This is a genomic window from Arthrobacter sp. M2012083 (assembly GCF_000281065.1).
In the GTDB taxonomy this organism is placed as follows: Bacteria; Actinomycetota; Actinomycetes; order Actinomycetales; family Micrococcaceae; genus Arthrobacter.
Map to the genome: position 1 here is coordinate 1 of NZ_AKKK01000002.1, position 57,671 is coordinate 57,671.

Annotated in this window: 49 protein-coding genes (1 of these 49 running past the window's edge); 19 read left to right on the forward strand and 30 right to left on the reverse strand. The window is 62.8% G+C overall.

The window, feature by feature from the left end; translation table 11 throughout:
• Positions 1-37: 37 nt before the first annotated feature.
• From A477_RS0100695 to A477_RS0100715, 5 genes are all read right to left on the reverse strand, one after another.
• Positions 38-454 (reverse strand): DUF779 domain-containing protein, encoded by a 417-nt coding sequence (locus A477_RS0100695; RefSeq protein WP_017197125.1) that lies wholly within the window; start codon positions 452-454, stop codon positions 38-40.
• Positions 454-1,476, reverse strand: coding sequence for an alcohol dehydrogenase AdhP (adhP, locus tag A477_RS0100700; RefSeq protein WP_017197126.1), 1,023 nt, complete (start codon positions 1,474-1,476; stop codon positions 454-456). The genes A477_RS0100695 and adhP overlap by 1 nt, the downstream gene beginning before the upstream one ends.
• Positions 1,477-1,510: 34 nt before the next feature.
• Positions 1,511-3,034, reverse strand: coding sequence for an acetaldehyde dehydrogenase ExaC (gene exaC, locus A477_RS0100705; RefSeq protein ID WP_017197127.1), 1,524 nt, complete (start codon positions 3,032-3,034; stop codon positions 1,511-1,513).
• 96 nt (positions 3,035-3,130) lie between these two features.
• Positions 3,131-4,474: a GAF domain-containing protein gene (locus tag A477_RS0100710; RefSeq protein WP_017197128.1), complete on the reverse strand. Its 1,344-nt coding sequence runs from the start codon at positions 4,472-4,474 to the stop codon at positions 3,131-3,133.
• 74 nt (positions 4,475-4,548) lie between these two features.
• A complete protein-coding gene (locus tag A477_RS0100715; protein ID WP_017197129.1) occupies positions 4,549-5,982 on the reverse strand; it encodes an FAD-dependent oxidoreductase in 1,434 nt (477 codons plus the stop codon).
• A gap of 116 nt (positions 5,983-6,098) precedes the next feature.
• On the opposite strand from A477_RS0100715, the gene rarD reads away from it, so the two are divergent.
• Positions 6,099-7,184 carry an EamA family transporter RarD gene (rarD, locus tag A477_RS0100720; protein WP_017197130.1) on the forward strand — a complete coding sequence of 362 codons (1,086 nt, stop codon included), beginning with the start codon at positions 6,099-6,101 and terminating at the stop codon, positions 7,182-7,184.
• Between the two features lie 194 nt (positions 7,185-7,378).
• Here the strand turns inward: rarD and gabT are convergent, their stop codons facing one another.
• Positions 7,379-8,734 (reverse strand): 4-aminobutyrate--2-oxoglutarate transaminase, encoded by a 1,356-nt coding sequence (gene gabT, locus A477_RS0100725; protein WP_017197131.1) that lies wholly within the window; start codon positions 8,732-8,734, stop codon positions 7,379-7,381.
• Between the two features lie 59 nt (positions 8,735-8,793).
• Complete coding sequence (locus A477_RS0100730) at positions 8,794-10,224, reverse strand: gamma-aminobutyraldehyde dehydrogenase (RefSeq protein ID WP_026005257.1); 1,431 nt, start codon at positions 10,222-10,224, stop codon at positions 8,794-8,796.
• 144 nt (positions 10,225-10,368) lie between these two features.
• Here A477_RS0100730 and A477_RS0100735 point away from each other — a divergent pair, with 144 nt between their 5' ends.
• The 3 genes from A477_RS0100735 to A477_RS0100745 all read left to right on the forward strand — a co-directional run bounded on the left by A477_RS0100735 (position 10,369) and on the right by A477_RS0100745 (position 13,850).
• Positions 10,369-11,811, forward strand: coding sequence for a PucR family transcriptional regulator (locus tag A477_RS0100735; protein ID WP_026005258.1), 1,443 nt, complete (start codon positions 10,369-10,371; stop codon positions 11,809-11,811).
• Positions 11,812-11,886: 75 nt separating this feature from the next.
• Positions 11,887-13,173, forward strand: coding sequence for an MFS transporter (locus A477_RS0100740; RefSeq protein WP_017197132.1), 1,287 nt, complete (start codon positions 11,887-11,889; stop codon positions 13,171-13,173).
• Positions 13,170-13,850, forward strand: coding sequence for a FadR/GntR family transcriptional regulator (locus A477_RS0100745; RefSeq protein WP_017197133.1), 681 nt, complete (start codon positions 13,170-13,172; stop codon positions 13,848-13,850). The genes A477_RS0100740 and A477_RS0100745 overlap by 4 nt, the downstream gene beginning before the upstream one ends.
• Positions 13,851-13,866: 16 nt before the next feature.
• On the opposite strand, the gene A477_RS0100750 is transcribed toward A477_RS0100745, so the two are convergent.
• The 6 genes from A477_RS0100750 to A477_RS0100775 all read right to left on the reverse strand — a co-directional run bounded on the left by A477_RS0100750 (position 13,867) and on the right by A477_RS0100775 (position 21,580).
• Positions 13,867-15,243, reverse strand: a complete 1,377-nt coding sequence (locus A477_RS0100750) for an MBL fold metallo-hydrolase (protein ID WP_017197134.1) — start codon at positions 15,241-15,243, stop codon at positions 13,867-13,869.
• Between the two features lie 94 nt (positions 15,244-15,337).
• Positions 15,338-16,804: an FAD-dependent oxidoreductase gene (locus A477_RS0100755; RefSeq protein ID WP_017197135.1), complete on the reverse strand. Its 1,467-nt coding sequence runs from the start codon at positions 16,802-16,804 to the stop codon at positions 15,338-15,340.
• A gap of 20 nt (positions 16,805-16,824) precedes the next feature.
• Positions 16,825-18,096: a uroporphyrinogen-III C-methyltransferase gene (gene cobA / locus A477_RS0100760; protein WP_026005259.1), complete on the reverse strand. Its 1,272-nt coding sequence runs from the start codon at positions 18,094-18,096 to the stop codon at positions 16,825-16,827.
• A gap of 90 nt (positions 18,097-18,186) precedes the next feature.
• Positions 18,187-19,002 (reverse strand): DNA alkylation repair protein, encoded by an 816-nt coding sequence (locus A477_RS0100765; RefSeq protein ID WP_017197137.1) that lies wholly within the window; start codon positions 19,000-19,002, stop codon positions 18,187-18,189.
• 15 nt (positions 19,003-19,017) lie between these two features.
• A complete protein-coding gene (locus A477_RS0100770; protein ID WP_017197138.1) occupies positions 19,018-19,929 on the reverse strand; it encodes a glutaminase in 912 nt (303 codons plus the stop codon).
• A 4-nt stretch (positions 19,930-19,933) separates the two neighbouring features.
• A complete protein-coding gene (locus tag A477_RS0100775; protein WP_017197139.1) occupies positions 19,934-21,580 on the reverse strand; it encodes a PucR family transcriptional regulator in 1,647 nt (548 codons plus the stop codon).
• A 346-nt stretch (positions 21,581-21,926) separates the two neighbouring features.
• Here A477_RS0100775 and A477_RS0100780 point away from each other — a divergent pair, with 346 nt between their 5' ends.
• Both A477_RS0100780 and A477_RS0100785 read left to right on the forward strand, forming a co-directional pair.
• A complete protein-coding gene (locus A477_RS0100780) occupies positions 21,927-23,402 on the forward strand; it encodes an amino acid permease (RefSeq protein WP_502685496.1) in 1,476 nt (491 codons plus the stop codon).
• 28 nt (positions 23,403-23,430) lie between these two features.
• Positions 23,431-26,148 (forward strand): aminotransferase class I/II-fold pyridoxal phosphate-dependent enzyme, encoded by a 2,718-nt coding sequence (locus A477_RS0100785; RefSeq protein ID WP_017197141.1) that lies wholly within the window; start codon positions 23,431-23,433, stop codon positions 26,146-26,148.
• 7 nt (positions 26,149-26,155) lie between these two features.
• On the opposite strand, the gene A477_RS0100790 is transcribed toward A477_RS0100785, so the two are convergent.
• Together A477_RS0100790 and A477_RS0100795 are read right to left on the reverse strand one after the other, a co-directional pair.
• Complete coding sequence (locus A477_RS0100790; protein WP_017197142.1) at positions 26,156-27,193, reverse strand: LLM class flavin-dependent oxidoreductase; 1,038 nt, start codon at positions 27,191-27,193, stop codon at positions 26,156-26,158.
• Between the two features lie 35 nt (positions 27,194-27,228).
• A complete protein-coding gene (locus A477_RS0100795; protein WP_017197143.1) occupies positions 27,229-27,786 on the reverse strand; it encodes a dihydrofolate reductase family protein in 558 nt (185 codons plus the stop codon).
• A 120-nt stretch (positions 27,787-27,906) separates the two neighbouring features.
• Between A477_RS0100795 and A477_RS21855 the strand changes: the two genes are divergently transcribed.
• Positions 27,907-28,365, forward strand: coding sequence for a hypothetical protein (locus tag A477_RS21855; RefSeq protein ID WP_157367007.1), 459 nt, complete (start codon positions 27,907-27,909; stop codon positions 28,363-28,365).
• Positions 28,366-28,470: 105 nt separating this feature from the next.
• Positions 28,471-29,091: a DUF305 domain-containing protein gene (locus A477_RS0100800; RefSeq protein WP_026005261.1), complete on the forward strand. Its 621-nt coding sequence runs from the start codon at positions 28,471-28,473 to the stop codon at positions 29,089-29,091.
• A gap of 226 nt (positions 29,092-29,317) precedes the next feature.
• Here the strand turns inward: A477_RS0100800 and A477_RS0100805 are convergent, their stop codons facing one another.
• The 9 genes from A477_RS0100805 to A477_RS0100845 all read right to left on the reverse strand — a co-directional run bounded on the left by A477_RS0100805 (position 29,318) and on the right by A477_RS0100845 (position 39,199).
• The gene (locus tag A477_RS0100805; RefSeq protein ID WP_017197146.1) at positions 29,318-30,262 is read right to left on the reverse strand and encodes an ABC transporter permease; all 945 of its coding nucleotides are present in this window, start codon (positions 30,260-30,262) and stop codon (positions 29,318-29,320) included.
• Complete coding sequence (locus A477_RS0100810; RefSeq protein WP_017197147.1) at positions 30,252-30,983, reverse strand: ABC transporter ATP-binding protein; 732 nt, start codon at positions 30,981-30,983, stop codon at positions 30,252-30,254. The genes A477_RS0100805 and A477_RS0100810 overlap by 11 nt, the downstream gene beginning before the upstream one ends.
• A gap of 91 nt (positions 30,984-31,074) precedes the next feature.
• Positions 31,075-32,220: an ABC transporter substrate-binding protein gene (locus A477_RS0100815; RefSeq protein ID WP_017197148.1), complete on the reverse strand. Its 1,146-nt coding sequence runs from the start codon at positions 32,218-32,220 to the stop codon at positions 31,075-31,077.
• Positions 32,221-32,374: 154 nt separating this feature from the next.
• Positions 32,375-33,328: a homocysteine S-methyltransferase gene (gene mmuM / locus A477_RS0100820; RefSeq protein WP_017197149.1), complete on the reverse strand. Its 954-nt coding sequence runs from the start codon at positions 33,326-33,328 to the stop codon at positions 32,375-32,377.
• A 98-nt stretch (positions 33,329-33,426) separates the two neighbouring features.
• The gene (locus A477_RS0100825) at positions 33,427-34,830 is read right to left on the reverse strand and encodes a sulfate adenylyltransferase subunit 1 (protein WP_017197150.1); all 1,404 of its coding nucleotides are present in this window, start codon (positions 34,828-34,830) and stop codon (positions 33,427-33,429) included.
• Entirely contained in the window at positions 34,831-35,790 is a 960-nt protein-coding gene (gene cysD / locus A477_RS0100830) for a sulfate adenylyltransferase subunit CysD (RefSeq protein WP_014922478.1), read from the reverse strand. It abuts the gene before it with no gap.
• Positions 35,787-36,539, reverse strand: coding sequence for a phosphoadenylyl-sulfate reductase (locus tag A477_RS0100835; protein ID WP_017197151.1), 753 nt, complete (start codon positions 36,537-36,539; stop codon positions 35,787-35,789). The genes cysD and A477_RS0100835 overlap by 4 nt, the downstream gene beginning before the upstream one ends.
• Positions 36,536-38,278: a nitrite/sulfite reductase gene (locus A477_RS0100840; RefSeq protein ID WP_017197152.1), complete on the reverse strand. Its 1,743-nt coding sequence runs from the start codon at positions 38,276-38,278 to the stop codon at positions 36,536-36,538. Before A477_RS0100840 ends, A477_RS0100835 begins: the two co-directional genes overlap by 4 nt.
• 153 nt (positions 38,279-38,431) lie before the next feature.
• Positions 38,432-39,199, reverse strand: a complete 768-nt coding sequence (locus A477_RS0100845; RefSeq protein ID WP_017197153.1) for a CbiX/SirB N-terminal domain-containing protein — start codon at positions 39,197-39,199, stop codon at positions 38,432-38,434.
• Between A477_RS0100845 and A477_RS0100850 the strand changes: the two genes are divergently transcribed.
• A complete protein-coding gene (locus A477_RS0100850; protein WP_017197154.1) occupies positions 39,200-39,871 on the forward strand; it encodes a trimeric intracellular cation channel family protein in 672 nt (223 codons plus the stop codon).
• A 13-nt stretch (positions 39,872-39,884) separates the two neighbouring features.
• The gene (locus A477_RS0100855; protein WP_017197155.1) at positions 39,885-40,310 is read left to right on the forward strand and encodes a hypothetical protein; all 426 of its coding nucleotides are present in this window, start codon (positions 39,885-39,887) and stop codon (positions 40,308-40,310) included.
• 173 nt (positions 40,311-40,483) lie between these two features.
• Here A477_RS0100855 and A477_RS0100860 read toward each other — a convergent pair whose 3' ends face one another.
• The 4 genes from A477_RS0100860 to A477_RS0100875 form a co-directional block, all read right to left on the reverse strand.
• On the reverse strand, positions 40,484-41,353 hold the full coding sequence (locus A477_RS0100860; RefSeq protein WP_017197156.1) for a type IV toxin-antitoxin system AbiEi family antitoxin domain-containing protein: 870 nt from the start codon (positions 41,351-41,353) through the stop codon (positions 40,484-40,486).
• Between the two features lie 580 nt (positions 41,354-41,933).
• A complete protein-coding gene (locus A477_RS0100865; protein ID WP_017197157.1) occupies positions 41,934-43,037 on the reverse strand; it encodes a polyprenyl synthetase family protein in 1,104 nt (367 codons plus the stop codon).
• A gap of 9 nt (positions 43,038-43,046) precedes the next feature.
• On the reverse strand, positions 43,047-44,390 hold the full coding sequence (locus tag A477_RS0100870) for a geranylgeranyl reductase family protein (protein ID WP_017197158.1): 1,344 nt from the start codon (positions 44,388-44,390) through the stop codon (positions 43,047-43,049).
• 28 nt (positions 44,391-44,418) lie between these two features.
• Entirely contained in the window at positions 44,419-45,180 is a 762-nt protein-coding gene (locus A477_RS0100875; RefSeq protein WP_017197159.1) for a demethylmenaquinone methyltransferase, read from the reverse strand.
• A gap of 91 nt (positions 45,181-45,271) precedes the next feature.
• Here A477_RS0100875 and A477_RS0100880 point away from each other — a divergent pair, with 91 nt between their 5' ends.
• The 4 genes from A477_RS0100880 to A477_RS0100895 all read left to right on the forward strand — a co-directional run bounded on the left by A477_RS0100880 (position 45,272) and on the right by A477_RS0100895 (position 49,281).
• A complete protein-coding gene (locus A477_RS0100880; protein ID WP_017197160.1) occupies positions 45,272-46,627 on the forward strand; it encodes an isochorismate synthase in 1,356 nt (451 codons plus the stop codon).
• A 158-nt stretch (positions 46,628-46,785) separates the two neighbouring features.
• Positions 46,786-47,583, forward strand: coding sequence for an ABC transporter substrate-binding protein (locus A477_RS0100885; RefSeq protein ID WP_017197161.1), 798 nt, complete (start codon positions 46,786-46,788; stop codon positions 47,581-47,583).
• 100 nt (positions 47,584-47,683) lie between these two features.
• Positions 47,684-48,475, forward strand: a complete 792-nt coding sequence (locus A477_RS0100890; RefSeq protein WP_017197162.1) for an amino acid ABC transporter permease — start codon at positions 47,684-47,686, stop codon at positions 48,473-48,475.
• Positions 48,476-48,486: 11 nt separating this feature from the next.
• Entirely contained in the window at positions 48,487-49,281 is a 795-nt protein-coding gene (locus tag A477_RS0100895; protein ID WP_017197163.1) for an amino acid ABC transporter ATP-binding protein, read from the forward strand.
• A 113-nt stretch (positions 49,282-49,394) separates the two neighbouring features.
• Here A477_RS0100895 and A477_RS0100900 read toward each other — a convergent pair whose 3' ends face one another.
• Positions 49,395-50,348 (reverse strand): hypothetical protein, encoded by a 954-nt coding sequence (locus A477_RS0100900; protein ID WP_017197164.1) that lies wholly within the window; start codon positions 50,346-50,348, stop codon positions 49,395-49,397.
• 321 nt (positions 50,349-50,669) lie between these two features.
• Positions 50,670-52,379, reverse strand: coding sequence for a 2-succinyl-5-enolpyruvyl-6-hydroxy-3-cyclohexene-1-carboxylic-acid synthase (menD, locus tag A477_RS0100905; RefSeq protein WP_017197165.1), 1,710 nt, complete (start codon positions 52,377-52,379; stop codon positions 50,670-50,672).
• Positions 52,380-52,468: 89 nt separating this feature from the next.
• On the opposite strand from menD, the gene A477_RS0100910 reads away from it, so the two are divergent.
• The 5 genes from A477_RS0100910 to A477_RS0100930 form a co-directional block, all read left to right on the forward strand.
• Positions 52,469-53,560, forward strand: coding sequence for a LacI family DNA-binding transcriptional regulator (locus A477_RS0100910; protein WP_017197166.1), 1,092 nt, complete (start codon positions 52,469-52,471; stop codon positions 53,558-53,560).
• A gap of 213 nt (positions 53,561-53,773) precedes the next feature.
• A complete protein-coding gene (locus tag A477_RS0100915; RefSeq protein WP_017197167.1) occupies positions 53,774-55,048 on the forward strand; it encodes a sugar ABC transporter substrate-binding protein in 1,275 nt (424 codons plus the stop codon).
• A gap of 59 nt (positions 55,049-55,107) precedes the next feature.
• On the forward strand, positions 55,108-55,998 hold the full coding sequence (locus A477_RS0100920) for a carbohydrate ABC transporter permease (protein WP_017197168.1): 891 nt from the start codon (positions 55,108-55,110) through the stop codon (positions 55,996-55,998).
• Positions 55,999-56,005: 7 nt separating this feature from the next.
• The gene (locus A477_RS0100925; RefSeq protein ID WP_017197169.1) at positions 56,006-56,860 is read left to right on the forward strand and encodes a carbohydrate ABC transporter permease; all 855 of its coding nucleotides are present in this window, start codon (positions 56,006-56,008) and stop codon (positions 56,858-56,860) included.
• Between the two features lie 42 nt (positions 56,861-56,902).
• Positions 56,903-57,671: the 5' end (the start) of a glycoside hydrolase family 3 protein gene (locus A477_RS0100930; RefSeq protein WP_017197170.1), read on the forward strand. It continues 1,103 nt past the right edge of the window; 769 of the gene's 1,872 nt are visible here — the first part of the coding sequence; its start codon is at positions 56,903-56,905; the stop codon falls past the right edge of the window.

Genomic DNA, 57,671 nt, shown 5'->3' on the forward strand with positions numbered 1-57,671 from the left:
AAGGGCCCGTCCCCCCCGCCACCCCAGCCACTCATACCTAACTGCTGGGCACGTCCCAGTCCATGAGGGTTGAACGGATCAGGAAACGTTTGCCTTCAGGGGATTCCACCGAGAACCCGCTGCCTCGGCCAGGAACCACATCAACTGTGAGGTGGGTGTGGGACCAGTAGTTGAACTGCTCTTTGGACATCCAAAAGTCCAAGGGCTTCGACTCTCCTCCGGTTCCGATATCGAAGCGGCCCAGAAGGACATCAGAGTCGCCGGTGAGGAACTCCCCCGCGGGATAGCACATAGGTGCAGAGCCGTCGCAGCAACCACCCGACTGGTGGAACATAAGCGGCCCGTGCTGGTCCCAAAGTTTGCGGAGGAGTTCCACGGACACCGCGGTGAGCGCCACCCGGGAGAAATCCTCCCCGGGCAGCGTCACCGCAGCTTCCAAGCTGGTGTTGTCCATCAGAACTTCAGGACCACTCGGCCGTCGATCTTGGCGTGCTTCATCTCGTCAAAGACCGCGTTGACTTCGGAGAGTTCCCGGGTGGAGACCGTTGGCTTGATCTTTCCCTGGGCGTAGAACTCCAGTGCTTCCTCCAGGTCCTGCCGCGTTCCCACGATCGAGCCGCGGACCGTAAGGCCCTTGAGGACGATCTCGAAGATCGGCGCCGGGAAGTCTCCCGGAGGCAACCCATTGAAAACGATCGTTCCACCACGGCGCGCCATGCCGATCGCCTGGCCGAAGGCCGAAGGGTGAACCGCTGTCACCAAGACACCATGGCAGCCACCCGTTTCACGTTGGATGACCTCTGCCGGGTCCTCATGCAGGGCGTTGACGGTCAGCTCGGCGCCGTGTTCGCGGGCCAGCGCCAGCTTGTCGTCGGCAATGTCCACTGCCGCGACCCGGAGCCCCATGGCCACCGCATACTGCACGGCGATGTGCCCCAGTCCCCCGATGCCGGAGATGGTGACCCACTGACCGGGCCTGGCCTCGGTCATCTTCAGGCCCTTGTAGACCGTAACCCCGGCACACAGAACCGGCGCGACTTCCACCGGATCCGAGCCTTCCGGGATGCGGGCAGCAAAGCGCGTGTCAACCAGCATGTACTCGCCGAACGAGCCGTCAACGCTGTAACCACCGTTCTGCTGCGACTCACACAGTGTTTCCCAGCCGGTGCGGCAGTACTGGCAGTCACCGCAGGCGGACCACAGCCAAGCGTTGCCCACCATGTCCCCTACGGCAACGTCCGTGACGCCCTCGCCAAGGGCCACGACTTCACCCACTCCTTCATGGCCGGGAATGAAAGGCGGTGTCGGCTTAACCGGCCAGTCTCCTTCAGCGGCGTGGAGGTCTGTGTGGCAAACCCCCGACGTGATGACACGGACCAGCGCCTGGCCGGGGCCCGGCGTCGGCCTTTCCACTTCCTTGACCGTAAGGTCGGTTCCGAATTCGGTGACTACTGCAGCTCGCATGGTTGTGGACATTGAAGATCTCCTTTGATCGACGAACAGGACGGGTTTAGAAGAAGCCGAGCTTGTTCTCGTTGTAGCTGACCAGGAGGTTCTTGGTCTGCTGGTAGTGGTCCAGCATCATGGCGTGGTTCTCACGGCCAATACCTGAGGACTTGTAGCCGCCGAAAGCGGCACCTGCCGGGTAGGCGTGGTAGTTGTTGACCCACACGCGGCCGGCCTGGATTTCCCGGCCTGCGCGGTAGGCGACATTTCCGTTGCGTGACCAGACTCCTGCGCCAAGACCGTACAGCGTGTCGTTGGCGATGCCGATGGCGTCGTTGTAGTCGCTGAAACTGGTCACGGACACCACCGGCCCGAAGATTTCCTCCTGGAAGATTCGCATCCGGTTGTGGCCCTCGAAGATGGTGGGCTGGACGTAGTAGCCGCCGGCGAGGTCACCGGACAGTTCGGCCCTGGCGCCGCCGGCGAGTACCTTGGCGCCCTCCTGCTTTCCGATGTCGATGTAGGACAGGATCTTCTCCAACTGGTCATTCGAGGCCTGGGCACCCACCTGGGTGTCGGTGTCCAGCGGGTTGCCCTGGATGATCTTGTTGGTCCGGGCCACGACGTCCGTCATGAAGGAGTCGTAGATGCCTTCCTGAACGAGTGCGCGGGACGGGCAGGTGCAGACTTCGCCCTGGTTGAAGGCAAAGAGAGTGAAGCCTTCCTGGGCCTTGTCATAGAAAGCATCGTTCTGGGCGGCGACGTCGTCGAAGAAGATGTTCGGGCTCTTGCCACCCAGTTCCAACGTGACGGGAATGAGGTTGTTGGACGCGTACTGGCTGATGAGGCGGCCGGTGGTGGTTTCACCAGTGAAGGCGATTTTACGGATCCGGGAGCTGGAAGCGAGGGGCTTTCCAGCCTCAACACCGAAGCCGTTGACAACGTTCACCACACCTGCCGGCAGGAGGTCTCCAATGAGTTCCATGAGCACCAGGATGGACGTGGGCGTCTGCTCGGCGGGCTTGAGCACCACTGCGTTGCCTGCTGCGAGTGCCGGTGCCAGCTTCCACACTGCCATGAGGATGGGGAAGTTCCAGGGGATGATTTGGCCTACAACGCCCAGCGGCTCTTTGAAGTGGTAGGCCGTGGTGTCCTCATCCAGCTGGGAGAGGTGGCCTTCCTGCGCACGGACGGCGGAGGCGAAGTAGCGGAAGTGGTCGGCCGCCAACGGGATGTCGGCGTTGAGGGTTTCGCGGACGGGCTTGCCGTTGTCCCACGTTTCCGCCACCGCGAGAAGCTCCACGTTCTCGTCGATGCGGTCGGCAATCTTGTTCAGGATGGCTGCACGTTCCGTGGCGGACGTCTTGCCCCATGAGGGTGCAACCTTGTGGGCGGCGTCCAACGCCAGCTCGATATCCTCGGAGGTGCCGCGGGCAACTTCGCAGAAAGCCTTGCCCGTAACGGGGGTGATGTTCTCGAAATATGCGCCCTTGACCGGGGCAACCCATTCTCCGCCGATCCAGTTCTCGTAACGGTCCTTGAAGGTGACCTTGGAACCCTCGGCACCTGGCTGTGCATAAACGGTCATTGCTAGCTCCTTTGCTGCGAATCACGGTGGCTGTCGCCGTTGATCCGAGCCTAGGAGCTAAGAGGTTGCAGCTACGTTGCAACCATGTGAGTCAGCTCACGCTTTGAGTTCCGTTTCGATTCGTTCGAGGTCAGCCACCACCGCGGCCCGCTTGGGCGAGCGCGGCGGCAGCAGCTTCAGGACGGCAAGGCGGAGGTCGACGTCGTACTTCGCATCGGGCAGCTCAGCGTACTTGAGGAGCGAATCAACGCTGCCGTCGCTGAGCAGCGCCTCACGCAGCAGGTGCGAGACCCGTTCGCGCAACTGCACGACGCCGGGCGCCTCCGAGCGTGGCAAGAGCCCACCTTTGTAGATTTCCAAGGCGATGCGGTGGGCACCGCGTTGGAGGCAACTGAGCACCTGGCCGGAGTCGGGAAGCAATTCCACCGGCAGGCGGTAAGGACGGGATCCGGGGACAGCCTCCGGGCTTAATTCCTGGATGACTTTTCGGAGCCGCACCATTTCCGCGCGAAGTGTCACGGCAGAACCATCCCCGGGATACAGCTGGGTGCACAGGTCTTCAGCACTGAGCCCGGCTGGGTGATGGCTCAGGATGGCAAGAATCTCGCTGTGCCGGGCAGACAGGGAAACCGTCCGTCCGTTGATGCTAAGCAGGGCTTGGTCACGGCCCAATAGCTGGAGGCTGTTCCGGTAGAGCGTGCGGCCGGAGGCGGCAGCCGCGCTCCGGCGTCGAGGTTTGTCCTTGACGGCGGCGGCGAGCGTCAGTCGTTCAATACGGAGCTGAGCCTGAGCGGCGGCAACGGTAGCCTCCACCAACGAAAGAGTATGCGCGGCGACGGCGGTTTCCGTGCCAGTGATATCCACAACGCCCAGTACTGCGCCGGAATCGGGGTCATGGAAGGGAACAGCCGTACAACTCCAAGGATGGACCGATCGCTTGAAGTGTTCCGCCCCGGAAATTTGGATGCTGCGGTCCAAGGCCAGAGCAGTCCCGGGTGCGCTGGTGCCAACGGAGGCCTCGGACCAGTCCGCGCCGGCGACGAACATCATGCTTTCAGCCCGGCGCTGCATGGCCGGATCACCATCCACCCACAAGAGCCGGCCGACGTCGTCGCCCACTGCCACCAGCAGCCCGCTGTCATGGCTGGGCTGAACCAAAAGCTTCTTGATCACGGGCATGATCGTCGCCAAGGGGTGCTGCCTGCGGTACTCCTCCAACTCATCCCCATCCATTGCGAGGGGAGCCTCGGCGACGTCGGGGTTGGCCTGCAGAGTTGCCGAGCGTTGCCAGGATTCCCGTACCAAGCGGCGCAATCCGACGATGTCCTCAGGCTTCCCGAGACGCAAGGAGTCCAGACGCTCGTGGCCGGTAAGGGCACGCTTCTGCAACAGCTCCGCGGCTTCGCTGCCTGGAACCGGCGGATGGACTGGATTCCTCATCGAACTCCCTGAGCGTCCTGTGCATGTGGTGGGCGGCACAGTACCGTGAAGTCTAGTTCGCGTAGAGGAGATTGTCAGCCGCGGGAGATCCGGATCATTTCCTCGCGTGGCACAACCTTGATGCGCTCGCGGACCACGCCGTTAGCTTCGCCGGCAGACCACTCAGCACCCAAGGCGACTTCATGGGCATCCAGCATGTTCCAGCCCTCCCACGTTGTGTATTGGACGCCGCGCTCCTCAAGGAGGTCGATGATGGCTTGGGGATCCGGGTTCTCCGCAGGGGGCAGATTGAGCCTGTCTTCGAGGAGGAAGCCGATGGTCTCCAGCGCATCACCCTTGGTGTGCCCGATCAGCCCGACCGGTCCCCGCTTGATCCAGCCTGTGGCGTAGATTCCCGGGACGGGCTTGCCGTCGGCATCCAGGACGCGACCGCCGTCGTTCGGTATGACACCGCGGCGGGCGTCGTACTCAAGTTCCTCCAAGGGGGAACCGTGGTAGCCGATGGCGCGGTAGACGGACTGAACGGGGTATTCGATGAACTCGCCGGTGCCCTTGACGTTGCCGGTTCCGTCCAACTGCATGCGCTCAAACTTGATGCCGGAGACCTTCCCCGGCGCCTCAGGCGAGTCGAGGATCTCCACCGGGCTGTGCAGGAAGTGCAGGTGCAGGCGCCGCGACGACGGCTGCTCCGATTCTGCGTGCTCCTCCACCAGCCAGTTGGTCATGGTGTTGACCATGGTCTTGATCTGGTTATTTGTCTTGATGGCTTCATCCGAGGCCTCGTCGAACTCGAAGTCCTCCGGGTACAGGACGATGTCCACATCCTTGCAGTGGGACAACTCGCGCAACTCCAACGGCGTGAACTTCACCTGTGCGGGTCCCCGGCGACCGAAGACGTGAACGTCGGTGACCGGCGACTTCTTGAGCCCGGCGTAGACGTTGCCCGGAATCTCCGTGACCAGGAGTTCCTCGGGATGCTTGACCAGCATGCGGGCCACGTCCAGTGCCACGTTGCCGTTGCCGATCACGGCGATTTCCTTGGCATCCAAGGGCCAGTCCCGGGGGACATCGGGGTGTCCGTCGTACCAGGAAACAAAGTCTGCGCCGCCGAAGGAGCCCTCCAGCTCGACACCAGGGATCTTCAAGTCTGCGTCTTTGATGGCGCCCGTGGAGAAGATCACGGCGTCGTAGAACGCACGGAAATCGTGGAGAGTGAGGTCCTTGCCGTAGGTCACGTTGCCGAGGAAGCGGATATCGCCGCGGTCCAATACCTTGTGCAGCGCATTCACGATGCCCTTGATCCGCGGGTGATCCGGCGCCACCCCGTAGCGGATCAGGCCGTACGGCGCGGGATATGCCTCGAAGAGATCGATGCTGACCTCCACATGCCCGTCTTTGACCTCGTTCGATTTGGTCAGGATGTCCGCGGCGTACACGCCTGCGGGTCCTGCACCAACGATCGCAACGCGAAGCGGACGATTGGGGGTTGTTGCGGCTGAGTTGGACACCGTTACCCTTCCGAAGCAGTGAGCCACGCCGTTGTTGGGGCGCGCAGATTCCAATTCTAGATGTCGACCTTACGCCGGACCGCCTATATGGCAGGAGTCACAGAAATTGCCAAAGATTGCGGAATATTGCGCGTGCAGGTGGTGTTGGCGACAATGTGTCGACTCCGGAACAGATAGCTGCCAATTCTCCCTCTTCAAACCAGCCAACGACGACGACGGTCGGTGGCGGCGGTGGCGGTAACGGCGGTTCCGCTAAACCTGGCAGCAAGCCGGTCCGGAGCGAGTCGACGGCGGGAATCCTGTTCGGTATCGGCGCTTACGGCCTGTGGGGCTTGCTTCCCCTGTACTTCTTCGTCCTGATGCCGGCCAGTGCAACCGAGATCGTGGCCAACCGGATCGTTTGGTCCTTGCTCTTCTGCGCACTGCTGATCACCATCACGCGGGCATGGAAGACATTCTGGGCGGCCGTGAAAGATCGCAGCATTTTCGGGCCCCTGGCGCTGGCGGCAGTTCTCATTGCCATCAATTGGCTCACGTATACTTTCGGGGTCACCACGGGTCATGCCGTTGAGACTTCCCTGGGTTACTTCATCAACCCGTTGGTCTCGGTATTGCTCGGTGTTTTCGTCCTCAAAGAAAAATTGCGTCCCCTGCAGTGGGCTGCTGTGGGCATCGGCTTCGTGGCCGTGGGGGTCCTGACCTTCTCCTACGGACAGCTTCCGTGGATCGCCCTGATACTGGCCTTCAGCTTCGGGCTGTACGGCTTCGTGAAGAAACGCGTCGGTCCCAAGGTTGACGCACTCACGAGCCTTAGCGTGGAAACGGTGGTGCTGGCTCCCTTTGCAGCCATCACCATGGTTGTCCTCGCGGTAACCGGCGTCGAAACCCTTACCACGCTAGGCGCGGGCCACTTCTGGCTGCTGGTGGCTTCCGGTGTCATCACGGCCGTACCCCTACTGTTCTTCGGCGCCTCAGCCCGCCGTCTTCCCATGACCACCATCGGCCTGCTGCAGTACTTCGCGCCGGTCCTCCAGTTCGTCGTGGCGCTGACCGTGTTCAACGAGACCATGACTACTGCCCGCTGGATCGGTTTCTGCGTGGTGTGGTTGGCGCTGGTGTTGCTGACCATCGACATGCTTCGCACCACGCGGAAAAACTCGGTGCTGAAGAAGAGGGCCCGGCTGGCGGCTTCTGACTCGTAGGCCTTCCTGCCCCAGATGCCCCGAGACCGCGGGAACGGTGCGAGAACGCCCGAACGCTCGGGCGAACTCGAGACATTCCCGCGAACTCGGCGTTGACCCACCCCCGCAGGCTCGCGAACTCGGCGGTGCACCGCTTAAACGCAGGAGGAGGGCCGGGGTGTCCCCGGCCCTCCTCCCAAACCAAGCGTGAGTTCTTACGCGTGAGCCTTGATGGCTGCTGCGAGGACCTCGAGGCCGTCAATGAGCAGTTCGTCGCTGATGACCAGCGGCGGGAGCAAGCGGATGACGTTGCCGTAGGTGCCACAGGTCAGGATGACGACGCCTTCCTTGAGGCAAGCGGCAGCAACAGCCTTGGTGAGCTCAGCGTTCGGCTCCTTGGAACCGGGCTGGACGAGCTCGATGGCCAGCATGGCCCCGCGGCCACGGATGTCGCCAACCACGGAAACTTCGGCTGCCAGTTCGCGGAGCTTGCCCAGGGCGAGCTCTTCGATGTGGCGTGCACGGCCGTTGAGGTCGTGCTGTTCCATGGTGTCGATGGCTGCGAGTGCTGCTGCGCAAGCAACCGGGTTGCCACCGTAGGTGCCGCCGAGGCCGCCCGGGTGGACGGCGTCGAGCAGGTCTGCGCGGCCGGTGATAGCGGACAGCGGGAGGCCGCCGGCAATGCCCTTGGCCATGGTGATGATGTCCGGGACAACACCTTCGTGGTCAACAGCGAACCATTCGCCCGTGCGGCAGAAACCGGACTGCACCTCGTCAGCGATGAAGACGATGCCCTTTTCCTTGGCCCATGCGGACAGTGCCGGCAGGAAGCCTTCGGCCGGAACGATGAAGCCGCCCTCGCCCTGGATGGGCTCGATGATGATAGCGGCAACCTGGTCGCCACCGATCTGCTTCTCGATCATGGTGATGGCGCGCTTGGCGGCCTCGGCACCGGTGATTTCCGGGTTCTCTTCACGGAACGGGTAGCTCATGGGCATGCGGTAGACCTCGGGCGCGAACGGGCCGAAGTTGGTTTTGTACGGCATGGCCTTGGCAGTCAGAGCCATGGTCAGGTTGGTGCGGCCGTGGTAGGCGTGGTCGAAAGCAACCACGGCGTCGCGGCCGGTGGCCAGGCGTGCAACCTTGACGGCGTTCTCTACGGCTTCAGCGCCGGAGTTGAACAGCACGGTGCGCTTGGCGTGGTCGCCCGGGGTGAGGCGGTTGAGCTGCTCGGCAACTGCAACGTAGCCCTCGTACGGGGTGACCATGAAGCAGGTGTGGGTGAAGTGCGCAGCAGCTTCCTGGACAGCGGCGACGACGGCGGGGTCGGACGCGCCGACGCTGGTCACGGCGATGCCGGAGCCGAGGTCGATGAAGGAGTTGCCGTCGACGTCGCGGATGATGCCGCCGTCGGCGTCTTCAACGTAAACGGGGACGCCTGAGGCGACGCCTGCAGCAACGACGGCGGCGCGACGCTCGGCCAGTGCCTGCGACTTGGGGCCGGGGAAGGCGCCGTTGATGTTGCGCTTCTGCTCGATGCGGTACGAGAGTTCGTTCGCGGTGGTGGTCATGAGGTGGTTGCCTTTCTGGGAAATTCGTACGGGTTACGCGAACGCGTTATGCAACTGAGTTATGCATCTAATGCACTCATCACGTGCTTGATGCGCGTGTAGTCCTCAACGCCGTACATGGAGAGGTCCTTGCCGTAGCCGGACTGCTTGAAGCCGCCGTGCGGCATCTCTGCCGTCAGGAGGATGTGGGTGTTGATCCAGACCGCACCGAAGTCCAGGTCGCGGCTCATGCGCATGGCCGTGCCGTGGTCGGTGGTCCAGACGCTGGAAGCCAAGGCGTATTCGACGTCGTTGGCCAGTTCGAGCGCTTCTTCTTCGGTGCTGAACTTCTGGACGGTGATGACCGGGCCGAAGGTTTCCTTCTGCACGATGTCGTCAGTCTGCTTGGCGCCGGAGATGATGGTGGGCTCGAAGAAGAAGCCCTTCTCGCCTGCTCGGTGGCCACCGGTTTCGATCTTGCAGTTGGCCGGGAGGTTCTCCACCACGGAGGTCACGGCGTTGAAGTGGTTCACGTTGTTGAGCGGGCCGAAGTAGTTGTCTTCGTCGTTCTGCGAACCCGTGTGCAGAGTCTTGGTGTGCTCCACCATTGCTGCCACGACGTCGTCGTGGACTGAGTCCTCCACCAACACGCGGGTGATGGCCGTGCAGTCCTGGCCTGCATTGAAGAACGCGAACTCGGCGATGGCCGCGGCGCTCTTCTTGATGTCGGCATCCTTGAAGACGATTGCCGGGGCCTTGCCGCCGAGTTCCAAGTGGGCCCGCTTGAGGCCCTTGGCTGCGCCGCTTGCCACAGCAATGCCGGCGCGGACGGAGCCCGTGATGGACACCAGGCCGGGGACCTTGTGGTCAACCATCATGGCGCCGGTTTCGCCGGTGCCCAGGACAACGTTGAGGACACCGGCCGGGAAGATCTCGCCGGCCAGGCGTGCCAGCACCAGAGTGGATTCGGGGGTGGTGTCCGAAGGCTTCAGGACAATTGTGTTGCCTGCTGCCAGTGCGGGGCCGATCTTCCAGATGGCCATCAGGAACGGGTAGTTCCACGGAGCAACCTGGGCCACGACGCCGATCGGTTCGCGGCGCACGTACGAGGTGTGGCCCTCGAAGTATTCGCCCGCGGACTTGCCTTCCATGATGCGGGCTGCACCGGCGAAGAAGCGGAGCTGGTCGGCGCCTGCGGCAACTTCCTCGGAGGCGATCAGGGAACGGACCTGACCGGTGTTGCGGTGCTGGGCTTCCACGAGTTCGTCGCTGTTGGCCTCGACGGCGTCTGCGAGTTTGAGGAGCATCAGCTGGCGCTGGCCGGGGGTGGCCTTCTTCCACGACTTGAAGGCCTGGTTGGCCGCGGTCATGGCGGCGTCCACATCGGCCTGAACCGAAATGGGCGACTTGGCAACGATTTCCCCGGTGGCGGGGTTCACGATGTCCAGGAGACCCGTACCTGCCGGCGTAACGAATTCGCCGTTGATGAAGTTCTGCAAGGTTTGAACCACGGTGTGCAACCCTCTTTCGGAGTCTGGGCATGGGTTTAGCTGATCAGAGCCTATGCCAGGGAGGGGGTCCAAGGAATAGCCAGCTGCACACACAAGGACCCCCCGCTTAGTGCGCTTGCCCAGTGCCGGGTTACGCTTTAAAGCATGGCAATGTCCCTCGCTTCGCTCGTCGCTGTCCCCTCACTGAAACTCCGCCAGGCCGGCCTTGCCGAAACCACGTGGAACCAGGACATCAGTTGGGTTGCGGTGACGGAACTGGAAGATCCCCAGCGCTTCCTTAGCGGCGGAGAATTGGTCCTCACCACCGGCCTGCGCCTCAAGAGTGCCGCCGACCAGCGGCGCTTCGTCCGCCAGGCCCAACGCGCTGGTGCCGTCGGGATCGGTTTTGGCATCGGCCTCACCCACGAGTCCGTTCCGGAAGCACTCATCGCGGAAGCCAACCGCTGGGGCTTGCCCCTGGTGGAAGTCCCCTACGAGATCCCCTTCATCGCGATCGGCAAACTCGTGGCGGAATCGCACTCTGCCGACCATTACTCCAACTTGGAACGACTCCTCGCCGGGCACCAGATCCTGGCACGCTCACTCCTCACCGGCGGAGGCCTGAACGAACTTCTCAAGCAACTGGGCAGCATGCTCCGCACTGATGTGGTGCTCACCCAGTTCAGCGCGCAGCTCTACAACAGCGTGGCGGGGAAACCGGCCCCGACGGCGGATGGCTGGGCTTCGTATCCGATTCCCACCGGCCGCAGGGATGCCTGCACGCTCTGGTTGCGGCAACCCTTCGTCGATTCCGGAATCGTCAGTTACGCGCAGAACCTGATCAGCGTGGAGCTCAACAACATGGTCAAGCAGCGCCAGGCCCAGCGCGCCATGGCAGGACAGGTGCTGGACGACGTCATCCACGGCACGCTTGAGAGCATCGAGGCCGCCCGGCGCCTGGCGGGCGTGGGCATCAACAGCACCCGGAAGAACGTTGTGCTCGTGGCAGAGTCCACGGCACACCACAAACAACTGATCAGCATTTCGCTGCCCCAAGCACTGGAAGCCGGCGTCAGCGCCGTCGTCGGGAAGGACTTGGTCACCGTCATCAGCGACGACGGCAGCTCGGCCACGGCTTTGGCCAAGAGCCTTAGCGATCATTTGCAGGAAGCCGGCATCCACGCCGTCATCGGTATCGGCGGCGCCTACACGAAGCCGAACGGCCTGCGTTGGAGCTACTTTGAAGCGCGCGACGCCGTGGCGCACGGCTTGCCGGTCAACGAGCCGGAGCGCCTGAGCCTTACATCCCTGCTGCTTGCCAGCGAGGATGTTCCGTTGGCGGATATGGCCAGCGAGTCCCTCACTCCGCTGCGGAAGTTCGACGCCGCCCACGGGGCCGAACTGGTGGCCACATTGGAGAGCTACCTGAACCACAACGGCTCAGTAGCTGCCGTGGCCGAAGCCCTCACCTTGCACCGCAACACGGTGCGTTACCGCCTGGCTCAGATCACCGAATTGACGGGCTACGACCCCTCCCAGACGCAGGACCGTGTGCAGCTCTGGTTGGCGTTGGCGGTCCAGCGCTTGGGGTCGCGCAACCCTCGCTAGGCCCCCTGCAAGCCCGTGCGGAGAGCTTCGCCACAAAACCCTAGACATTAGACGTCAAACGTCTAACCTTTAGATATGGCCGCGACGACTCCTCTTACCCCCAGCACCGGAAACATCCCTACTGTGAGCCCTGCCCAGGCTGCCCCTGCGCTTTCGGCAAGTTCCGCAGTCCCCAAGACGCGCGTCGTCGCCGTCGTCGGCATTATTGCCGTGGTGCTCATCGGCCTGAACCTGCGAGCGGGCATCACCAGCGCCGCAGCCTTGTTCCATGACCTGCAGCAGGTACTGGGTTATGGCGCCCTGGTGGCATCCATCCTGCCGTCCATCCCGCTGCTGTGCTTTGCGGTTGCAGGCATGGGAACGTCCTGGCTGACCCGCCGGGTGGGCGTGGAAAAGGCGATCGCCATCGCTTTGGCACTGCTGGCTGGCGGCTTGCTGGTGCGTGGCATTCCGGTGACGGGCGCCCTCCTTGGAGGCACAGTCCTGGCAATGTCCGGCCTTGCCGTGTGCAACGTGGCCATGCCGTCCTTCATCCGTGAGCACTACTCCGAGCGCACCTCCATGATGACCGGCCTCTACACTTTCACCATGTCAGGCGGAGCCACCTTCGCTGCAGTGGTCAGCGTTCCGCTGGCCCAGGAGCTCGGCTCGCCGTCCATTGGCCTGGCTGCTTGGGGCCTGTTGGGCGTCGCCGCTCTGTTGGGTTTCCTGCCGGTAGTCCTGCACACGCACCGGAAGGCCACCAAGACCGATCGTCCGCGGGTCTCCATGTGGCCCCTGTTGCGCACCCGTTTGGGCCTTCTGATCACCGCGATCTTCACCTTCCAGGCTTTCCTCGCCTACGCCGTGATGAGCTGGTTCGCTTACATCCTGACGTCTCAAGGTCTCAGCCCCTCCGAGAGCGGCCTGCAGTTCGGTGTGATGCAACTGGTTTCCGTCGCTGCCGGCATGATCCTGCTCGCATTCGGTTCCCGGCCCCGCATGCTCCGCCCCGCGCTGTATCTCGCCAGCAGCTCCACCTTGCTGGCCATCGCCGCCATGGTCTGGCTGCCGACGTCGTTGGCGGTTGTACCCGCAGTGCTCTTCGGCTTCGGCTTGGGCATCTTCCCGCTGGTCTTGGTGATCATTAGCCGCAGCGGTCGTTCGACGGCGGAAACCACCGCGCTCTCCACCATCGCCCAATCGCTGGGATACTTGATTGCGGCAATTGGCCCCTTTGGCATGGGGCTTCTCCACAGCGCCACTGGCGGCTGGGTGCTGCCGCTGAGCCTGCTGTCCATCGTGGCCGTGGCGCTCATGGTTACCTGCCACCTGCTCACGAGCAAGCGCACTGCCACCAAGACCGGACCGAGGACAGCATGACCCTGACCCCTTCGCATCGCCCGGCCCTTGCCGAGGAGATCACCGCCAAGCTGCGGGACATGATCAAGTCCGGTGAATGGCCGCTTCAGGAGCGGATTCCTGCCGAACCCGAGCTCATGTCCACCCTTGGTGTTTCGCGGGGAACCCTGCGCGAAGCCATTAAGGCGCTGGCACACTCGGGCATGTTGGAGGTCCGCCGGGGAGATGGCACGTATGTGCGGGCGAACAGCGAGATGTCCGGTGCAGCCCAGCGCATGTACTTGGAGCACACGCAGGAACACATTGTGGAGGTCCGCCTCGGCTTGGATACCCAGGCTGCCCGATTGGCCACCAAGCACGCCACTGTTGAGGATTTGGCCGAAATGCGCCGCCTCCTCGCACTCCGACATGATGCCTGGCAGGCCGAGGACTACCCCACGTGGGCCAGCGCCGACTGGGAATTCCACGAGCGCGTTGCGTTGGCGTCAGGAAATCCCTTGCTGCACCAGTTGTACGTGTCGTTCGGCGGAGTGTTCCATAACGACCTCCTCCGGCAGCAGCGCAAGGGCGGCTTCAACGGCATCCCCCGCGAAGGCCACGACGAACTGGTTGATGCCTTGGAAGCCCACGATCCCGATGCCGCCGTGCGCAGCGTCTACCGGAACCTTGACTACTGTTCGGATCAGGCGCCGCGTTAGCCAGGCCCCTTCACGGCTAGGTGGTTTCAATTCCGGCCCCGGCCGCATCCCTGAATCCCGCATTGATCAGCACCACCTCGCGCCCTGCCCGGTTCAGGAGACTCGCTGCCACACTTGCCCGATATCCCGTGGCACAGTGCACCCAGATCCTGGTGTCCGGCAGCTCAGTGATCCTGCCGAGCAGCTCGTAAACCGGAATGTTAAGCGCTCCCTTGATATGGGAGGCCATGTATTCCTCCGGGCGGCGAACGTCCAGGACCTCGTCCTCCGGCTCCCGGTCCCTGAGCAGCACAGCCCAGTCCCCGTGCCCGTAGCTTGCCCGCGGATGGTCGGGGGCCAACGCGCCAACGTTCGGAACCGTGGATTCAGGCCCGACGGCGGCATCCGGGCTGTCGATTCCGATCCTCGCCAGGTCACGGATCGCCTTTTCAACCTCGCTGAGCGGGCCCAGTAGCGTGAGCGGCTGGTCCCAGGGGATCACCCAGCCGAGGTAGCTGGTGAAATTCTCCCCATGGCCGTACTCGAAACTCACGCTGCCCTGGAGGTGGCTGTCTGCGAACGCCACGCGATGCCTCAGATCCACCACCCACTCCCCTGCCCTCAAGCGTCGGCCCAGTTCCTCAGCGTCCACGGAGTCCGGGACGTCAAGGATTGCCGGGTCCGGGCCGGCGGCATTCAGCGGGCTCATGTGGGCGTAATACGCCGGGTAGGCTGTGATGTTCTCCAGCAACTGCGAGACGAAGTGGTCCTCGCTGGGATCTGTCAGGGCGTGGTTTGACGCGGCTTGCTCGCCGATTGTCGAGGCCTCCTGATGGCTCGCGGGACCGATGGAACAGAACGATCCAAAGCCATGGGTCGGATAGAGTGCCGCATCAGGTGCCGCGGAGTCGACCAGGCGCCGGACCGACGAGTACTGCTCATGGGCCAACTTCGCGGTGTCATGCGGAGAGACCAGGTCCGTCCTCCCAACTGAACCGTAAAGCAAGCTGCCGCCGGAAAACACGGCCTCCGTGCCGCCGTCGTGCGTGTCATCCCGCACCACATAGGAGAGGTGCGTGTGCGTGTGGCCAGGTGTCGCAATGACCGAAACGGAAAGCCGGCCTACGCGAAGAACCTGGCCGTCAGTGACCGGCACACGGGTGAACGAGACCTCATCAGCGGCGTTCACCAAGTATTCGGCGCCATGATTCTCCGCCAGGACGAGGCCGCCAGTGACGTAGTCGTTGTGGAGGTGTGTTTCGGCAACGTGGGTGATCCGGACGCCGGCCTTTTCAGCCGCCGCCTCCACCCGGTCGATGTCCCGCTGGGGGTCGATCACCAACGCCACCGAGCCGTCGTGCACCAGATAGCTGCGGTCTCCCAGCTGCGGAGTTTCGATGACGACGACGTCCATGACTCAGGGTACCGCCGAGTGACACAGAGCGAGCTTAAAAGCATTGCGGGGCCACTCGAACTGAGTGACCCCGCAAGCAAAAGAACCGGACGTACTAGACCTGTGCGGCTACTCCATCACGGGAAATGTTGACCATGTCTTCGCGCGGCACAACCTTGATGCGTTCACGCTTGACCTCCACGCCATGGGAGGTGCCAGCCTCGGTGGCTGCTGCGCCGAGAGCGAGCTCGTGCGCGTCCAGGGCCAGCCAGCCTTCCCAGCTCGTGAACTTCACGCCGCGGGCATCGAGCAGATCCACCACGGCGTCTGCCTCGGGAACCTCGGCGACCGGCAGGGTTTCGCGGTCCTCCAGCAAGTAGGTGACGGTTTCGAGGGCATCGCCCTTGGTGTGGCCGATGAGGCCAACCGGACCGCGCTTGATCCAGCCCGTTGCGTAGAGGCCCGGTACGTGCTGACCGTCAGCGTCCAGGACACGGCCGCCGTCGTTGGTGACGACGCCCTTCTTGTGATCGAACTCGACGTCCGGCAGGGCCGAACCGAAGTAGCCGATGGAGCGGTACACGGCCTGGACCGGGTAGTCGATGAATTCGCCGGTGCCGCGGGCGTTGCCGGTACCGTCCAGCTCGGTGCGCTCGAACTTGATGCCGGCAACCTTGCCCGGGGTTTCCGGGGAGTCGACGATTTCCACCGGGCTGTGCAGGAAGTGCAGGTGCAGGCGGCGGGAAGCCGTGAGCTCGGAAAGATCCTCGGGCTGCTCGGCGATCCAGTTGGTGAGAGTGCCAACCATGGTCTTGGTCTGGTTGTTCGTCTGGACCTGGCGATCGGACTCTTCGTCGAATTCGAAGTCCTCGGCGTAGAGGATGATGTCTACGTCCTTGGAGTGCGAGAGTTCGCGGAGTTCCAGCGGGGTGAACTTCACCTGGGCCGGGCCGCGACGGCCGAAGACATGAACGTCAGTGACCGGGGAATTCTTCAGGCCGGCGTAAACGTTGTCCGGGATTTCGGTGACCAGGAGGTCATCGGCATGCTTGGAGAGGACGCGGGCCACGTCCAGGGCCACGTTGCCGTTGCCGAGGACAGCGATTTCCTTGGCATCCAGCGGCCATTCGCGGGGAACGTCAGGGTGTCCGTCGTACCAGGACACGAAGTCGGCGCCGCCGAAGGAACCTTCAAGCTCGATACCCGGGATGTTCAGGTCGGCGTCCTTGATGGCGCCGGTGGCGAAGATGACGGCGTCGTAATGCTTGCGGAGGTCCTCGATGGAGATGTCCGTGCCGTAGTCCACGTTGCCGAAGAAGCGGATGTCACCGCGGTCCAGGACCTTGTGCAGGGCATTGACGATGCCCTTGATGCGGGGATGGTCCGGTGCCACCCCGTAGCGGATCAGGCCGTACGGTGCCGGGTAGCGGTCGAAGAGGTCGATGCTGACGTTGAGTTCGCCGCTCTTGACGGCCTCGCTCTTGGTCAGGATGTCCGCTGCGTAAACGCCGGCCGGGCCGGAGCCGATGACGGCGACGCGAAGCGGACGGTCCGCAGAACCTACGGGGGTGCTAATTGACACGGCTGTGTTCCTTCTTCTTCTCAGTTACTGCGGACGCGGGGACGATTTGGGGTGATAGTGCTGTAGTCAGCGGTCTTGAAGTGCTGCGGTGCAAAGGGGCTGACACGGACCACATCGCCGATCACAATGACCGCCGGGTTGGCCACGCCGACGGCTTCCGCCTGGTCCGCGATGGTTCCCAAAGTGCCGATGGTGACGCGCTGATCCGGCAAATACCCGTTCTCTACGATACCTACTGGTGTGTCCAAAGGCAGACCCGAGCCCGCCAGCTCAGCCGCGGAATCGCGCAATTGCGCCACTCCCATGAGCAACACCACAGTGTGATCGGGGCGTGCCGGGACCTCGGACAGCTCTTCGTGCCCGGTGACCACGCTGAAGCCCTTGGCCAGGCCGCGGTGCGTCACGGGGATACCCGCGGCTGCCGGAACGGAAATCGCAGACGTTACGCCGGACACCACTTCAACCTCGACGCCGTTCTGGCGGCAGAACTCTGCCTCTTCGCCTCCGCGGCCAAGGACGTACGGGTCGCCGCCTTTGAGGCGGACCACCCGGTTGCCCTTGAGGGCTTCGTCGACGAGGATCCTGTTGATCTCGAGCTGCGGCACGGGATGGTGGCCGGGCGTTTTGCCGACCTCGATCACGCGGACATCCGGGGCTAGTTCCTTGAGCAGGTCACGCGGGCCAAGACGGTCAGCAACTACGACGTCGGCCTGGCCCAGCAGGCGGCGACCACGGACTGTGATGAGTCCTGAGTCGCCGGGACCGCCACCTACCAAAGCGACAGAGCCGAGCGAGCCATCGGTTCCCGGCTTGCGATGACGGCGGAGCGGCAGGTCACCCGTTTCAAGGGCCGTGGCTACGGCATTCCGAAGCGCCATGGCACGGCGCGGGTCTCCCCCGGCGTTGATGGCGATCTTGACGTCGTCCACCACGGCAACGGCGGGTGTCCACGCGGCTGATGCTTCGTGGTCCGAGGCGTTGACGCACCAGATGCGCTGCGCCTCAGCGTCGGCAGCTACCTGGGTGTCCACAGCGGGGGTGCCAGTGGCGGTCTGAGCGAACCAGACGCCGTCGAGGTCCGACGTGCGGTACGCGCGCTGCTCCCAGGTGAGGAGACCGGAAGTGGCGAGACCGCGAAGTGTGTCGGTGGCAACGGGAGCGACCACGGTGACTTTCGCACCGGCGTCGAGCAGTCCCTTGGCTCGACGCTCCGCGACGGGGCCGCCGCCAACCACCAGCACCGGGCGCCCGAGCAGCCGCAGCGCGGTGGGGTAAATGTCCTGTATTGCCATGAAAAAACTGTAGGGCTGCGCCGTAACATGCTTCAAAGGCTCGGAAACACCCGGTAACGCTGGGTAATCCAACGTCACATAATTCCCGGCTTAGTTCGGGGAAACACTGTCTTTTAGTGTCAGGTAATAGGCGCGCTGTTCCTTGCCCAGGTGCTCGATCGCGTAACGAAGCGCCGTCCGCGGCATGGTGGCTGCGTGTTCGTCGAGGAATGCCAACAGACGCTCGCGACTGCTGCGTCCGGCGTCGCGGACCCAACCGCCCACCGCTTTGTGGATGAGGTCTTCTTTGTCCTGAAGGAGGATCCCGGCGATGGCGAAGGTGTCATCCAATTGGCCTTCGCGAATGAACGCCGACGTCGCAACTATGGCCGTCCGGCGCTCCCACATGTTCTCCGAACGGGCCAGTTCGTACAGCGGATCCCGCGGCTTATCCATGAGCCAACCGCCCACCACGCGCCCCGCACCCAAATCCACCAGGTCCCAATTGTTGATGCGGTCGTGCCTGCGCAGATAGAGCTCGTACAGTTCCCTGCGGCGATCTTCCGTGGTCTTCTTTTTCTGCGCTTGAAGGGCCATGATCTTTACGGCTCCGGCTCGGGCCTCGTGGATATCCTCTTCCAAGAGCTTCTCGATCTCAGCCAGGGGCATGGCCGCGAACTCTTTGCCAAGCGTGAAAACCTCACCCATGCGGACGCCCAAGAAGAAATCACCCTCGGCGTAGTCGCCCTTGCCGGTCTTGAAGTACCGCTGGTATTTGGCCTGCTCCACATCGGATTGCCGTGCTTGGAGCCGTGCCAGGAACTCGACGGCGGTGGGCTGGGTACCCGGTGCCAGCGCGGCTTTGGGAGCCTTGGCTGTCTTGGGAGCCTTCCCGGCTTTGGGAGTCTTAGCAACCTTGGGGGTCATTCATCAATAATGCGCCTAAAAGACCGACCAGCCAGTACGCGTGGTGAATTCGTCCAGCGCGGCCACGCCGGCCACGGAATTCCCGGACCGTCCCAGGCCAGGGCTCCACACACTGATGGAGCACTTGTTCGGTACCACGGCCACGATCCCTCCGCCCACGCCGCTCTTGCCAGGAAGGCCCACACGATACGCGAATTCGCCCGCGGCGTCGTACGTTCCGCAGGTAAGCATGACCGCGTTGATCCTCTTGGTCTGTGCCGGCGACAGCAAAAGGGTCCCGTCCGTTCCCAAGCCGTTGGCGGCCAGGAAACGGGTTGCGAGCGCCAGGTCTTCACACGTCATGGCCAGGGCGCACTGCTTTGCGTAGGAGTCCAGGACGTCATCCACCGGGTTCTCCAGGTTGCCGCAGCTCGCCAGGAAATGGGCCAAGGAGGCGTTTCGGTGGCTGTTGGCCAGTTCGGAATCGGCAACGTGGTGATCGGTGTCGATGCTTTCCTTGGTGGTCTCTTGCCGCATCAGATCCCTCACGGCGTGCGCGGCATTGCCTGTGATGCTGAGGAGCCTGTCCGTCACCACGATTGCGCCGGCGTTGATGAAGGGGTTCCGGGGGATCCCTTCCTCGCTTTCCAGCTGGATCAGCGAGTTGAACGGGTTGCCCGAGGGCTCCCGGAAGACGCGCTTCCAGATCCCGTCGCCGTCGAATGCCAATACCAAGGCGAGCGCAAAAACCTTGGAGATGCTTTGGATGGAGAAGTCCACGTGGGCGTCGCCGGCTGAATAGACCTCGCCGTCCCGGGTTGCCACGGAGATCCCGAATTGCTGGGGATCCACGGCCCCAAGCTGGGGGATGTAATCAGCAACGTTGCCCTGGCCAACATGCGGCTGCACAGCCCCGACGATGTCGTCGAGGAGATTCTGGATGTCCACGCTTCTAGCCCTTGGTCCCTGCGTAGGTCCAAAGCCTGATCTGAAGGTGCGCCAGGAGGCGTTCGTCTGCGGATTGCAGGTCCAGTCCCGCCACTTCGCAGGCGCGGCGGAGCCTGTAGTGGACTGTGTTGCGGTGGACGGCGAGTTCCTCGGCGCAGCGGTTCACGTCGCCAAAGAACTCCAGGTAGGTCAGCAGCGTCAATGCGAATTCAGGGTAGCGGCTGCACAGCCGGGTGATTCCGGCGTGACGCAGGGTGGTCCGTGACTCCAGCAGCTCCAGCAACTCCCTGGTGAGGACCGTTGTTTCCACGTCGCTGTACGAGGCCACGCGAACCTGGGGAGTTGACTCCATGACTTTGAGGACGCTGCGCACGTGATCAAGGGTGGCGTGCAAGGCGTCCAGACGCGGAACGATGGGACCAACTGCTGCCTGCACTTGAAAGTGGAGGTGGGTGGTGGCGTCACGAACAATCGTGTTGACCAGCCTGTTGATGGCAGGAAGGGACTTTAGTGGGTCCAGGTCGGGAAGGATGATGGCCGTTTCCATCCCGAGTGCCCCGACCACTGCGCCTGGCCTGTACGCTGCAGCGTGAATTGATGCCACCTTGGAAAGTTCTCCCCTGCGGAGTTGGAGGCCAGCGGCGCTCTGGCTCAATCCGCCCGCGGAGATCAGGACCAGGGCTGCTGGTTTTGATGGATCAATCCCTGCGGACTGGGCCTGCGAATGCACCTGCGCCGTGCCGCTCAGGAGGCTCGAGACCCGGTCCTCGCGCATGGATTGGGACTGTTCGTTACGGTGCCGGACCAGTTCGATCGCTGCGTGGCGGGCGGCTCCCACCATGATCCGGTCCGTGTTGGCCGCCAAGGGTTCAGCACCTTCCTGCAACCAGATGTACCCCATCACACGGCTGCCGGCATGGATACCTATGGCTACGCGTTCCCGAAGACCCGCATCCACATTGGCTTCCACATGAACAGGCGCCTCAGTAGCCTGCAGGTGCTTGTAAACGCCTGATTCCTTGAGCAATTTCTGGTATTTCTCGGGCCCCCGCCGCGCCAGGATGGACAGCCTGCGGAGTTCATCAACGTCATTGGACGCCGGCGAGTAAGCAAGCACCTTATTGCCCGGATCTTCGATAACCACATGGCCGTTGGTTAGCGTGGCGGTTGTTTGGGCGATCGCAAACAGGTCCCGATGCACTGACGTGGCGCTTTCGCCGGGTACATCGCTGAAGCGGCCGTCGTTCTTGAGGACATCGTTTTCGCGGACCCTGTCCAGCGCAACGCTTTCGAACTTGTCCCACCGCAAGCCCGGAGCGACCGCCACCAGTCCAACGCCCGTGGGTCGCAGTAACTCAGCTGCGGCTTCCAACTCGCGTTCGTTGCCCTTTACCGCGACTGCCGTGGGACGGTCGGCAACAATCCTGCGAAGGGCCGGGAGCGCCGCGCGTCCCCGGGCGCCGATGAGCATGACCAATGCCCCCGGGCGGATCGCATCGTCGTCTTCGGCGTCAACAATGACTGTTTCGCGAACGTTTCTGTTGTCCTCTGCCGGAGCCAGCAGCAACCGTGCGTTGTGGACGCCCAGGTCTTCAAGGACATCGCTCAATAAGGTGACGACGCCGTCGTCGTCAATTTCCAGGGCTTTCAACGAAGCTATCGCTTCCTCTCCTCATCAGTTCACGGCAGCACGACGCTCCCTCGCCATTGAGGGGCTCCGCCGGTACATGTACGCAGGCACGCACAGCGAGAAACATTACCGGCCCTTCAGAACACCAGTGTTGTCCCCCCGGCACAAGAGCCGGGCCATGAATTTGGTTCGCCAGCCAATTTGTTGGCAACGGTGTCCACCTAGAGTTGGTGACTGTCCCAAACACCACAAAGAACTGCCTGCAGCGCGGCCAATTCCAGCCGTAGCCGGCCGGCAGTCCTGCCCCATGTTTTGGAGTATTGAGCCACCTGAAGTGGCACCGGAGTCAAAGGAGACCCCAGAAGTGATACCCACCCCTGCGTCTACAAGAACCCTTCCGTCCCCAACCGGCCTGGCCGTCGAGACGACGTCGAACGCTTTCGCCCAAGAGGAAGCCGGCTACCGGAAGACCCTCAAGCCCCGGCAGATCCAGATGATCGCCATCGGCGGTGCGATCGGTACCGGGCTCTTCATGGGCGCCGGCGGCCGCCTTAACGGATCCGGGCCGGCGCTGGTACTGGTCTACGCCGTATGCGGATTCTTTGCGTTCCTGATCCTCCGGGCACTGGGCGAGTTGGTGCTGTACCGTCCTACGTCGGGCTCGTTCGTTTCCTACGCCCGGGAGTTCTACGGCGAGAAGATGGCATACACCGCCGGTTGGCTCTACTTCCTGAACTGGGCCATGACCTCCATTGTGGACGTCACCGCGGTTGCCCTGTATGTGAAGTTCTGGGGCCAGTACTGGGCAGCCATCAACGACATCCCGCAGTGGCTGATCGCCCTGATCGCTTTGGTAGTGGTGCTCTCCTTGAACCTGGTGTCCGTGAAGATCTTCGGCGAGATGGAATTCTGGTTCGCTTTGATCAAGGTGGGCGCCCTGGTGGCATTCCTGGCGGTTGGCATCTGCTTCATCGTCTTTGGCGGCCGGACCGATGTGGGCGTCCCCGGGTTCAACGTCATTGCAGAGAACGGCGGCATGTTCCCCACCGGGGCTGTTGCGCCGCTCCTCGCCATCAGCGGTGTGGTGTTTGCCTATGCTGCCGTGGAACTTGTGGGAACCGCGGCCGGCGAAACTGCCAACCCGCACAAGGTGATGCCCAAAGCCGTGAACACCGTGGTGATCCGTATTGGAATCTTCTACGTAGGCTCGGTCCTGTTGCTTTCTCTCCTGCTTCCCTTCACGTCCTACAAATCGGGTGAGTCACCGTTTGTCACGTTCTTCTCGCACCTCGGGGATCCGCAGGCCGGAGCCATCTCCGCATCCGTGATGAACTTCGTGGTCCTCACCGCAGCGCTCTCCAGCCTCAACGCCGGCCTCTATTCCACCGGCCGTATCCTCCGCTCCATGGCGGTGAACGGCTCGGCTCCGCAGTTCACGGGACGGATCAGCGCGTCCGGCGTGCCCTATGGCGGCATCCTGCTCACGGCCATCATTACCTTGGTGGGTGTTGGATTGAACGCCGTCGTCCCGTCGCAGGTCTTTGAGATCGTGCTGGAAATCTCGGCGGTGGGCATCATCGGCGGCTGGGCCACCATCATGCTCTGCCACATCAAGCTCCAATCATGGGTGCGCAGCGGCAAAGTTGTCCGGCCGGCGTTCCGGCTGTTCGGAGCGCCATTCACCTCCTACCTCACTCTCGGATTCCTGGCGTTCGTGCTGGTCACCATGGGGTTCTCGGAGACGGGCCGCTGGGTGCTGGCTTCATTGCTGGTCCTGGCACCGCTGCTGGTGGCAGGTTGGTATGCCTATCGCGGCCGTATAAGCGCTGCCCGGACGTCCTAGATACATCTTGAGTTTGAAAGTGAAACACATGAGCAACCCTTCCCCATCCCTGAAAATCGGCACTCCCAGCCGGGCTTGGCGGTCCCGTGCCGATGCGTGGGAATTCCTGGGATACGCCCTCCGGCAGCTCGCGTCCGCCCGACACCGGGAGTCCGGCCTGCTGTCCCAGATCGACCGGACTCTTGCCCTCCTGATGTCGGTGGAACCGTATTGGGCGGAACCGGGAGTCGGCGCCGTGGCCCGGTTGCGCCAGTTGATCGACGACGGCGAACACGAGGCCGCGCTCCAGCTTCTGGGCGGTTTGTCCCACCTTCCGCTCGCCTCTTTGGGGGAAACTGCTGCGGCGCCGCGCGGTGAGGTGGTGGACGAGGAAGTTGTTGACCAGCCCGAGCCGGTTGAGCGGCCACGCTTTGAGGTAGTGGTGGTTGACACGGTCGACCTTGACGAAGCCGAAGCACTGAAGAACACCATGGCTGCGCAGCGGCGTCCTTCTGATGCTTTCACTTACACCGTCAACGTGGTTCCCAGCTACGAAGATGCTTTGGTCGCCGTCATGTTGAACCCCGCTATCCAAGCTGTTGTCCTTCGCCCGGGCTTCGCACTCCGCAGTTCACGTCTGCTGGGCAGCGACCTCCGACGCTTCCTGGCCCGGCATACCTCAGCCGACCTGCAGGAATCGCGGCCCATCAGGCGGATCCTTGGGCTGGCCGACGCTCTCTCAGCGCTTCGGCCCGAGCTGGACGTCTACCTGGTTGCAGGGGTCTCCATCGAATCGCTCGCGGGCTCCCTTACCAGGAAGTTCCGGCGGATCTTCCGCAGGCAGGATCATTTGGACCTGCATCTGTCTCTACTTTCCGGGGTGGCGGAACGCTACGAAACCCCGTTCTTTACCGCGCTGCAGGACTACAGCCGTCGCCCGGCCAGCGTCTTCCACGCCCTGCCGATTTCCAGGGGGGCTTCCGTCGGGAGTTCGCCCTGGATCCGGGACATGGCCGATTTTTATGGGATAAACCTGCTGTTGGCCGAAACCTCCGCCACCTCAGGCGGGCTGGACTCACTGCTCGATCCCCACGGATCCATCAAGCGGGCCCAGGAGCTGGCCGCCCGCGCGTTCGGGGCACAGCGAACCTACTTCGTCACCAACGGCACGTCCACGGCCAACAAGATCGTGCATCAATCGCTGCTTGCTCCCGGCGACGTTGTCTTGGTGGACCGCAACTGCCACAAGTCGCACCACTACGCCTTCGTACTCGCCGGTGCCCGCGTTTCGTACCTGGACGCCTACCCCTTGGACAAGTACGCCTTTTATGGCGCTGTGCCACTGGCGAGCCTGAAACGCAGGCTCCTGGAATACCGGCGGGCAGGCAGGCTCCATGAAGTGAAGATGGTGACCCTGACCAACTGCACTTTTGACGGTGTTGTCTACGACGTCGAAAGGGTCATGGAGGAATGCCTGGCCATCAAACCGGATTTGGTCTTCCTCTGGGACGAGGCGTGGTTTGCCTTCGCCCGCTCCCATCCCGTGTACCGCCGTCGAACCGGCATGGCAGCTGCTGCCGCTTTGGAGGCCTCGTTCCACAGCCCTGCCTACGCTGCCCGGTACGCCGAACAGGCCGCCGCCCTGCGCGACCCGGTCACCGGTGAACCCGTGGAGGACGACGCCTGGCTCACCACCCGGCTTATTCCTGATCCGGCGAAGGCGCGGATCCGGGTCTACGCCACGCAGTCCACGCATAAGACACTGACATCCTTGCGGCAGGGTTCAATGATCCACGTGTTTGACCAGGATTTCGCCGACTCCAACCAGGAGTCGTTCCGCGAGGCTTACATGACGCACACGTCCACCTCACCCAACTACCAGATTCTGGCCTCCTTGGATATCGGAAGACGACAGGTGGAACTGGAAGGATTCGGCCTGGTTCAGCGGCAATCCGACCTTGCGGTATCCGTGGCCCAGGCTGTTGCGAGGCACCCCCTGCTCAAGAAGTACTTCCGGGTGCTGACCTCGCGGGACCTCATCGGCGGGCAATACCGCGAAACCGGCTCCAGCATGCCGCTACGGGACGGGCTGGCTGAGCTGGAGGATGCCTGGCAGCGGGACGAGTTCGTCATCGATCCCAGCCGCCTCACACTGGACATCAGCAAAACAGGGATCGACGGCGATACTTTCCGTCACAGCTACCTCATGGACGATCACGGTATCCAGGTGAACAAAACGTCCCGGAACACTGTGCTGTTCATGACCAACATCGGCACCTCCCGCAGCTCCGTGGCCTACCTGATCGAGGTTCTGGTGAAGCTTGCCGAGAGTTTTGATAATCCACATCCTGCGGCGCGGCAGCGGACGATTCCCCCGGAGACCGATGCGCCCCGCCCGACTCCCCCGCTCCCCGACTTCAGCACGTTCGCCGCGCGCTTCCGCGTTGACGATGCCTGCGAGGACGGGGATATCCGGGCCGCGTACTTTGAGAGCTACAAGCCCGATTCCACTGTGTACCTGTCCGCAGCTGAGGTAGCTGCGGCGGTTTCCTCGAGACAGGAAGTGGTCTCGGCAGGTTTCGTCACGCCGTATCCCCCGGGCTTCCCCATCCTTGTCCCGGGCCAAGTCATTACACGGCAGACGCTCGAATTCATGGATGCCCTGGACACCCGCGAAATTCACGGGTTCGATCACGAACGAGGGTATCGGGTGTTCGTTGAGCCTGTATCGTTTTCGGCTGCCGGGCTGGCGGCGGTTGCTTCCTAGGGTTAGGTCACGGCCTGGGTCCCCATCCGAAGGCCGGAGCGATGTGCTTCGCGACGTTGCCCAACAGCTTGGCGTTGTAGTCCACGCCCAGCTGGTTGGGCACTGTGAGCAGGACAGTGTCGGCCGCCTGGACTGCGGCGTCCTTGGCCAGCTCCTCCGCCAGGGCGTCGGGCTCGCCGATGTAGCTCTTCCCAAAACGGGACAAAGCGCCGTCGAGAATTCCCACCTGGTCCTGGCTGTCAGCTTGGGCGCGGAGCCCGAAGTAGTGGTTGTCGACGTCGTCCACAAGGGGGATCACGCTGCGGCTCACGGAAATCCTGGGTTCAAAGTCGTGTCCGGCTGCTGCCCACGCCTCGCGGAACATCTGGATCTGCTCTGCCTGCAGTTCGTCGAAGGGCACACCCGTGTCCTCGGTGAGGAGAGTGGAACTCATGAGGTTCATGCCCTGCTCGGCTGCCCAGACGGCTGTTTTCCGTGTTCCAGCGCCCCACCAGATCCGCTGTGGCAGGCTTGGTGACTGAGGCTGTATAGGCAGCAAACCCGTGGCTCCGCCGGCGTAATGGGGATCCGCTTCGGCAACGCCGTGCCCGGCAATGGCTCTGCGGAACAGGGCTGTGTGCCGGCGGGCCATATCGCCGCCGTCCTCGCCGTCTTCAGGGACGTACCCGAAGTTCGCGGCACCGTTACGTGCTGGTTCGGGTGAACCACGGCTCACTCCGAGTTGCAGACGGCCGTCACTGATGAGGTCCGTGGCTGCTGCTTCTTCGGCCATGTACAGCGGGTTCTCGTAGCGCATGTCGATCACGCCGGTGCCCATTTCAATGCGCGTGGTTCGGGCTGCTATGGCTGCAAGCAACGGGAACGGCGAGGCCTGCTGCCGGGCAAAGTGGTGGACGCGGAAGAACGCACCGTCGATGCCCAGTTCCTCGGATGCAACAGCCAGCTCGATTGCCTGTTTCAGGGCTTCGCCAGCCGTGGGTACCAAGGAGCCCGGGACACGTGCCCAATGTCCGAAGGAAAGAAAACCGATCCGTTTGTTGTGCATGTTCGGGACAACACGTCGAGGGGTGCGGGAATTCCTCAATCAGCCCGTCGATAGTGCATGGCCACCGCGCCGTTGGTAAGCGGCTCCGTCGAAACCAGCTCCAGGCGTCGGGTGCCGGGCAGTCCGCCCTGATAAAGGGTGGGGCCGTGACCGGCGATCATGGGGTGGACGAGGAATTTGTACTCATCGATCAGACCTAATCGGTCCAGTTCCGTGGCAAGCTTGCCGCTGCCCACAAGCACCCCGTCGGGAGTCTTGTCTTTGAGTTCCTGCACGGCGGTGCGAAGGTCGCCCACGACGTGGTGGCTGTTGTTCCACTGGAAGTCGCTCCGCGTCGCTGACACGACGTACTTGGGCTTGGCCTCCAGCTTGATCGCCCACTCAAGCAAGGCTGGCGGCGCATCCACCTCGCGACGGGCAACCAACGGCCAATAGTCCTCCATCATTTCGTACGTAATGCGGCCCCAGAGCATGGCGCCGCTTTGGTCCAGAAGGCGGGTGAAGTGGGCGTGCGTCTCGTCGTCGGCGATGCCCTCCCGATGGTCGACGCAACCATCAAGCGTGACGTTGATGCTGAACGTTAGAAGGCCCATTCGACGATTCTAGGCTTCGACGGCAAATAGGCATAGAGTATGAATTTGTCGAAACGCATACCCACCCGGGGTATGCTCGTCCTGTCTCGATAGCGGTGAATGTAAGACGGAAGGAGGTGGTTGAGCATCGTGAAAAAGCCGATGTCCCTTCAAACTCCTGCGGCGGGTCTCGGGCCCCTTACCTACCTCGGGCGGGCCTCGCTGCTGCTTCTGGTGGCCGCCGTCCTGGCGGGCATCTTCGGAATGCACGTGGTCAGCGGATCTCATGGCGCCCACTCTGCGAACTTTGTGTCACCTGCCGTAGCTGCCGAATCTGCGCCCCACGTACACAACACCGTGCAGCTCCACGGGAGTTGGCCTGCTGACGCGGACAAGTGCGCGTCAGGAAGCTGCTCCTGCACCCGGGCAACCACCACCAACTGCATCCCTTCGCTACAAACAGGTTCCTTGGCCGCTCCTCCTCCGGCCGTTGCTGTCGGAGTAACCCCAGTCTCGCTGGAACTTCACAGTCTCCCCCGCTCCTGGTCCTACCAACCCCTGGGTCCTACACCCCTGCAGCTCTGTATCAGCCGTACGTAAGCACCGGCGCGGCCCGCGACAAGCGGGGCGCTTATCCCATCACCATCTGCTTACCCCTCGGCGGCTGACAAACGGCCGCCTAAATTGGCAAAGGACCCTTTTCTGATGAACAGGACTCACTTCACTTTTACCGGAGCCGCTATCGCTAGCCTGATTGCGCTGGCCGGTTGTGCCCCCAACTCCGGATCCGGTTCCATGCCGGGCATGGACCACGGAGGTTCCAGCACTTCCGTCAGCCCTTCAGCGAACAGCAGCGACGCCGGGCACAACGCAGCAGACACGATGTTCGCCCGGATGATGATTCCCCATCACGCGCAGGCGGTGGAGATGTCCGACGCCATGCTGGCGAAGGCTGACATTCCGCCCGCAGTAACCGCCTTGGCCGTCAGGATCAAAGAGGCTCAGGCACCCGAGATCGAGAAGATGACGGCTTGGCTCAAGAGCTGGAACGAGGATGCCACCATGCCTGCGGACGGCCATGACGGTCACAGCATGGACGGCATGCTGAGCTACGCCGACCTCCAAAAACTCAAGGATGCCCAGGGCGTGGAAGCGGCAAAGCTCTTCCTGACCCAGATGATCGCGCATCATGAAGGCGCCGTCAGCATGGCCAAAACCGAGACCGGCCAAGGCAAGAACCCCGAGGCCGTTCAGCTTGGCAAGGACATCATCGCCGCCCAGGAAGCGGAGATTCGGGAAATGCAGGACCTCCTGGCCGGACTCTAGCCGCACGGTGTGGTGATGCAAAGGCCCGACGGCGGGAGGTCGCCGTCGGGCCTTTGCCGTTGGGTCTGTCGGCGGTCTGCTCAGAAAGCTCTACCCTGGCGCCGATCTTGGTGGCAGTGAGTTCCTTGAGGGTGATCTCTGATCCTCTGGCCGTCAACACGAGACCATGGGGTGCCAGCGCGGGCGCAAACAGGTGCGAGACTCGACGTCGGGTGGTCGCCGGGACTTAGCGGCTGCTGCCCGCCAGCAAACCCCGGCGTTGCAGCAAACGCTTCTCGATGGGCCCGAACACCAGGATCTCGATCAGAATGCCCACGAACAGGATCAACAGGATCGCGGACATCACGATAGTCATGTCGGAAAGGAGACGGCCTTGGTCCAGCAACGAGCCAAGTCCGAAACCAATGGTGCCGCCCACGGCGATGATTTCCGCGGCCATGAGTGAGCGCCAGGAGAAGGCCCAGCCCTGCTTCAAACCGCCGATGTAGCCCGGAAGCGCGGCGGGCAGGACGATCTGCAGCGCCATCTGGAGCCGGTTCGCGCCAAGGACTGTGCCCACGCTGCGGTACTGGGGCGGGATCTGGTCTACGCCGGAAATGAGCCCGTTGATGATGGACGGGATGGCACCCATGAACACTACAAAGTACACAGTGGCGTCGGTCAGGCCGAACCAGATGATCGCTGCGGGAACCCAAGCCACGGAAGGGAGCACCTGCAACCCGGAAATGAGTGGCCCGAACGCACGACGCAACGGAGCCACCTGAGCCAGGATCAACCCCACTGGAGTAGCGATGACCACCGAAATCAGGAAGCCGACCACACCACGCTGCAGTGATGTCCACACTGCTTCCTGGACTTTGCCCTCACCCCACATCGTCACGAACTGGGTGAGGACATCAAGCGGCCCGGGCACGAGGTCGCGCCGCTTGAACTCAAGCGAAACGTAGAACTGCCACGCGAGGATCAGGACCACCAGCGCGGCAACGGGCAGCAGCACCCGTTTCCAGTCGATACCGGTCTTGCGGCGGCTGTCCGACTGGAGGTTGTCCAGCCCGGCTTCAAGGTCCCGAAGCTCGGAGGCGTTGCCCTTCAGCGACGGCGAAGTGATGTGCTCTTTGGATTCAGTCACGGGAAGGGTCCGCTCTTCGGTGGTGATGGGGTTACTTGGCATGGCGGCGGATCTCCTCGCGAAGACGGCGGGTAATAACTCCGGTCAGCTCCCCGGCGGCACCGGCATCGGTACGATGCTCCTCGGTGACATCCCATTCAGCCACCACACGGCCGGGACGCGAGGACAACAGCAGTACGCGCTGACCCAGACGGACGGCCTCGCGCACGTTGTGGGTAACGAACACGATGGTCCGACCCGTTTCCTTCCAAATCCGCTCGAGCTCGTCGTGCAGAAGATCGCGGGTGATCGCATCGAGGGCGGCAAACGGCTCGTCCATCAACAGCAGCTGCCGGTCCTGAGCCAAGGAACGGGCCAATGCAACGCGCTGCCTCATACCACCGGACAGTTCGTGGGGACGCTTATCCCCCGCCCCGCCAAGGTGCACGAGTTCCAGCAGTTCGGTGGCGCGGGCACGGCGGCTCCCCTTCGTGCTTGACTTGTCCGCCAACTGCAACGCCAACTCGATGTTGCCGCGCGCCGTCAGCCACGGGAACAGTGCTGCGTCCTGGAACATGAAGGCGGCGCCGTCGCTGGGTACTTCAAGAGCGCCCGACGTCGGCGGTTCCAGTCCCGCCATGATGTTCAGCAGGGTGGACTTTCCGCAGCCGGACGCACCGAGGAGGGCGACGAACTCGCCTTGGGCGATGGTGGCGTTGACGTCGTCCAGCACCGGGGCGCCGTCGCCGAAGCGCTTACCCAGGTTCTCGAGTACGACTGGCATGGTCCCGTCCTTCATGTTGATTGGTAGAGCTGATGTGGCCAAAGGCCGGTCCGCTTCCCCGTAGAGGGGAAGCGGACCAGCCTGTTACTGCTTAGTCCTGGCCCAGACCTGCGGCGGAGGTCTTCTTGCCTTCAACCTCGTTCAGGGTGCGGAGGTCGAAGATGCCGTTGATGTCGGCCTGCTTGGTGGTGCCTGCCTTGACGCCGTCTTCGAGGAGCTTGTTGTAGGTTCCTGCCAGCGGGTCGGTGGTGAACTTGATGTTCTGCAGCGCCCGTTCAATCACGTTCGCCGGAAGCGGCTTGCCGGCCGTGTCCTTGAGGACCGCGTTGATGGTGGTCGCCTTCTCCTCAGCAGAAGCCGAGTTGAGCCAGTTCACGGACTCGACGTGGCCCTTCAGGAGCGCCTTCACGGTTTCCGGGTGTTCTGCGGCGAACTTCTTGTTCACGATCAGGATGGTGGTGGTGAAGTCACCGTTTTCCCACAGGTCCTTCTCGTCCACCAGGACCTTCGCACCGGCTTCGAGCACCAGGCGGGAGGCCCAAGGCTCCGGCAACCACGCGCCGTCGAGCTTTCCGTCGGTGAAGAGCTTCAGCGACTGGGCGTTTTCGGTGGGGTTGATGTTCACGTCGCCGCTGCCGTCGGTGTTGGTCTTGAAGCCCTGGTCACCGAGCCAGGCGCGGAGGGCCACGTCCTGGGTTCCACCAAGCTGCGGGGAGCTGAGGATCTTGCCTTTGAGGTCGGCCGCGGAGTTGATCTCGGGCTTGACCACGAGCTGGGCACCGCCGGAAGCTGCACCGGCGATGATGCTGATGGACTCGCCGTTGCTCTTGACGTAGGAGTTGATGGCCGGGTTCGGGCCGATGTACGTGGCGTCGATGGCGCCGGCGTTCAGGGCTTCAATCGCGGCGGGGCCGGCGTTGAAGACCTGGGTGCTGAGCTTGGTATCGCCCAGTTCCTTCGCGATCAGGCCCTTGCTGGTACCTACCAGCGCCGGACCGTGGGTCACGTTGCTGAAGTAACCGAGCTTGAGTTCAGCGGCCGGTGACGTGGTGGGCGCCGGGGCGGCCTGGTTGTTCTGCGAAACAGCGGAAGCGACAGCGGCGCCTGCACCGATCAGCAACACCAGGCCGACGGCCAGGGCGATCTCTACCGTGCGGCGACGCTTGGGCTTGGGCGCGGTCTCACCAGCGACGATGCGGGTGGTGCCTTTGTTGGGCGACTCGGGAGTGTTCGACATGAGGGTGGGTCCTTAGGAGATGTGGGATGTGAGGGGGCGAAGATCAGGCCCCGCGACATCGCCCGTCGAGGGCAAGCAAGGACCATTCCGGAGAGGTCATGCCTTCACAGTAGGGACTGTCATATTTCGGCTTCAATCCCGTAGAAATCAAGGTTCACGCGGGTTCACGTGGCGTCATATTCGCTGCAAGGCCTTCAATGTCGCGCGGAGTTGTGCGGCAGCAGCCACCGATGAGACGGGCGCCCCGGTCCTGCCATTCAGCAGCGTTGCCGGCCAAGGTTCCGTTGCCCCGAACGCCTTCCGACGGACCCCATGTTTTGGTTACGGCATCATAGGTCTCCCCCGAATTCGGGTAGGCGACCAGCGGCTTGTTCGAGGCCTGATGCAAGGTGCCAAGCGCGTCCGTCACCAGCTCCAGCGGAACACAATTGAAGCCGACGGCGGCCACCCGCGGTTCCGCGCTGAGCAGGGCAGCCACGTCCGCTATCGGCGTTCCGTCACTGATGTGCCCGCTGTCCCGCAGCGTGAAAGTAAACCAGGATTCGACGTCGAACTCCGCTACGAGCGCCAACAGCGCCTCCGCTTCGGCGTACGACGGCAGCGTCTCGCACGCCAGGAAATCCGCGCCGGCTTCCACGAGAGCGGCAATGCGGGGCAGGTGGAAGTCCCGGAACTCCGCGGCGGAAAGCGTGTAATCGCCCCGATACTCAGAGCCGTCAGCGAGGTACGCGCCGTAGGGACCCACGGATCCGGCCACCAAAAGCGGCCGACGCGCAGAGCCCTTCGCCAAGGCTTCCTGGCGGGCTTCATCGGCCAACCGGACACTCAACGCCACCAGTTCCAAGGACTCATCAACCGATAACCCACGCCGCGCAAATCCCTGTGGCGTCGCTTGGTAGCTGGCCGTAATGGCAACGGAGGCACCGGCGTCGAAGTAGTCACGGTGCACCTGCTTGATCAGGTGCGGTTGCTCCAGCAGGACCTTGGCCGACCACAATGCGTCCTCCAAGTTGCAGCCGTGAGCCTCCAGTTCCGTGGCCAAGGCGCCGTCCAGGACCAAGTCCCTACCGGAGGCCAAATAAGTGCTGAGCGTGGTGTTCTGAGGCATGGGTCCTTCCCAAAAAGAAAACCGCAGCCTGTTCGAAATTCCCGCCGTACAACGTGAGGAGTCGCGAACAAGCTGCGGTTTTGTGACGACGTATGACCCTAGATGACGTAACGTTCGTCTTCGTGGTCGCCCGGGTGGTCCTTGACCAAACCGGCGGCAAGGGTGTTGCCGTCGATGGGGTCGATCACCAGGAACGCGCCGGTGCGGCGGTGGTGCAGGTAGTTCTCCAGCGGCAACGGAGCGGACAGCCGGAGCTGCGCGTGTCCGATGTCGTTGAGTTCGAGGTTGGACGCCGGCTCCACGTTGAACGTGGCCAGGTCCAACTTGCCGGTGACGTTGCGGACCAAGGCTTGGACCGTGCGCGTACCGTGCTTCACCAAGACCTTCTGGCCTTCACGCAGCGGCTTGGGAGAGAGCCATGCCAGCGACGCGTACAGGTCGGCAGTGCTTTCGCGGACCGTACCGGCAGCGGCAATGGTGTCACCACGGGCGATGTCGATTTCGTCGGCCAACCGGATAGCCACTGATTGCGGTGCAGCAGCCTCCTCCAGCGACTGTCCGGCGAAGTCGATGCCGATCACCGTGGTGGTGCGCGGCTCATGGCCCGGGCTGATGACGGAAACCTCGTCGCCGAGCTTCACCGAGCCCTCAGTGATCTGGCCGGCGTAAGCACGGTAATCGCGGTAGGCCTCCACATCGAGCCCGGCAGCAACAGCATCCGGAGCCAAGGCACCCTGGGGACGGATCACCAGCTGAACCGGGAAGCGGAAGCTCTCCAGTTCGGCTTCGAGCTCATCAGCAGCCGGGAGGGTTTCGAGAACCTCAAGCAGCGCAGGACCGGTGTACCAAGGAGTGCGCTCCGAGCGGTCCACCACGTTGTCGCCGTCAAGGGCCGAAACGGGAACCACCAGAAGATCAGCAACGCCATCGGAACCCAGACCAAGCTCACGCGCAACCTTCTGCACGTCGGCTTCGATGTCGCGGAACACCTGCTCGCTGAAGTCCACCAGGTCGATCTTGTTCACAGCCACAATCACGTGGGCAACGCGCAGGAGCTGCAACACGGACAAGTGCCGGCGGGTCTGCTCCAGCACACCCTTGCGGGCGTCAATAAGTACGACGACGGCATCAGCAGTGGACGCGCCGGTCACCGTGTTCTTGGTGTACTGAACGTGGCCGGGGCAGTCAGCCAGGATGAAGCTGCGGCGGTCGGTGGCGAAGTAGCGGTAAGCGACATCGATGGTGATGCCCTGCTCGCGCTCGGCACGCAGTCCGTCGGTCAGGAGGGCTAGGTCAATCCCGCCCTTTTCTCCGCCGAAGCCGCGGTCTGCGGAGGTGCGGGCAACGGCGTCGAGCGTGTCAGCAAGAATCGCCTTGGAATCGTGAAGGAGGCGGCCCACCAAAGTGGACTTGCCGTCGTCCACCGATCCCGCGGTAGCGAAACGGAAAAGGGTTGTGGGCAGGGCTGTTTCCAGCCCGGAAGCGAGTGTTTCGGTGCTCATTTAGAAGTAGCCGTCCTTCTTGCGGTCTTCCATGGCTGCCTCGGAGATGCGGTCATCTGCTCGGGTGGCGCCACGTTCGGTCAGGGTGGAGGCAGCGACTTCAACAACGACGTCGGCCACGGTGCGGGCGTCGGACTCGACGGCACCGGTGCAGGACATATCGCCCACAGTGCGGTAGCGCACCAGCTTGGTGATGACGTCCTCGTTGGGCAGCGGCTGGGAAACCTCGCCCACAGCACGCCACATACCGTCGCGAGCGAAGACTTCGCGCTCGTGGGCGTAGTACAGGCTGGGGAGCTCGATGTTCTCGCGCTCGATGTAGCGCCAGATGTCCAGCTCGGTCCAGTTGCTGATGGGGAACGCACGGACGTGCTGGCCCACCGTGTGGCGGCCGTTGTACAGGTTCCACAACTCGGGGCGCTGGTTGCGCGGATCCCACTGGCCGAACTCGTCGCGCAGGCTGAGGATCCGCTCCTTGGCGCGGGCCTTGTCCTCATCACGGCGGCCCCCACCGAACACGGCGTCGAACTTGTTGCGCTGGATGGCGTCCAACAGCGGGACGGTCTGCAGCGGATTGCGGGTACCGTCGGCACGCTCGGCCAGTTCGCCGCGGTCGATGAACTCCTGTACGGAACCGACAACGAGCTTCAGGCCAAGGCGCTCAACCGTGCGGTCGCGGAAGTCGATGACCTCCGGGAAGTTGTGGCCCGTGTCCACGTGCAGGACGGGGAAGGGAACCTTGCCCGGCCAGAACGCTTTGGTAGCCAGGTGCAGCATGACCACGGAATCCTTGCCGCCGGAGAACAGCAGCGCAGGCTTCTCGAACTCGGCAACAACCTCACGGATGATGTGGATCGCTTCGGACTCAAGGGTGTCCAGTGAGCTCAGGCGCTCAGCTGAGGGGGCGTCGACTGCCGCTGCAACTTCCACCGTGGACTCCTCTGTTGTGTACGTGCTCATGTGTGTAGTCCGCATTCTGTCTTGTCGGATCCTGCCCAGCGGCCGGCGCGGGGGTCTTCACCCGGGGCCACTTTGCGGGTGCAGGGCTGGCAGCCGATGGACGGGTAGCCCTGGCTCAGGAGGGGGTTGACGGGAAGGATGTTGTCCTCGGAGTACTCGATCAACTGATCGAAGGTCCAGTCGACCATCGGGTTCACCTTGACCAGGCCGAAACCCTCGTCCCAGGTGATCACCGGCGTGTTGGTGCGGGTGGGACCCTCGTCACGGCGGACACCGGTAAACCACACCTCATAGCCGGCAAGCGAGCGGCGCAGTGGCTGCACCTTTCGCAGCGCGCAGCACTGTGCGGGGTCCCGGGCGAACAGGTCTTTGCCGAGCAAGCGATCCTGCTGTTCCACGGTGGTCTCCGGAAGAACGTCCACCACGTTGACGCGCAGGTTCGCTGCGACTTCGTCGCGCGTCTCGTAAGTTTCCTTGAAGTGGTAGCCAGTCTCCAGGAACAAGACGTCGACGCCGGGAAGCTGGTCCGCGACCAAAGCCGGCAGGACGGCGTCGGCCATGGAGCAGGCGACCGTTACCGTGGGCAGCTCGAAGTTGCGGGCCACCCAGGCGATGACATCGCGAGCCGGGGCGTTCCAGCCGAGCTCAGCGGCGCCTTGCTCTGCCAAGGCCTTGAGCTCTTCATGGGAGCGCAGCGCCGGGCGGGCTGCTGCACTCGCGAGGTTGGTTATGGTGACGGGATCTGTCATTGGAGATCTCCTTCATCTGCCGAGTGCGCCCACTCCGCGAAGGTCTGGCCCTCGGCGCCCACGGCGACGAACTTGCGGACCACACGCTCCACGTAATCGGGCAGGTCTTCCACCGTGACCTTGAGGCCGCGGACGGTCCGACCCAAACCGGCTTCCTCGCGCTCGTTGTTAGCCAGCCCGCCACCAAGGTGGACCTGGAAACCCGGGGTGGGGTCGCCGTCGGGCGTTGGCAACATCATGCCCTTCAGGCCGATATCGGCCGTCTGGATACGTGCGCAGGAGTTCGGGCAGCCGTTGATGTGGAGGGACAGTGCCGAGGGCAGCTGCTTGGTTTCCACGAGGTCGGCCAAACGGCGCTCCAGCTCAGCGATGGCCGTAGCTGCCGTGACCTTGGTTTCGACGATGGCCAGCTTGCAGAACTCGATGCCCGTGCAAGCGATGGTGCCACGGCGGAACACGGACGGACGGGCGGAAAGGCCCAACGTGTCCAGCTCTGCGATGAGCGGCTCAACCTGCTCCTTGGCCACGTCCAGGATGACCAGCTTCTGGTGAGGAGTAGTGCGGAGCCGGTAGCTGCCGTGCTTCTCCAAGGTGTCCGCCAGGCTGACAAGTGCCTCGCCGGACGTGCGGCCCACAGTGGGAGTCACGCCGATGAAGAACTTCCCGTCCTTCTGCTCGTGAACGCCGATGTGATCGCCGGGAGCTGTGGGCTTGGGAGCGGCAGGGCCGTCGGGAAGCTTGAAGCCGAGGTACTCGTCCTCGAGGATCTGGCGGAACTTGGCAGGGCCCCAGTCATTCATGAGGAACTTCAGGCGGGCCTTGGTGCGCATGCGGCGGTAACCGTAGTCGCGGAAGATGCTGGTGACGCCCAGCCATACCTCAGCGGCAACGTCAGCCGACACGAACACGCCAAGGCGTTCGGCCAGGCGCGGGTTGGTGGACAAGCCGCCGCCAACCCAGAGATCGTAGCCGACGCCGAGTTCGGGGTGGACGACGCCCACCAGGGCGAAGTCGTTGATCTCGTGCACCACGTCCTGGGACGGGTGGCCCGTGATGGCGGTCTTGTATTTGCGCGGCAGGTTGGCCAACTCGGGGTCGCCGATGAAACGTTCGGCGAGCTCGTGGATGAGCGGCGTGGGATCGATGATCTCGTCCTTGGCGATGCCCGCAACCGGGGAACCGAGGATGACACGGGGAACGTCGCCGCAGGCCTCGGTGGTGGAAAGGCCAATGCCTTCAAGGCGGCGCCAGATCTCCGGCACATCCTCAACGCGGATCCAGTGCAGCTGGATGTTCTGGCGATCCGTGAGGTCGGCCGAGCCGCGGGCGAAGTCCACGGAAATCTGCCCGATGACGCGAAGCTGCTCTGTGGTCAGCGCTCCGCCGTCGATTCGAACGCGCAGCATGAAGTACTTGTCTTCGAGCTCGTGCGGTTCAAGCGTTGCCGTCTTGCCGCCGTCGATCCCGGGCTTGCGCTGGGTGTAGAGGCCCCACCACCGGAAGCGGCCGTGAAGGTCAGTCCCGTCGATCGAATCGAAGCCCTCTTTGGAGTAGACAGACTCAATCCGCTCACGGACGTTCAGCCCGTTGTCTTCCTGCTTCCAGGTTTCGTTGGCATTGAGTGGGGCGGTGCCGTCAACCTTCCACTGGCCGTGGGGCTTGGCGGCAGGGCGGTTGCGCGCCGGACGCGAGGGGACTGCGGTGTCCGAGGACGCACCGGCTACAGCTGTATCTGTCATACATCGACTGTAGGTCTGGCCAGTTTTCGCCAGCAAAGGTCCGGAAACGCGAAGTCACCTAGGGAAACATTTCGTCACGAACACGCCAGCGGCCTTGTCCCGAGGACCTGTTTTGTGCAGATCCATTTTGTCCCTTTTCCGCGCGAATAGAGGTTAGGAGAGCCTTTCCAACACTGCGTCGTATCTTTCCAGCGCGATCTCGGCGAGCACCTTCGATGGCAGCAACGGAGCCGCAACAATGTCCGCGCCGGCCTTAGCCAGCTGGTCGTGGAAATAGCCGGTTGCAAGCAGGTATGAGGCAATGAAGACCCTGCCAGTCCCACCGTCGGCGGCGAGTTCCGCACGTAAGGAGGCGACGCCGTCGGGCACTGTCGGCTGGGCGCTGGCGCCATAGGCGACCCGGACCTTGTTGGGCAGCAGCTCACCGAGGAGTCGCGCTTGCTCTTCCGAATCAACGGACCCGTCCGGAAGGGACGATCCCGCGGCAGCCAACAGCACGCCGTCGTTCTCGGTCAGGCCAGCCGCACGCAGGTGCGTGGCCAACAACTCAGCCAGACGGGGATCCGGACCCAACGGCCTCGCGGCCACTACCTCGGGCCGGCTCTTGATGGCCTTGGGCACGTCCACCTTGATGTGGAAGCCAGTGGAGAGCAAAAGCGGTACGACGACGGCCGCAGTCCCCTCGGGCAGGCCTTCCACCACGCCGCCCAACTCGGGTTCCTGAACGTCAACGTACGCCTCAACCACGCGCAAACCGGGCCGCAGAGTTTCAATTTCTGCCATGACGCGTCGGATGGCAGCCTGGCCTTCGGCGTTGCGGGTTCCATGGGCGCAAGCGATCAAAACGGGGCTGTTCATGGGAGCTAGCGTAACGTTGAGCCCGCACCTGTTGTGAAGCACGTTAAGAAAGAACCAGTCCACTTGATTTCCTTTGACATTGTTCTTCTTTGGCTTGACCTCATCGGCGTGTTCTTTTTTGCTGTATCGGGCTCGTTGTTGGCCGCCCGGAAGCAGTTCGACTTTGTTGGTTCGGTGCTGCTCGCTTCCATCGCGGCGCTGGGCGGTGGCGTGATCCGCGACATCGTGATCGACGCAGGCCCCCCGATCGCCTTCACGAATCCTGCCTACCTGGCCCCACCCGTGCTGGCTGCCCTGCTGGTTTACTACCTTTTCTCGTCGGTGCAGCGTTTCACGTCCCTTCTGACGCTGTTCGACGCCGGCGGATTGGCGTTGTTTTGCATTACCGGCACCCTGAAGGCCATCAGTGCCGGCATGAACCCGGTGGCTGCGATCCTTCTTGGAGTCACCACGGGAGTGGGCGGGGGGCTGCTCCGTGACATCACCGCCAACGAAGTCCCCACCCTGTTCAACAACCGCGATATCTACGCACTACCTGCCTTCGTGGGCGCCGGTTTGACCACGTTGATGTGGCACCTTGGCCTGTTCAGCGGGCTTACCGCCTGTGTCATCGCCGGTGTTGTTTTCGCTTTCCGGGTAACCGCCTGGCGCCGCGGCTGGTATGTGCCCCTGGCTGTGCGTGGTTGGCATCGCGCAGGCACCGGTGGGGGCGCAATTTCCGGTGCCCGGGATTAGCTAGGATAAGAGCATGACTGACATGTTCCTCGAGAAGTTCCGCGCGCTGGTCCCAAAGTATCTCGAGGATGAATGGCAGGAAGAAGATGGCCTCACGCCCACCGAACTGGACGACGCCCTCGCCGATCACTCCTTCACCATCCCGCTGGTTCTGCGCGAGTTCTACCTCGCAATCGGCGGCTGCGAGGACCTCATGGAGGCCTACCACTACTTCTGGGACCCCGAGGAACTCGAGGTGGACGACGAAGGCTTCCTCATGTTCCTTGAGGACGAGGAGGAACAGTTCACCTGGGGCTTCCGCACCGCCGACCTCAGCATCCCGGACCCCATCGTCTGGCGCCGCAACAACGCCCGCGGCCAGTGGAAGAGCGAAGAGGGCACGTTCTCGGAGTTCGTGTTCGACATGTTCGAGTGGGCATTCAACGACGACGAAGACTAACCACGCTGTATAACAGCCCCCTTCCTGACCTTCGGCCAGGGCGGGGGCTGTTTTGCTTTTGCGGCCTGTGCGGCCACCACCCACTTTGCTTTTGGCACCACCCTGACATGCCGCTTCGGAGGTGTGTCGCCATAAAATTAGGGTCAAAGTAGGTGGTGGCGGGACAAGCAAACTCACGACGGCGGGACCCACCCAGGCGCGTACCTCGCCGGCGCGTAGCGGCCAAGTTCCCTGTTGAACAGGACCGCCATGACTTCGGCGACCATCCTGCCTGGGTGATGAACGACGTCGACGTAGTAGTAGCGGAGGGTCAATAGCCCTCTGCGCATGCCTGCGTTGTTCCTATACTGATCCTTCTTGACCTGTTTTCCCTCAAGGTGAGTGCCGCCGTCGAGTTCAACGATCAGGCATTCGTTGATCAGGCAGTCCACTTCCCCAACGCCCGGGACGTCCACGTGCATCTGGACCCTAAGACCGGCCCTGGTGAAATGGGTGTGCGCGAGTACTTCCAGGAGTGAGTCGGCCCGAGGCAGAACCAGATCCAGGATTTCCCGCACTTTGCCATTCCTGTTGCCTGGAAGCCTTGACCTCAGGAAATCCTTGGACAGGAGCGCTTGACTGACCGCACTCTGCACCATGACGAGCGCTTCCAGTTCAGGCAAACACCGGAGGGCATGGATCAGGACATCAGCCACTCCCGCTAGGGGTAGATACGAGTGGCGGGGGTGTAGGCAGGCACCGTGCTGGACTACACCGCGTCTCGCTTGGCCCGTGCTGCAGCTCAGATGGAGAGCCCCTGCGCCTCCGAGGGTCCAGAGACCATGGAAGCGGGCTGCAGAGATGCAGGTAAGTAAGCCGCCTGCTCGAAAGGCTGCAACGACGTCGGGGTCTGATACCCGGGACGTGTAGACGCCGCGATGAAGGCGATCGACTACTCCGTCCCTCACTGCCTTCGTGAGAATGCGGCGACTAAAACCCGCAGCCATCAGGGTGGACGTGGTTGCTGCTCCGCGCCGGCTTCGGAGGAAATTGTCGAGGTCCATATAGCCATGCTGAGGTTCGGTGGGGACTCGGCGATGGCCGCAACGTCCCCTATGTGGATAACTGCGGCGCCCCTCCACCACCTGGTTTGGCGGCCCTGATGTCGCGACACACCCCGTGCCCGGCGAGTCCCCCACTTCCAAAATCCAAAGTTGGTGGTGAAGGATCAGCGCTTGGCTGTAAATTGCGCTGCAGGACTGAGAAAACCATTGACGCGGGGAGTTGCATATATGACAGGATTGTCATAAGCTTTTCACGGATCCACTAAATGCCTCCGGTGGGTCTGATGCGAACGGAGATTGTGGTCCCGGTTCGGTGCAGCGTATGACTCGTAACGTTGCAGCGAGCCGGGGCCATTCCGTTTTTCCAGGAGACTTCAAATTTGGGCGCGTACGGCCACCACCCACTTTGATTCCACCGACGGCACAACACACAGCAACCACCGGCGTGTCACCACCCTCGCAGGCTCAAAGTGGGTGGTGAAGGTACCAGGTCCACCAAAGCCTCGGCCCAAAATGCGGGGAACAAAAAGCAGGCGCCCGGCCTATGAAAAGTCCGGACGCCACTAAAAGTAAGAGAAAACTAGCTGCTGCGGTCCACCACTGCGTGGGCAAAGTTGGTCAGCGAGGCCTTCACAACGCCCTCGGGCAACGGGGCCAGGGCGGCAACTGCCTCGGCGGACCACTGGCGGGCGATCTTCCAGGACTCCTCGGTGACGGGATGCTCGCGCAGACCGGCAACAACCTCAGCCAAAGCCGAGTCCGAGGACAAGTCGCCGTCCACCAGTTCCAGCAAGGCACTGGCGGAAGCATCGCCGGCGGCAGCATCACGGCGAAGCAGCAGGACCGGCAAGGTGGGAACACCTTCGCGGAGGTCGGTGCCCGGGGACTTTCCGGACTTGACCTTCACACCGGTGACATCGATGACGTCGTCGGCGAGCTGGAAGGCGACGCCGACCTTCTCGCCGTACTCCACCAAAAGGTCCTCGAAGGACTCGTCGGCACCGGCGAAGATCGCGCCGAGCTGGCCGGACGCCGCTACCAATGAGCCGGTCTTGTCAGCAATGACGGACAGGTAGTGCTCTACAGGATCTTCGTCTTCACGCGGTCCCACCGTTTCGTGGAGCTGACCCAGGCACAAGCGCTCAAACGTGCGGGCCTGAATGCCAAGGGCACGCGAACCGAGCTCGGACACCAAGATGGAGGCGCGGGCGAAGATGAGGTCGCCGGTAAGGATGGCCACCGAGTTGCCCCATACTTCGTGGGCGGTGGGAGCACCACGGCGGAAGGGAGCTGAGTCCATCACGTCGTCGTGGTAGAGCGTGGCAAGGTGCGTCAGTTCAACCACAACAGCGGCCTGGACAACCTCAGGACGTGAAGCATCGCCGAGGTGGGCGCACAGCAGAGTGAGCAGCGGACGGATGCGCTTTCCGCCGGCTTCCACCAGGTGGCGCGACGTCGCGTCAGCCAATGGGTCCGAGTTGGAAATAGCTTCGCGGAGCTTCTTCTCCACTCGGGCAAGGTTGGTGGTGATGGCAGGGCCGAGCTCGGCATCGCCCGCAATGGCGGCGAATCCGGCGGGCAGCTGGAGCCCCGTTGCGATCGCGGTGGTATTGGGTGCAGGCTCAACAGTCTGCGGCAAGCCGTGCCCGGCATGCGTCCAGCTGTGTTCGGCAGAGTTCGTCACGGGTTAACCCTAACTAGTTGTTGCGGAAACCGCGGAGTCGGTGCCTGCCGGCGTAAGGGCGCTGGCAGAGGAAGTGTTGGACGTAGCCGGAACCAGCATCTCGAGGACCCGGATCACGCGGTCCTCGAAGCCCTTCGCGGACGGATCCGTGAGGTTTGCGAGCATTCGCACCACGAAGCGCATGAGCACAGGAATTGGCATGCCCGTGCGCAGTGCAAGCTTCATCACCGCGGGCTTTCCGATCAATGACGCAAACATCCGGCCAAGCGTGAAATGCGATCCCCACTGGTCCCGCACGTAGTCCGCGTACCGCGAAAGGTGGGCATCGGCGTCGTGCGTGGACCAACCGGCGGAAGCCGACCGCGAAGAAGCGTCAATCAAGAACTCGGCCGCGAACCGGGCCGATTCCATCGCGTAGGAAATGCCTTCGCCGTTGAACGGGGACACCATGCCGCCGGCGTCGCCCAGCAGGAGCAGCCCGGGTGAGTAGTGCGGCGTGCGGTTGAAGCCCATGGGCAGCGCGGCACCGCGGATCTCCCCCACCTGGTTTTCCGGCGTGAAGCCCCACTCGGAGGGCATCCCGGCGGTCCATTCGCGGAGAACTTGCTTGTAATCGAGCTTGCCGAATTCCTTGGACGAGTTCAGGATGCCGAGCCCTACGTTGGACGTGCCGTCGCCAACACCAAACACCCATCCGTAACCGGGCAGCGGCTTACCGGACTTGCCGGGAAGTTCCAGCCAGCCTTCCATCCAGTCGTCGTCGTGCCTTGGCGAGGTGAAGTAGGTGCGCACCGCGACGCCAAGCGGTCGGTCGTCCCGCTTGTGCATTCCCAGAGACACCGCGGTCCGCGTCGAGTTTCCGTCAGCGGCGAGGACGACGTCGGCATGGAAGTCGCGCGTTTCGCCCGTCTTGCGTCCGGACTCGTCCAGGATGGAGGCCCGGGCACCGATCACGCGACCGTCCTCCGCCGTCAACGCGGAGGTGACGCTGTGGCGTTCAAGCACGACGGCGCCCGCGGACTGAGCGTGACGGGCCAGGTCCTCGTCGAAACCGAGCCTGGTCCTGATCAGGCCGTACGTGGGAAAGTCAGCTACTTCCGGCCATGGAAGTTCAATGGTGCGACCACCGGCAATAAGACGGAGGCCCTTGTTGCGCCGCCACCCTTCGGAGACCGCGTGGGGCAGTCCGAGCTTCTGAATCTCGCGGACGGCGCGCGGAGTCAGGCCGTCGCCGCACACCTTTTCACGGGGAAACGAAGTTTTCTCCAGCACCGTGACATCGATGCCCGACTGGGCGAGGTAATACGCGGCGGTGGACCCTGCCGGGCCCGCGCCAACAATCAGTACTTTCACGACGTCCTAATTCAACAGGCAGTGCTGGTTAGCCGGCCTGGTGGCGCGGCTTGATCTGGCGGCGGAGCTTTGCCACGGGAACACTTTCGCGGTGCTCGCCGGGCTTCTGTGCACGGTGGACAGCAACGATGCCGCCGCTGAGATTGCGGTACGTGATGTCCGTCCAGCCTGCATCACTGAGCCACTGGGCCAAGTGGTCCTGGTCCGGCCAGGCACGAATGGACTCGGCGAGGTACACGTAGGCATCCGGGTTGGAGGAGACTTTGGTGGCGATGGCCGGGAGCGCGCGCATCAGGTACTCGGTGTAGAGGTTGCGCCACAGCGGCACCACGGGGTGGGAGAATTCGGCGATGACCAGGCGGCCGCCGGGTTTGGTGACGCGCAGCATTTCCTCGAGGGCCTTGCGGGGCTCCACCACGTTGCGGAGGCCGAAGGAAATGGTGGAAGCGTCGAAGCTGTTGTCGGCGAACGGCAGGTTGGTGGCGTCACCGGCGATGAAGTCGATGTCCGGGCGGCGGCGCTTGCCCACTTTGAGCATGCCCAGGGAGAAGTCGCAGGCCACTACATCCACGCCTGCATCAGCGTAGGGTTCGCTGGAAGTTCCTGTGCCGGCAGCGAGGTCAAGGACCTTCTGGCCTACCTTCACATCCATGGCGTCAACCACGATCCGCCGCCAACGCCGCGTCTGCCCCATGGACAGGACATCATTGACGACGTCGTATTTTGGGGCGACATCATCAAACATCGTCGCAACTTCGTCCGGACGCTTTTCCAAGGATGCTCGGTTCACCCTGTAATTGTCTCAGACATTCAACCGACTTTGCTGCGCTGTAGAAGTCGGCTCAGATTCTGGCTGCGCGCGGGAGTACTGTTGTTCCATCATGACGAGCACGCTCCGTACCTTGACAGTCCCCCTCGATGTTGAATCATCCTCCGGGGGGCTGCCGTCGTTTCTGGTGCGGGACGACGTCCTTTGCTGGTCTCGCCGCGAGGCCGGCCTGGTGGGCTATGGCGAGCTGACGCGCTTCAATGCCACAGGTCCCGAGAGATTCCTCGAGGCCGATATTTGGTGGCGGCACCTCATTCTTGAGGCGGAAATCACGGACCACGTTGAGGTCCCGGGCACGGGCCCTGTGGCTTTCGGCTCGTTCGCCTTCTCCAAAACCTCTCCGCACGTTTCCCGCCTGATTCTTCCCGAGCTGGTGGTTGGCATCCGCGACGGCCGCGCCTGGGCCACCCAGTTGACGTTCGACGACGGCCCCCTCACCGAAGCGGGCGTCCTCGCCTCAGTGGACCGCTGGCTCACTGAGCCGGAGCCAAACGGCGACGACTCGGCGGCAGGAGGATCCGACGTCGGACTCTCACCGGAGGCTGTTGCTGGGGACGGTTCCGCTGGATACCTCAGCCGCGGTTCCCTGAGTGAGGCCGCTTGGATGCAGGCCGTTGCCAATGGTGTGGAGGAGATTCGCGCCGGGAAGCTCGAGAAGCTTGTGCTGGCTCGCGACGTCGTGGCCAACCTCCCCGGGGGAGTGAACGCCGCGGAGGTGCTTCGTCAGCTTGCGGCGAGGTATCGCGAATGTTGGACCTACGGCGTGGACGGACTTGTGGGTGCTACGCCGGAGATGCTGATTCAGGTGGAGGGCCGCACCGCACAGGCCCGTGTGCTGGCAGGAACCTTGGATCGCCGGGATGCCGACGGCATGGACGGCTCCCCCATGGAATACGCTGAACGGGTTTTGGCCGGTTCGGAAAAGCAGCGGCACGAACACGAAATCGCCATCGATTCGCTGACACGTCAGCTGGCTCCTTTCTCGGAGGCGATGAATTCCCACAGCGAACCGTTCATTCTGGAGCTGCCCAATGTGTGGCATTTGGCCTCGGACGTGAAGGCTGAGCTGGCAGATATCGAGGGACACGTCCCCACCTGCCTGGCACTGATCAACGCTTTGCATCCCACGGCGGCGGTCTGTGGGACGCCCACGCTCATAGCTGGTGCTCTGATCCGCAAACTCGAACATTTGGACCGCGGCCCGTACGCCGGACCGGTGGGTTGGCTGGATGCTGCAGGGAACGGTGAATGGGGTATTGCGCTCCGCGGCGCGGTCATCGAAGACGCGAACACGGTGCGCCTGTACGCGGGTTGCGGCATTGTTGAAGGCTCGCAGCCGGAGGCCGAATTGGCCGAAACGTGGGCTAAATTCCGACCAATGCTTGAAGCGCTGGGTATCAAGCGCTGATTCCGGGATTCCAGACACGGCTGCTGCCGGGGTGGTTGATAAGTGAGTAAACTTGTTATCCAATAGTGAAACTTCGTTTCCTGTGATGCACATCTCACGTTCGGCGCTACACTAAAACCGACTCAGTTCAGCATCCACCGCAACAAAAGGTAAACAACATGCAGATCTCCCGTTCGGTTCTGTCCGGCACCAAGATTGCCGCCGTCCTGGCAGCCGGCGCCCTGGCCCTGACCGCCTGTGGTGGTTCCTCCACCCCCGCCGCCTCCTCGGAGTCGGGCCTCAAGCTCATCAACGCCGGTAAGCTCACGGTCTGCTCGGACGTTCCTTACGAGCCCTTCGAATTCCAGAAGGACGGCAAGATCGTCGGCTTCGACATGGACATCGCCGCCGAGCTCGCCAAGGACGTCAAGGCCGAGCTCAACGTGGTGGACAGCTCCTTCGAAGCTATCGAGACCGGCACCGCGCTGACCGGTTGCGACGTCTCCATCTCCTCGATCTCCATCACAGACGTCCGCAAGAACGTCATGGACTTCTCCACTCCCTACCTGGACGACGACCTGACCCTCGTGGCCACGTCCGCCTCCGGTATCGAGAACCTCGACGGCGCAAAGGGCAAGAAGGTGGGCGTCCAGCAGGCCACCACCGGAGCCCAGTACGCCAAGGACAAGGGAATCGACGCCCAGCAGTTCGAAGACTCCGGCCTCCTGGTCCAGGCCCTCAAGGCCGGCACCATCGACGCCGCCGTCGGCAACCAGTCCGTCCTCGGCTACGCCATCAAGGACGATTCCAACCTCAAGCGCGTTGAAGACTACGCAACGGGCGAGAAGCTGGGCATCTCCATCAAGAAGGGCAACACCGCCATGACGGATGCCGTGAACGCCACGCTGAAGCGCATCACCGACGACGGCACCCTGAAGAAGTTCGAGACCACCTGGTTCGGCGAAGCTACCAAGTAGTCCGAGCCCGGGCTCCCCGAGATCCACGCAGGCGGGCCCCGAAACGATCTGTTCAGGTCCTTTCGGGGCCCCACCTGCGCAACATGAATGTGAGAACCCCATGGCAATGACTGCACGTCAACGAGCCAAAGTCAGTTTGTACGTCCAGGCCGGAATTTTTGTTGTGGCCGTGGCCGCCGTAATTATTGCCGTGGACTGGAAGACGGTAGGCACCAGTGTCTTCAACTTCGCCAAGATCGGCCCGATGTTCCCGGACATCTTCCTGGTGGGCCTCAAGAACACTCTCATCTACACGGCCCTCGGCTTTATTGTGGGCTTGTCCGGCGGCCTGCTGCTCGCCCTGATGAAGCTCTCTTCCTTCCCGCTGTACCGCTGGCTCGCCACCGGTTACATCGAGTTCTTCCGCGGCGTTCCGGCCCTGCTGGTCTTCATCGCGTTCGGCTACGGCGTTCCCCTGGCCTTCGGAATCCAGTGGGACGTCAACATCATCGTGATGGTATCGCTGGGTATGGTCGCTGCCGCATACATCGCTGAAACCCTCCGCGCCGGCCTTCAGGCTGTGCCCAAGGGCCAGATGGAAGCCGCCCGTTCGCTGGGTATGCCGCACTGGCGGGCGATGGTTTCCATCGTCATTCCCCAGGCGTTCAAGATCGTCCTTCCGCCGCTGACCAACGAGATCATCCTACTCACCAAGGACTCCTCGCTGATCTACGTCCTGGGCCTCACAGCCTCCCAGTACGAGCTCACCAAGTTTGGCCGTGATGGCATCTCCAGCCTCGGTGCCGGACTCACGCCGCTGCTCGTGGCGGGTGCCTTCTACCTGGTCATCACCATCCCCTTGAGCCTCCTGGCACGGAAGTTCGAAAGCCGCTCCGCGCGGACCAAGCGATAGGCAGGACAGTCATGAATAACTCCACTGGGAGCACGGCCACCGTTCGTGCCGCTGGCGTAAATATCAAGGATCTGCGCAAGTCCTACGGCAGCAACGAGGTCCTCAAAGGCATCTCGCTGACGGTGGAACCGGGCCAGGTTGTTTGCCTGATCGGACCTTCCGGCTCAGGCAAGTCCACTCTCCTTCGCTGCGTCAACCTGCTTGAGCAACCGAACGCAGGCACCATCAACGTGGGTTCATTTGAAGCCACCGACCCCGACGTCGACCTCAACAAAATGCGTCAGAGCGTGGGAATGGTGTTCCAGCACTTCAACCTCTTCCCGCACCTCAGCGTCCTGGAAAACTGCACCATCTCCCAGACCAAGGTCCTCAAGCGGTCCAAGTCCGAGGCTTCGGAGGTGGCACGCCGCAATCTGGAACGCGTTGGCCTGGGACACCTCGCCGACCGTTTCCCGGACCAGCTCTCCGGTGGCCAGCAGCAGCGCGTCGCCATTGCGCGTGCACTGTCCATGGACCCGCAGCTCATGCTCTTCGATGAGCCCACGTCGGCTCTCGATCCCGAGACTGTGGGCGATGTCCTGGCCGTCATGCGCAAGCTGGCCCAGGAAGGCATGACCATGTTGGTGGTCACGCACGAGATGGGCTTCGCCCGCGAAGTTGCCGACCGCGTGGTCTTCATGGACGCAGGCGTTGTGGTGGAAGAAGGGCCGGCAGAGAACGTCATCAGCGCCCCCACCCAGCCCCGCACCAAGGAATTCCTGCGCCGCGTCCTCGACCCCACGCACATTGGTGTCGAAGAAGCCTAACGCCTTCGTTCGACGTGCTGCTTGGCGCACTGACGCCACGCATCTTCGTTCGCGCCACTGAAACGGGAGGGTGACACCCATATTCGGGTGTCCCCCTCCCGTTGCCGTCTCGCCTACGAATTTGGGTGTCCTAATGAAGCACGACGGCGGCGGGGAACCCCGGCTGCCTCAAGCTCGCGTTCCAGCTTGCCGACGGACAAGTCACTCCACACCAACCGGAACACACCTCGGCCGGTGGCGCGAATGGCATTCTCGCGGTCCTTTTCTTCGATCACTGCTTGGGAAGGCGTGCGTCCCTTCAAGTACTCGGGCTTCATGTACTTTTCGCGGCCATCGAACTCTCCGACGACTCTGGCGTCCTTCCAGTAATAGTCCGTATAGACGACCCCTACTTTCGTTCGAACTTCATGCTGCAACTCGGGAGCAGCGAAACCGGCGAGATGCATGAGTCCCCTGCAGTAGGACTCCCCCGGCGAACCCGAATTCTTAACAGCAAACTGAACAACCGCTGCCACACGCTTGGCGGCGGCCTTCGAGTACCGGGCATCAATAGCATTCAACAGCTCATCCCTCGTCACTGGTTCGCGGCGAGGTCCAAGGGATAAAAGGAAATCCATGGGAACAACAGCCTCGGCAAATGGCACGGTGGCTGCGATGTCCAATGCCGTCCTGACCCGGCTGGTCACCAGGAAACCGTTCGTTTCCTGGGCTTCCTGAGGACCATCGCGGACATAGTGCCGCCGAACACCTGCCCTGGACCTTCCCCCTCCGGCGTAGGAGGTGAGTGCGTGAATGGGTTGTCGTCCGACGATGGTCGGAATGCCATGAATGCTGGCCGCGGAGTGGTGCGAGAACACGGTGGCGGACGTGAATGTCTCCGCCGCCGCCTCGACCCTCAGGGCATAGCGATCCCAATTCTCCAGCAGCGCCCACTTCTGCGCGTCGACGTACACCCCATGCCTGATTCTCACGAGCTTTCCGGCCTTGGCTGCCTCTGACAATTTCCGGGAATCCCCGCCGATGAGTGACAGGTCCTTGGCGAGGATCAGTTTGGGTAGGCTCCGCATAGCACCAGCCTTCAGCTTTGCCGCTGCCTTGAGTAGGCTCTCTCCGCCGTATGTGGAAACTCCCGATCCACCGCCGCTGCGGAGACGGACCAATGACACCCGGATTCGGACGCCAGGCAGTCGGGTTCACGACTCCCAAAGTCTTAGCCGACACCCAAATTCACGGAGGTTACCCGAATCCGCGCAGCGTGGATCTGTATGCGCAGCGTCCGACGATCTTGGAGGCGCAAACGGATTTGGGTGTCGCAGGAGGCGGGAGTGACGGCGGGAACGGGTGTAGGGGGCGAAGCAGGGTGTCGCAGGCCAGGACCGGGCCCGGAACTAGCCCGCCGCCAGGACTTGGCCCACCGCGGCCGAGATCGTGTCCTTGATGCGTGCATGGAGCGCCCGCAGGCCTGCCCGGTCCACGCGCACCTCCACAATGGTGCGCCCCTTCAGCGGCGATTTGAGGGCCGCGGCGAGTTCCGCCGTCGTGCTCACCGTTTGGTGTCCGACGCCGTACGCCGCCGCGAGCGCCGCGATGTCCACTGAGTGCGGGGTGCCAAAGAGGCGCTCGACGGCGGTGCCATAGGCGCCTGAGTCCTCGACCGTCCCGTGTTCGAGGAGACTGAAGATCGCGCCGCCGAGGTCGTTGAGCACCACGATGCGGAGGTCCGGCACGGGCTCGCCGTGGCCGAGGAGCAGTCCGCCGGCGTCATGGAGGAAGGTGACGTCACCCAGGAGGACAGTGGTTTCGCGGCCGCTGCCCAGTGCGACTCCAGTGGCTGTGGCGATGGTGCCGTCGATGCCTGCGAGGCCGCGGTTCGCGTAAACCGTGGCAATGGGTTCGCTGTGAGGATGTCCGGCGAGGTCCACGTCGCGGATGCCGTTGGAGGAGCCCAGCACCAGCTGTCCACGGGAGTGCTCCCAGACGGTGGCCCCGACGGATGGCCCGGTGGCGAGGCTCTCCCCCGAGAGCACACCATCGAGGCCGTGCTGGGCGGCCGCGCCGGCGAGGAGCCAGGCGTCCAGCCATTCGGAGGATCCCCGGCCGGCGAATTCGGCGAGCTCGGGCAGGGTCTCGATGGGGGTTTCACGCCGCCGGCCAGCCTCATACCAGGCCACGGGGACGGGCTGGTAAATGGCGGATTCAACCGACTCATGTGCCAGCAGGGCCGCCACCGGTCGGGAAAGAGTGGCCCTGCCGAACAGGACCACGCGTTCGATTGGCGTCAGTGAACCTGGACCGAAGTGTGCCAACAGCACCCGGTAAGGCCCTACCGCGTTCGGGCCGAAGCGTGCGTTCGACGAAGGTTCCGCCAGCAAAGGGAGGCCATGGGCGCGGGCAAAAGCCTCGGCAACAGGGCCGGCGTCATGGCCAGCGAGGACCACGGTTCGTCGCTCAGCGAGTTGGTTGGATGCGGCCGGAAGGTCCAGGGCTTGGGGACCGGCGTCGTAATGGAACACGCTGTGTCCCGCGGTGGCCGGAAGGGCGTCGCCGTCCGCCGGTACCAAGGGATCCCGGAAGGCAAGGTTCACTTGGACAGGGCCCGGAGGGGTGTCTGCGAGGGCACCCGTGGCCGCGTAGAGTGCGGTGGCAACAGCCTTCTGTGGATGATCTCCGGCAGGGACGTCGACGGCGAATCGCACATGCTCGCCGAAGAGGTCCAGTTGAATGGTGGTCTGGTTCGCCCCGGTTCCGTGAAGTTCTTCCGGACGGTCTGCCGAGATGACGATCACGGGGACAGCTGAATGGTTGGCTTCCATGACAGCGGGCAGGAGATTGCCCACCGCTGTACCGGAGGTGGTGACCACAGCTACCGGCGCCTCGGTGGAAAGCGCCAAGCCCAGGGCTGTGAACCCGGCGTCTCGTTCGTCGATGCGCACGTGGAGCCGCACGTGGCCTGCAGCTTCCGCTTCCGCAAGGGCGTAGGCCATGGGCGCTGAACGCGAACCCGGCGACACCACCACGTGCCGCACACCGCCGTCGAGCAGCGCTGTAACGGCGATCCGGGCGGCGCCGATGGATGTCAGAGAGTCCTGGGAAGTCACGGTTCCAGTCTATTGGGGACCACTGACAGTGGATCCCGCTCCCAGAACCGAGCTAAGCGCATAGACTCGATGTCGAAGGAGATAGTCACATGGCAAAGGGTCCCACGGTCTACCACGTAGCAGAACGGGCAGGCGTCTCAATCGCCACAGTTTCGTTTACCTTTCGGCAACCGGAGAAAGTCAAGGCCTCCACTCGCGAGGCCGTGCTCGCGGCTGCCGAGGCGCTGGGTTATGTTCCCAGCGCAAGTGCCCGCGGTCTGGCCAGGGGCCGGACGGGAGCCCTCGGCCTGTTTGCCTACGACTACCTGCTGGACCCCGCACACGGACGGAGGGAAGAAGGCCTCGCTGATCCTGATCCCCTTTCCACCGAAAGTCTGGGCAACGAGGACCTCCGGTTGTTCCCCTTGTATGTGGACGAAGTCCAGCGCGGCGTTGAGCTGGAATGCTGGCGACGCGGCCAGGCTCTCTTCGTAGGTGGAGGCAATCCGGAAAACAATGAGGCCGTGCTGTCCGATATCGCAGGTCGAGTGGATGGGTTGGCAGTGTTTCCCCGCTCAGTCCCCAGCGAAGTTCTCGCCCGTATAGCCCGTCGGATTCCGGTAGTGGAAGTCTCGGAGAGCGAGCTTAACCGGGATCTGGACCACGTCACGGTGGACAACGCTTCCGGCATCCGGGCAATGACCGAGCATCTCCTTAGCGAGCATGGCATGACCCGGCTTATGTTCCTTGGCGGCATGCCCTCTTCAGACAACGATCAGCGCCTCCGGGCCTTTCTTGGCACGCTCCATGACTCCGGACTGTCGCCCGCCAACGAGTCGAAGTATCCATGCGGCAGCGACGAGGGCATCGCGGAGGTCGTAGCCTCGCTCTGCAACGACGGGAATTTGCCCGACGCGATCGTCTGCGCCACCGATCAGGATGCTCTTATGGTCCTGGACTCCCTGGCTGCAGCTGGAATCAGCGTCCCCACTGAAGTCGCAGTCACGGGGTTCGACGGCATTGCAGCGGGCAGGGTGGTCCGCCCCTCCCTTACGACCGTGCGCCAGCCCATGGAACAGATGGGTCGGACCTTGGTTCGATTGCTGCTTGAACGGCTCGACCACCCTGAAAAGCCTCCGGCAGCGGTTCGCCTTCCGATTCGTCTCGTGGTCAGGGAAAGCTGCGGCTGCAAGGCGGGATAGGTCCGTCACTTCTATTTCCAACGTCCGGCAGGGGTGACCTGCCGGACCTTCTTTTTTCCGGACACCGGGCATTACTGTTGCCAAAGTCACAATCAATGCGCTTAGATTAGATTCGTTGTTGAATCAAAGCGCTTAGATATTGGGCCGTGGCGCCCTTCAATCCGCGCTCTGCCGACGGTGGCGGAGATGAGCGGACCCACGAAAGGAACAATGATGATCCATCCGAACGCAACAAAGGCAGCTGCAGTAGGGCTGGCTGCCGCTCTGCTGTTGACCGCCTGCGGCAGGGATTCCGCCGCTCCGGCAGGTGACGCGTCCGCGGCGCCCATCGCTTCAGGACCCGCCACCGGGACCATCACCCTGTGGGCCCAAGGGAGCGAGGGTGAGGCCTTGCCCGCTCTCCTGAAGGAATTTGAGGCTGAGAACCCCGGGGTTAAGGTCAACGTCACCGCCATCCCCTGGGACGCGGCGCTCAGCAAGTACCAAACTGCCATCGCCGGCGGGACCACCCCCGATGTTGCCCAAATGGGGACCACATGGATGGGTGACTTCAGTGAATCCTTCGATGCCACTCCCTCGGAAATAGACGCCAGCACGTTCTTCCCGGGCTCGGTGAAATCAACGGAAGTTCAAGGCACCAGCTATGGCGTGCCCTGGTACGTGGACACCCGCGTGGTCTACTACCGCAGCGATCTAGCGGAGAAGGCGGGGATCACCGAAGCCCCCGAAACCTGGGACGACTTCAAGGCCATGGCCAAAGGACTCCAGGAGAAGGCCGGCGCGAAATACGGAATCCAGCTGCCCACCGGTGTAGCCGGCTCCTACATGGACACCCTGCCGTTCCAGTGGTCCAACGGCGCCAAACTTATGAACGATGACGGCACCAAGTGGACCCTGGATACCCCGGAAGCTGCGGACGCCCTGAAGTTCTACTCGGGCTTCTTTAGTGAAGGAATCGCGTCAAAAGCAGCCTCCACGGGCACCACGGCCGAGGCCGCGTTCGTCGACGGCTCAGCTCCGATGATGATCAGTGGTCCCTGGCACGTTGGGCTCCTCAACAAGGCAGGCGGGGAGGGTTTCGCGGACAAGTACAAAGTTGCCCTCATGCCCAAGGCCAAGACCTCCACGTCCTTCGTCGGTGGCTCCAACATGGTGGTGTTCAAGAAGTCCAAGAACCGGGACGCCTCATGGAAGCTACTGCAGTGGCTGTCCAAGCCCGAGGTCCAGCTCAAGTGGTACAAGGCAACTGGTGACCTCCCTTCCCAGGAGAGCGCTTGGAATGATCCTTCGCTGTCGGGCGACAGCAAGCTTTCCGTCTTTGGCCAGCAGCTAAAAACCACCAACAATCCCCCGTCGGTTCAAACATGGACCCAAGTAGCGGCCGCAGCTGACACCGAGATCGAACAGATCGTCAAAGCCGGCAAGGACCCCGAGGAGGCGTTGAAGTCTCTCCAGCAGACCGCCGAATCGATCGGAACCGGGAAATAGAAGTGGCAACCACCACAAGCGTCAGGCCTGCCAGTACGAAGGTCGCTGGCAGGCCTCCCATGCGGGGAGGAAGCGCACGCCGCCGCCGGAACGCCCTGGTAGCTTGGCTCTTCGCGTTGCCGTTCGTCCTGGTGTTCTCCGTCTTCATGCTCGGACCGCTGGTTTCGTCGTTCCTGATGTCGTTCACGGACTTCACCGCGCGGGACATCGACGATCCACTCGCGGTGGGGTTCGTGGGTCTCGACCAGTACGCAGCGCTCTTCGGTAACCAGCAATTTCTTCATTCGGTCAGCAACACGGCCTACTTTGTGATCGTAGGAATACCCCTGACAACAGCCCTGGCCCTGGCGTTGGCAGTGGCTCTCAACAACGGCATTACCCGTTTCCGGACCGCGTTCCGTGTTGGTTTCTACACGCCGGTAGTCACCAGCATCGTGGCGGTCGCCGTCGTGTGGCGTTTTATCCTGCAGCCGGACGGCCTGCTGAACGTCATTCTCGGCTGGGTAGGCATTGCCGGTCCGGACTGGCTCAACAGCACCACGTGGTCCATGCCTGCACTGATCATGCTGGCGGTCTGGCGGAACCTGGGAACCCTCATGATCATCTTCCTGGCGGGCCTCCAGAATGTTCCTGCCGATATCCTGGAAGCCGCGGCCGTCGACGGCGCCAATGCCTGGCAGCGCTTCATGCGCATCACCTTGCCGATGCTGCGCCCTACCCTTCTCCTGGGAACGGTCCTACTTTCCGTGGGCTTCCTTCAGTTCTTTGAAGAGCCCTTCGTGATGACCAAAGGCGGGCCGTTGGACTCCACCTTGTCGGTCAGCTACTTCACCTTCAACCAGTTCGGGTTCGGCAAGTATGGTCTCGCTTCAGCGGCCAGCTACGTGCTCTTCGTGGCCATTGCGCTCCTGAGCCTGGTCCAATTCCGAGCCCTACGATCCAAAGACTGAGGCTTCAATGACCACACAAGAAATGACACGCAAGGCCAAACCGCGAATGCCTGCCTCGCGCCTGTTGACCTACGCCGTCCTGATCGTCGCCGTGGCCGCCACACTCCTGCCTTTCGTGTGGATGTTCCTCGGCGCTTTCAAGACCCAAGGTGAGCTCCTCCGGCGTCCCATCACGTGGTGGCCCGAGCAAGCCACCTTTGAGAACTTCCTGCTCTGGTTCAACGAGCTTCACATCGGCACGTTCTTCCTCAACAGCATTGTGGTAGCCGTCTCTACTGTTCTCGGCAATCTGCTGTTCTGCTCGATGGTGGGATATGCACTGGCCAAGATGGACTTCCCAGGAAAGCGATTCCTGTTCGTCTTGGTCATGGTGATGCTCATGGTCCCCGGGGTAGTGACCTTCGTCCCCCTGTTCGTCATGGTCAGCAAGCTGGGTCTGGTCAGCACCTACCCGGCATTGATCCTGCCCTTCCTCGCAGCACCAATGGGCGTTTTCCTCATGCGCCAGTTCATCATGGGTATCCCCGATTCGCTGATCGAGGCTGCCAGGATTGACGGCGCAGGTGAATTGCGCACCTTCCTGAGGATCGTTCTACCCCTCTGCGGACCACCGCTGGCAACGCTGGGCATCCTGACGTTCCTCGGCTCATGGAACAACTTCCTGTGGCCGCTGGTGGTGGCCCAGACCGAGGACATGTACACCTTGCCGGTGGCACTTTCCCTGTACTCCACCGGCCAAAATGCTACTGACTACGGATTGCTGCTCGCAGGATCGGTTCTGGTCATCACGCCAATCCTCCTACTGTTTATCGCCCTGCAGCGCTATTTCATCCAAGGCGTCGCGGCCACCGGGATCAAGTAGTAGCTGTCCCGGCACAACTGGAACATTTCGACGAAAGTACCCATGACTCAAGAAATCCATACCCTTTTCGTTCCGACGTTCTCCACGTCGGGTAACGGCACGCAGTACAGGGACCTCAACGGCAACGGGATCATGGATCCCTTTGAGGACCCTTCACTGGCCCCGCAAGAACGGGCCGAAGACCTGACCAAGCGGCTCAGCCTCGAGGAGAAGGCCGGCCTGATGTTCCATACCGTCATTGAGACCGGTGCCGACGGTTCCTTACTGGAAACACCCGGCAACATCAGTAAGTCGCCCACCAGCACCGTGATCCTCGGCAAGTTCATGAACCACTTCAACGTCCATGCACTGGGAAGTGCCCGGGCGGCCGCGCGGTGGAGCAACTCCTTGCAAAAGCTTGCCGAGAGCACCCCGCACGGAATCCCCGTGACCATCTCCACTGATCCGCGGCACGCATTCATCGAAAACTCGGGGGTCTCCTTCACAGCGGCCCACTTTTCTCAATGGCCCGAACCTATTGGGCTTGCGGCCATTGGGAGCCCTGACCTTGTCCGCCGTTTCGCAGCGATCGCCCGCCAGGAATACACCGCCGTGGGCATCAGGGCAGCCCTACACCCCACAGTGGACCTCGCCACCGAGCCACGGTGGTGCAGGCAAGCCGGGACCTTCGGCCAGGACTCGGAGCTGAGCGCCGCATATGTTGTGGAATACCTGCAGGGATTCCAAGGCACAAATCTGGGGCCAGGAAGCGTCGCCTGCACTACCAAGCACTTTCCCGGCGGCGGTGCGCAGCGCGACGGAGAAGACGCCC

Excerpts from the sequence above, each read along its gene's own strand:
- A477_RS0100695 (WP_017197125.1), bottom strand. The coding sequence starts at position 454 with ATGGACAACACCAGCTTGGAAGCTGCGGTGACGCTGCCCGGGGAGGAT.
- adhP (WP_017197126.1), bottom strand. The coding sequence starts at position 1,476 with ATGTCCACAACCATGCGAGCTGCAGTAGTCACCGAATTCGGAACCGAC.
- exaC (WP_017197127.1), bottom strand. The coding sequence starts at position 3,034 with ATGACCGTTTATGCACAGCCAGGTGCCGAGGGTTCCAAGGTCACCTTC.
- A477_RS0100710 (WP_017197128.1), bottom strand. The coding sequence starts at position 4,474 with ATGAGGAATCCAGTCCATCCGCCGGTTCCAGGCAGCGAAGCCGCGGAG.
- gabT (WP_017197131.1), bottom strand. The coding sequence starts at position 8,734 with ATGACCACCACCGCGAACGAACTCTCGTACCGCATCGAGCAGAAGCGC.
- A477_RS0100735 (WP_026005258.1), top strand. The coding sequence starts at position 10,369 with ATGGCAATGTCCCTCGCTTCGCTCGTCGCTGTCCCCTCACTGAAACTC.
- A477_RS0100740 (WP_017197132.1), top strand. The coding sequence starts at position 11,887 with ATGGCCGCGACGACTCCTCTTACCCCCAGCACCGGAAACATCCCTACT.
- A477_RS0100745 (WP_017197133.1), top strand. The coding sequence starts at position 13,170 with ATGACCCTGACCCCTTCGCATCGCCCGGCCCTTGCCGAGGAGATCACC.
- A477_RS0100750 (WP_017197134.1), bottom strand. The coding sequence starts at position 15,243 with ATGGACGTCGTCGTCATCGAAACTCCGCAGCTGGGAGACCGCAGCTAT.
- cobA (WP_026005259.1), bottom strand. The coding sequence starts at position 18,096 with ATGGCAATACAGGACATTTACCCCACCGCGCTGCGGCTGCTCGGGCGC.
- A477_RS0100765 (WP_017197137.1), bottom strand. The coding sequence starts at position 19,002 with ATGACCCCCAAGGTTGCTAAGACTCCCAAAGCCGGGAAGGCTCCCAAG.
- A477_RS0100785 (WP_017197141.1), top strand. The coding sequence starts at position 23,431 with ATGAGCAACCCTTCCCCATCCCTGAAAATCGGCACTCCCAGCCGGGCT.
- A477_RS0100790 (WP_017197142.1), bottom strand. The coding sequence starts at position 27,193 with ATGCACAACAAACGGATCGGTTTTCTTTCCTTCGGACATTGGGCACGT.
- A477_RS0100795 (WP_017197143.1), bottom strand. The coding sequence starts at position 27,786 with ATGGGCCTTCTAACGTTCAGCATCAACGTCACGCTTGATGGTTGCGTC.
- A477_RS0100800 (WP_026005261.1), top strand. The coding sequence starts at position 28,471 with ATGAACAGGACTCACTTCACTTTTACCGGAGCCGCTATCGCTAGCCTG.
- A477_RS0100805 (WP_017197146.1), bottom strand. The coding sequence starts at position 30,262 with ATGCCAAGTAACCCCATCACCACCGAAGAGCGGACCCTTCCCGTGACT.
- A477_RS0100810 (WP_017197147.1), bottom strand. The coding sequence starts at position 30,983 with ATGCCAGTCGTACTCGAGAACCTGGGTAAGCGCTTCGGCGACGGCGCC.
- A477_RS0100815 (WP_017197148.1), bottom strand. The coding sequence starts at position 32,220 with ATGTCGAACACTCCCGAGTCGCCCAACAAAGGCACCACCCGCATCGTC.
- mmuM (WP_017197149.1), bottom strand. The coding sequence starts at position 33,328 with ATGCCTCAGAACACCACGCTCAGCACTTATTTGGCCTCCGGTAGGGAC.
- A477_RS0100825 (WP_017197150.1), bottom strand. The coding sequence starts at position 34,830 with ATGAGCACCGAAACACTCGCTTCCGGGCTGGAAACAGCCCTGCCCACA.
- cysD (WP_014922478.1), bottom strand. The coding sequence starts at position 35,790 with ATGAGCACGTACACAACAGAGGAGTCCACGGTGGAAGTTGCAGCGGCA.
- A477_RS0100835 (WP_017197151.1), bottom strand. The coding sequence starts at position 36,539 with ATGACAGATCCCGTCACCATAACCAACCTCGCGAGTGCAGCAGCCCGC.
- A477_RS0100840 (WP_017197152.1), bottom strand. The coding sequence starts at position 38,278 with ATGACAGATACAGCTGTAGCCGGTGCGTCCTCGGACACCGCAGTCCCC.
- A477_RS0100855 (WP_017197155.1), top strand. The coding sequence starts at position 39,885 with ATGACTGACATGTTCCTCGAGAAGTTCCGCGCGCTGGTCCCAAAGTAT.
- A477_RS0100860 (WP_017197156.1), bottom strand. The coding sequence starts at position 41,353 with ATGGACCTCGACAATTTCCTCCGAAGCCGGCGCGGAGCAGCAACCACG.
- A477_RS0100880 (WP_017197160.1), top strand. The coding sequence starts at position 45,272 with ATGACGAGCACGCTCCGTACCTTGACAGTCCCCCTCGATGTTGAATCA.
- A477_RS0100885 (WP_017197161.1), top strand. The coding sequence starts at position 46,786 with ATGCAGATCTCCCGTTCGGTTCTGTCCGGCACCAAGATTGCCGCCGTC.
- A477_RS0100890 (WP_017197162.1), top strand. The coding sequence starts at position 47,684 with ATGGCAATGACTGCACGTCAACGAGCCAAAGTCAGTTTGTACGTCCAG.
- A477_RS0100895 (WP_017197163.1), top strand. The coding sequence starts at position 48,487 with ATGAATAACTCCACTGGGAGCACGGCCACCGTTCGTGCCGCTGGCGTA.
- A477_RS0100900 (WP_017197164.1), bottom strand. The coding sequence starts at position 50,348 with ATGCGGAGCCTACCCAAACTGATCCTCGCCAAGGACCTGTCACTCATC.
- A477_RS0100910 (WP_017197166.1), top strand. The coding sequence starts at position 52,469 with ATGGCAAAGGGTCCCACGGTCTACCACGTAGCAGAACGGGCAGGCGTC.
- A477_RS0100915 (WP_017197167.1), top strand. The coding sequence starts at position 53,774 with ATGATCCATCCGAACGCAACAAAGGCAGCTGCAGTAGGGCTGGCTGCC.
- A477_RS0100920 (WP_017197168.1), top strand. The coding sequence starts at position 55,108 with ATGCGGGGAGGAAGCGCACGCCGCCGCCGGAACGCCCTGGTAGCTTGG.
- A477_RS0100925 (WP_017197169.1), top strand. The coding sequence starts at position 56,006 with ATGACCACACAAGAAATGACACGCAAGGCCAAACCGCGAATGCCTGCC.